At 68.7% G+C, this 54,882-nt stretch carries 65 protein-coding genes (1 of these 65 only partly in view); 58 read left to right on the top strand and 7 right to left on the bottom strand.

Features of this window, described 5'->3' with window-relative positions:
* Together rplK and rplA are read left to right on the top strand one after the other, a co-directional pair.
* On the top strand, positions 1-122 hold the 3' end of the coding sequence (rplK, locus tag AMYTH_RS0125480; protein WP_017986580.1) for a 50S ribosomal protein L11. The gene continues 310 nt to the left of window position 1, outside the view; only the last 122 of its 432 coding nucleotides appear in the window; its start codon lies beyond the left edge, outside the window; the stop codon is at positions 120-122.
* 77 nt (positions 123-199) lie between these two features.
* A complete protein-coding gene (gene rplA, locus AMYTH_RS0125475; protein ID WP_027932642.1) occupies positions 200-919 on the top strand; it encodes a 50S ribosomal protein L1 in 720 nt (239 codons plus the stop codon).
* Positions 920-966: 47 nt separating this feature from the next.
* Here the strand turns inward: rplA and AMYTH_RS0125470 are convergent, their stop codons facing one another.
* Positions 967-1,920 carry a hypothetical protein gene (locus tag AMYTH_RS0125470; RefSeq protein ID WP_027932641.1) on the bottom strand — a complete coding sequence of 318 codons (954 nt, stop codon included), beginning with the start codon at positions 1,918-1,920 and terminating at the stop codon, positions 967-969.
* 300 nt (positions 1,921-2,220) lie between these two features.
* Here AMYTH_RS0125470 and rplJ point away from each other — a divergent pair, with 300 nt between their 5' ends.
* From rplJ to AMYTH_RS49050, 16 genes are all read left to right on the top strand, one after another.
* Entirely contained in the window at positions 2,221-2,757 is a 537-nt protein-coding gene (rplJ, locus tag AMYTH_RS0125465; protein ID WP_017986583.1) for a 50S ribosomal protein L10, read from the top strand.
* Between the two features lie 45 nt (positions 2,758-2,802).
* Positions 2,803-3,195, top strand: coding sequence for a 50S ribosomal protein L7/L12 (rplL, locus tag AMYTH_RS0125460; protein WP_017986584.1), 393 nt, complete (start codon positions 2,803-2,805; stop codon positions 3,193-3,195).
* Positions 3,196-3,382: 187 nt separating this feature from the next.
* Positions 3,383-4,561 (top strand): ABC transporter ATP-binding protein, encoded by a 1,179-nt coding sequence (locus AMYTH_RS0125455; RefSeq protein ID WP_027932640.1) that lies wholly within the window; start codon positions 3,383-3,385, stop codon positions 4,559-4,561.
* Complete coding sequence (locus tag AMYTH_RS0125450) at positions 4,558-5,352, top strand: MlaE family ABC transporter permease (RefSeq protein ID WP_017986586.1); 795 nt, start codon at positions 4,558-4,560, stop codon at positions 5,350-5,352. The genes AMYTH_RS0125455 and AMYTH_RS0125450 overlap by 4 nt, the downstream gene beginning before the upstream one ends.
* Before the next feature lie 2 nt (positions 5,353-5,354).
* The gene (locus AMYTH_RS0125445) at positions 5,355-6,194 is read left to right on the top strand and encodes an MlaE family ABC transporter permease (RefSeq protein WP_017986587.1); all 840 of its coding nucleotides are present in this window, start codon (positions 5,355-5,357) and stop codon (positions 6,192-6,194) included.
* Between the two features lie 7 nt (positions 6,195-6,201).
* Positions 6,202-7,536: an MCE family protein gene (locus AMYTH_RS0125440; protein ID WP_027932639.1), complete on the top strand. Its 1,335-nt coding sequence runs from the start codon at positions 6,202-6,204 to the stop codon at positions 7,534-7,536.
* On the top strand, positions 7,533-8,564 hold the full coding sequence (locus tag AMYTH_RS0125435; protein WP_027932638.1) for an MCE family protein: 1,032 nt from the start codon (positions 7,533-7,535) through the stop codon (positions 8,562-8,564). Before AMYTH_RS0125440 ends, AMYTH_RS0125435 begins: the two co-directional genes overlap by 4 nt.
* Complete coding sequence (locus AMYTH_RS0125430) at positions 8,561-9,547, top strand: MCE family protein (protein WP_027932637.1); 987 nt, start codon at positions 8,561-8,563, stop codon at positions 9,545-9,547. The genes AMYTH_RS0125435 and AMYTH_RS0125430 overlap by 4 nt, the downstream gene beginning before the upstream one ends.
* Positions 9,544-10,728 carry an MCE family protein gene (locus tag AMYTH_RS0125425; RefSeq protein WP_027932636.1) on the top strand — a complete coding sequence of 395 codons (1,185 nt, stop codon included), beginning with the start codon at positions 9,544-9,546 and terminating at the stop codon, positions 10,726-10,728. Before AMYTH_RS0125430 ends, AMYTH_RS0125425 begins: the two co-directional genes overlap by 4 nt.
* Complete coding sequence (locus AMYTH_RS0125420) at positions 10,725-11,948, top strand: MCE family protein (RefSeq protein ID WP_027932635.1); 1,224 nt, start codon at positions 10,725-10,727, stop codon at positions 11,946-11,948. The genes AMYTH_RS0125425 and AMYTH_RS0125420 overlap by 4 nt, the downstream gene beginning before the upstream one ends.
* A complete protein-coding gene (locus tag AMYTH_RS0125415) occupies positions 11,948-13,207 on the top strand; it encodes an MCE family protein (RefSeq protein WP_027932634.1) in 1,260 nt (419 codons plus the stop codon). Before AMYTH_RS0125420 ends, AMYTH_RS0125415 begins: the two co-directional genes overlap by 1 nt.
* Positions 13,208-13,243: 36 nt before the next feature.
* Complete coding sequence (locus AMYTH_RS0125410) at positions 13,244-13,831, top strand: hypothetical protein (protein ID WP_027932633.1); 588 nt, start codon at positions 13,244-13,246, stop codon at positions 13,829-13,831.
* A gap of 35 nt (positions 13,832-13,866) precedes the next feature.
* A complete protein-coding gene (locus AMYTH_RS0125405; RefSeq protein ID WP_027932632.1) occupies positions 13,867-14,781 on the top strand; it encodes a hypothetical protein in 915 nt (304 codons plus the stop codon).
* A 674-nt stretch (positions 14,782-15,455) separates the two neighbouring features.
* Positions 15,456-18,956, top strand: coding sequence for a DNA-directed RNA polymerase subunit beta (rpoB, locus tag AMYTH_RS0125400; RefSeq protein ID WP_026153756.1), 3,501 nt, complete (start codon positions 15,456-15,458; stop codon positions 18,954-18,956).
* A gap of 91 nt (positions 18,957-19,047) precedes the next feature.
* Positions 19,048-22,959, top strand: a complete 3,912-nt coding sequence (locus AMYTH_RS0125395; RefSeq protein ID WP_017986597.1) for a DNA-directed RNA polymerase subunit beta' — start codon at positions 19,048-19,050, stop codon at positions 22,957-22,959.
* 119 nt (positions 22,960-23,078) lie between these two features.
* Positions 23,079-23,225 (top strand): hypothetical protein, encoded by a 147-nt coding sequence (locus AMYTH_RS49050; protein ID WP_123684003.1) that lies wholly within the window; start codon positions 23,079-23,081, stop codon positions 23,223-23,225.
* A gap of 57 nt (positions 23,226-23,282) precedes the next feature.
* Here AMYTH_RS49050 and AMYTH_RS0125385 read toward each other — a convergent pair whose 3' ends face one another.
* Genes AMYTH_RS0125385 through AMYTH_RS0125375 form a run of 3 tightly spaced genes read right to left on the bottom strand, consistent with a single transcriptional unit; the run spans position 23,283 to position 25,436 of the window.
* A complete protein-coding gene (locus AMYTH_RS0125385) occupies positions 23,283-24,509 on the bottom strand; it encodes a WXG100 family type VII secretion target (protein ID WP_027932631.1) in 1,227 nt (408 codons plus the stop codon).
* 1 nt (position 24,510) lies between these two features.
* Entirely contained in the window at positions 24,511-24,852 is a 342-nt protein-coding gene (locus tag AMYTH_RS0125380; RefSeq protein ID WP_027932630.1) for a type VII secretion target, read from the bottom strand.
* Positions 24,849-25,436 carry a YbaB/EbfC family nucleoid-associated protein gene (locus AMYTH_RS0125375; RefSeq protein WP_027932629.1) on the bottom strand — a complete coding sequence of 196 codons (588 nt, stop codon included), beginning with the start codon at positions 25,434-25,436 and terminating at the stop codon, positions 24,849-24,851. Before AMYTH_RS0125375 ends, AMYTH_RS0125380 begins: the two co-directional genes overlap by 4 nt.
* A gap of 550 nt (positions 25,437-25,986) precedes the next feature.
* Here AMYTH_RS0125375 and rpsL point away from each other — a divergent pair.
* From rpsL to truA, 39 genes are all read left to right on the top strand, one after another.
* Positions 25,987-26,361 carry a 30S ribosomal protein S12 gene (gene rpsL / locus AMYTH_RS0125370; protein ID WP_003102113.1) on the top strand — a complete coding sequence of 125 codons (375 nt, stop codon included), beginning with the start codon at positions 25,987-25,989 and terminating at the stop codon, positions 26,359-26,361.
* Positions 26,361-26,831, top strand: a complete 471-nt coding sequence (gene rpsG / locus AMYTH_RS0125365) for a 30S ribosomal protein S7 (RefSeq protein WP_017986602.1) — start codon at positions 26,361-26,363, stop codon at positions 26,829-26,831. The genes rpsL and rpsG overlap by 1 nt, the downstream gene beginning before the upstream one ends.
* Positions 26,832-26,895: 64 nt before the next feature.
* Positions 26,896-28,995: an elongation factor G gene (gene fusA, locus AMYTH_RS0125360; RefSeq protein WP_017986603.1), complete on the top strand. Its 2,100-nt coding sequence runs from the start codon at positions 26,896-26,898 to the stop codon at positions 28,993-28,995.
* A 129-nt stretch (positions 28,996-29,124) separates the two neighbouring features.
* A complete protein-coding gene (gene tuf / locus AMYTH_RS0125355; protein WP_017986604.1) occupies positions 29,125-30,318 on the top strand; it encodes an elongation factor Tu in 1,194 nt (397 codons plus the stop codon).
* Between the two features lie 363 nt (positions 30,319-30,681).
* Positions 30,682-30,987 (top strand): 30S ribosomal protein S10, encoded by a 306-nt coding sequence (gene rpsJ / locus AMYTH_RS0125350; RefSeq protein WP_003883485.1) that lies wholly within the window; start codon positions 30,682-30,684, stop codon positions 30,985-30,987.
* Positions 30,988-31,018: 31 nt separating this feature from the next.
* Entirely contained in the window at positions 31,019-31,675 is a 657-nt protein-coding gene (rplC, locus tag AMYTH_RS0125345; RefSeq protein WP_027932628.1) for a 50S ribosomal protein L3, read from the top strand.
* Positions 31,672-32,358 carry a 50S ribosomal protein L4 gene (rplD, locus tag AMYTH_RS0125340; protein ID WP_017986606.1) on the top strand — a complete coding sequence of 229 codons (687 nt, stop codon included), beginning with the start codon at positions 31,672-31,674 and terminating at the stop codon, positions 32,356-32,358. Before rplC ends, rplD begins: the two co-directional genes overlap by 4 nt.
* Entirely contained in the window at positions 32,355-32,666 is a 312-nt protein-coding gene (gene rplW / locus AMYTH_RS0125335; RefSeq protein WP_017986607.1) for a 50S ribosomal protein L23, read from the top strand. The genes rplD and rplW overlap by 4 nt, the downstream gene beginning before the upstream one ends.
* A 15-nt stretch (positions 32,667-32,681) precedes the next feature.
* Positions 32,682-33,515: a 50S ribosomal protein L2 gene (gene rplB / locus AMYTH_RS0125330; protein WP_026153757.1), complete on the top strand. Its 834-nt coding sequence runs from the start codon at positions 32,682-32,684 to the stop codon at positions 33,513-33,515.
* Between the two features lie 18 nt (positions 33,516-33,533).
* Positions 33,534-33,815 (top strand): 30S ribosomal protein S19, encoded by a 282-nt coding sequence (gene rpsS / locus AMYTH_RS0125325; RefSeq protein WP_017986609.1) that lies wholly within the window; start codon positions 33,534-33,536, stop codon positions 33,813-33,815.
* 31 nt (positions 33,816-33,846) lie between these two features.
* Positions 33,847-34,248, top strand: a complete 402-nt coding sequence (gene rplV, locus AMYTH_RS0125320) for a 50S ribosomal protein L22 (protein WP_026153758.1) — start codon at positions 33,847-33,849, stop codon at positions 34,246-34,248.
* Positions 34,248-35,093: a 30S ribosomal protein S3 gene (rpsC, locus tag AMYTH_RS0125315; protein ID WP_017986611.1), complete on the top strand. Its 846-nt coding sequence runs from the start codon at positions 34,248-34,250 to the stop codon at positions 35,091-35,093. Before rplV ends, rpsC begins: the two co-directional genes overlap by 1 nt.
* A gap of 3 nt (positions 35,094-35,096) precedes the next feature.
* Positions 35,097-35,516: a 50S ribosomal protein L16 gene (gene rplP, locus AMYTH_RS0125310; protein WP_017986612.1), complete on the top strand. Its 420-nt coding sequence runs from the start codon at positions 35,097-35,099 to the stop codon at positions 35,514-35,516.
* The gene (gene rpmC, locus AMYTH_RS0125305; RefSeq protein ID WP_017986613.1) at positions 35,516-35,764 is read left to right on the top strand and encodes a 50S ribosomal protein L29; all 249 of its coding nucleotides are present in this window, start codon (positions 35,516-35,518) and stop codon (positions 35,762-35,764) included. The genes rplP and rpmC overlap by 1 nt, the downstream gene beginning before the upstream one ends.
* Positions 35,764-36,069, top strand: a complete 306-nt coding sequence (gene rpsQ / locus AMYTH_RS0125300; RefSeq protein WP_020417563.1) for a 30S ribosomal protein S17 — start codon at positions 35,764-35,766, stop codon at positions 36,067-36,069. Before rpmC ends, rpsQ begins: the two co-directional genes overlap by 1 nt.
* Before the next feature lie 79 nt (positions 36,070-36,148).
* A complete protein-coding gene (gene rplN, locus AMYTH_RS0125295; protein ID WP_017986615.1) occupies positions 36,149-36,517 on the top strand; it encodes a 50S ribosomal protein L14 in 369 nt (122 codons plus the stop codon).
* The gene (rplX, locus tag AMYTH_RS0125290; protein WP_017986616.1) at positions 36,517-36,831 is read left to right on the top strand and encodes a 50S ribosomal protein L24; all 315 of its coding nucleotides are present in this window, start codon (positions 36,517-36,519) and stop codon (positions 36,829-36,831) included. The genes rplN and rplX overlap by 1 nt, the downstream gene beginning before the upstream one ends.
* Complete coding sequence (gene rplE / locus AMYTH_RS0125285; RefSeq protein WP_017986617.1) at positions 36,831-37,394, top strand: 50S ribosomal protein L5; 564 nt, start codon at positions 36,831-36,833, stop codon at positions 37,392-37,394. Before rplX ends, rplE begins: the two co-directional genes overlap by 1 nt.
* A complete protein-coding gene (locus AMYTH_RS0125280; RefSeq protein ID WP_017986618.1) occupies positions 37,394-37,579 on the top strand; it encodes a type Z 30S ribosomal protein S14 in 186 nt (61 codons plus the stop codon). The genes rplE and AMYTH_RS0125280 overlap by 1 nt, the downstream gene beginning before the upstream one ends.
* A gap of 74 nt (positions 37,580-37,653) precedes the next feature.
* The gene (gene rpsH, locus AMYTH_RS0125275; protein WP_020417564.1) at positions 37,654-38,052 is read left to right on the top strand and encodes a 30S ribosomal protein S8; all 399 of its coding nucleotides are present in this window, start codon (positions 37,654-37,656) and stop codon (positions 38,050-38,052) included.
* Between the two features lie 17 nt (positions 38,053-38,069).
* A complete protein-coding gene (gene rplF, locus AMYTH_RS0125270) occupies positions 38,070-38,609 on the top strand; it encodes a 50S ribosomal protein L6 (protein ID WP_020417565.1) in 540 nt (179 codons plus the stop codon).
* Positions 38,610-38,611: 2 nt separating this feature from the next.
* Entirely contained in the window at positions 38,612-39,013 is a 402-nt protein-coding gene (gene rplR, locus AMYTH_RS0125265; RefSeq protein WP_027932626.1) for a 50S ribosomal protein L18, read from the top strand.
* 37 nt (positions 39,014-39,050) lie between these two features.
* Entirely contained in the window at positions 39,051-39,680 is a 630-nt protein-coding gene (rpsE, locus tag AMYTH_RS0125260) for a 30S ribosomal protein S5 (protein WP_017986622.1), read from the top strand.
* A 1-nt stretch (position 39,681) separates the two neighbouring features.
* A complete protein-coding gene (gene rpmD / locus AMYTH_RS0125255) occupies positions 39,682-39,867 on the top strand; it encodes a 50S ribosomal protein L30 (RefSeq protein ID WP_020417566.1) in 186 nt (61 codons plus the stop codon).
* Entirely contained in the window at positions 39,864-40,310 is a 447-nt protein-coding gene (gene rplO, locus AMYTH_RS0125250) for a 50S ribosomal protein L15 (protein ID WP_017986624.1), read from the top strand. Before rpmD ends, rplO begins: the two co-directional genes overlap by 4 nt.
* 81 nt (positions 40,311-40,391) lie before the next feature.
* Positions 40,392-41,348, top strand: a complete 957-nt coding sequence (locus tag AMYTH_RS0125245; protein WP_027932625.1) for a hypothetical protein — start codon at positions 40,392-40,394, stop codon at positions 41,346-41,348.
* Between the two features lie 113 nt (positions 41,349-41,461).
* A complete protein-coding gene (locus AMYTH_RS0125240; RefSeq protein ID WP_027932624.1) occupies positions 41,462-42,061 on the top strand; it encodes a LysE family translocator in 600 nt (199 codons plus the stop codon).
* A gap of 178 nt (positions 42,062-42,239) precedes the next feature.
* Positions 42,240-43,547, top strand: coding sequence for a preprotein translocase subunit SecY (secY, locus tag AMYTH_RS0125235; RefSeq protein ID WP_027932623.1), 1,308 nt, complete (start codon positions 42,240-42,242; stop codon positions 43,545-43,547).
* Entirely contained in the window at positions 43,544-44,098 is a 555-nt protein-coding gene (locus AMYTH_RS0125230) for an adenylate kinase (protein ID WP_026153762.1), read from the top strand. The genes secY and AMYTH_RS0125230 overlap by 4 nt, the downstream gene beginning before the upstream one ends.
* Positions 44,095-44,907: a type I methionyl aminopeptidase gene (map, locus tag AMYTH_RS0125225; RefSeq protein ID WP_084022676.1), complete on the top strand. Its 813-nt coding sequence runs from the start codon at positions 44,095-44,097 to the stop codon at positions 44,905-44,907. Before AMYTH_RS0125230 ends, map begins: the two co-directional genes overlap by 4 nt.
* Positions 44,908-45,145: 238 nt before the next feature.
* Positions 45,146-45,367 carry a translation initiation factor IF-1 gene (infA, locus tag AMYTH_RS0125220; RefSeq protein WP_005443304.1) on the top strand — a complete coding sequence of 74 codons (222 nt, stop codon included), beginning with the start codon at positions 45,146-45,148 and terminating at the stop codon, positions 45,365-45,367.
* Between the two features lie 32 nt (positions 45,368-45,399).
* Positions 45,400-45,513: a 50S ribosomal protein L36 gene (gene rpmJ, locus AMYTH_RS0125215; protein WP_004558882.1), complete on the top strand. Its 114-nt coding sequence runs from the start codon at positions 45,400-45,402 to the stop codon at positions 45,511-45,513.
* 204 nt (positions 45,514-45,717) lie between these two features.
* Positions 45,718-46,098, top strand: a complete 381-nt coding sequence (gene rpsM / locus AMYTH_RS0125210) for a 30S ribosomal protein S13 (RefSeq protein WP_017986631.1) — start codon at positions 45,718-45,720, stop codon at positions 46,096-46,098.
* The gene (locus AMYTH_RS0125205) at positions 46,095-46,301 is read left to right on the top strand and encodes a hypothetical protein (RefSeq protein ID WP_017986632.1); all 207 of its coding nucleotides are present in this window, start codon (positions 46,095-46,097) and stop codon (positions 46,299-46,301) included. Before rpsM ends, AMYTH_RS0125205 begins: the two co-directional genes overlap by 4 nt.
* Positions 46,302-46,320: 19 nt before the next feature.
* Positions 46,321-46,722 (top strand): 30S ribosomal protein S11, encoded by a 402-nt coding sequence (gene rpsK / locus AMYTH_RS0125200; protein WP_017986633.1) that lies wholly within the window; start codon positions 46,321-46,323, stop codon positions 46,720-46,722.
* A 23-nt stretch (positions 46,723-46,745) separates the two neighbouring features.
* Positions 46,746-47,351, top strand: coding sequence for a 30S ribosomal protein S4 (gene rpsD / locus AMYTH_RS0125195; protein ID WP_020417571.1), 606 nt, complete (start codon positions 46,746-46,748; stop codon positions 47,349-47,351).
* Between the two features lie 91 nt (positions 47,352-47,442).
* A complete protein-coding gene (locus AMYTH_RS0125190; RefSeq protein WP_017986635.1) occupies positions 47,443-48,510 on the top strand; it encodes a DNA-directed RNA polymerase subunit alpha in 1,068 nt (355 codons plus the stop codon).
* A gap of 79 nt (positions 48,511-48,589) precedes the next feature.
* Positions 48,590-49,165, top strand: coding sequence for a 50S ribosomal protein L17 (gene rplQ, locus AMYTH_RS0125185; protein ID WP_027932621.1), 576 nt, complete (start codon positions 48,590-48,592; stop codon positions 49,163-49,165).
* A 68-nt stretch (positions 49,166-49,233) separates the two neighbouring features.
* Positions 49,234-50,070 (top strand): tRNA pseudouridine(38-40) synthase TruA, encoded by an 837-nt coding sequence (gene truA, locus AMYTH_RS0125180; protein ID WP_209440882.1) that lies wholly within the window; start codon positions 49,234-49,236, stop codon positions 50,068-50,070.
* A 674-nt stretch (positions 50,071-50,744) separates the two neighbouring features.
* Here the strand turns inward: truA and AMYTH_RS0125175 are convergent.
* The 3 genes from AMYTH_RS0125175 to AMYTH_RS49045 are packed head-to-tail and all read right to left on the bottom strand — an operon-like array spanning position 50,745 to position 52,878.
* Positions 50,745-51,467 carry a hypothetical protein gene (locus tag AMYTH_RS0125175; protein WP_017986638.1) on the bottom strand — a complete coding sequence of 241 codons (723 nt, stop codon included), beginning with the start codon at positions 51,465-51,467 and terminating at the stop codon, positions 50,745-50,747.
* Positions 51,464-52,642 (bottom strand): type VII secretion protein EccE, encoded by a 1,179-nt coding sequence (gene eccE, locus AMYTH_RS0125170; protein WP_027932619.1) that lies wholly within the window; start codon positions 52,640-52,642, stop codon positions 51,464-51,466. The genes AMYTH_RS0125175 and eccE overlap by 4 nt, the downstream gene beginning before the upstream one ends.
* A 23-nt stretch (positions 52,643-52,665) precedes the next feature.
* Entirely contained in the window at positions 52,666-52,878 is a 213-nt protein-coding gene (locus tag AMYTH_RS49045) for a hypothetical protein (protein WP_027932618.1), read from the bottom strand.
* Between the two features lie 237 nt (positions 52,879-53,115).
* Between AMYTH_RS49045 and eccB the strand changes: the two genes are divergently transcribed.
* Complete coding sequence (gene eccB / locus AMYTH_RS0125160; protein ID WP_027932617.1) at positions 53,116-54,738, top strand: type VII secretion protein EccB; 1,623 nt, start codon at positions 53,116-53,118, stop codon at positions 54,736-54,738.
* Positions 54,739-54,882: the final 144 nt, after the last annotated feature.

Genomic DNA, 54,882 nt, shown 5'->3' with positions numbered 1-54,882 from the left:
CCTGGGACCAGGTGCGCGAGATCGCCGAGACCAAGAAGTCGGACCTGAACGCCAACGACATCGAGCAGGCCGCGAAGATCATCGCCGGCACCGCCCGGTCGATGGGCATCACGGTCGAATAGATCCGGTTTTCCCGGATGTGGGAGAGCCAGGCGCTGGCTCGTACCACAACTGATCCACTTTCTAGCTAAGGACAGACATGGCAAAGCGCAGCAAGGCTTACCGCCAGACGGCTGAGCAGATCGACCGCGAGCGGCTCTACGCCCCGCTCGAGGCCGTCAAGCTGGCGAAGGAGCTCTCCAAGTCCAAGATGGACGAGACGGTCGAGGTCGCGATGCGCCTCGGCGTCGACCCCCGCAAGGCCGACCAGATGGTCCGCGGCACCGTGAACCTGCCGCACGGTACCGGTAAGACCGTCCGCGTCATCGCGTTCGCCGTCGGCGACAAGGCCGCGCAGGCCGAGGCCGCCGGTGCGGACGCCGTCGGCAGCGACGACCTGATCGAGCGAATCCAGGGTGGCTGGCTCGACTTCGACGCCGCTGTCGCGACGCCGGACCAGATGGCGAAGGTCGGGCGCATCGCCCGCATCCTGGGCCCGCGTGGCCTGATGCCGAACCCGAAGAGCGGCACCGTGACGCCCGACGTGGCGAAGGCGGTCACCGAGATCAAGGGCGGCAAGATCGACTTCCGCGTCGACAAGCAGGCCAACCTGCACCTGGTGATCGGCAAGTCGTCGTTCGACGCCGAGAAGCTGGTGGAGAACTACGCGGCCGCCCTGGACGAGATCCTGCGGGCGAAGCCGTCCGCCGCGAAGGGCCGCTACATCAAGAAGGTGGTCGTCTCGACCACCATGGGGCGCGGCATCCCGGTCGACCCCGCCCGGACGCGCAACCTCCTCGCCGAGGACGCGACCGTCTGACGTTGGTTCGTGAGAAGGGCCCCGGCGCTGCTGCGCCGGGGCCCTTCTCATCGCCTGGTGGGAGTGCCCGCAGTACTCGGCGCGGGGCACGCCGTGGGGCCTGGCTCGTGGCCCACGACGAGCCACTGGTTGGTGTTGACCTCCCTGACGACGAAGACACCGAGCGCGGGACCGCCGGTGATCTCGTACTCGCAGGAGTCGATGCGCACCTCGGTGGCGCCCTGGGGAGGGGTGCCCCCGAACGGCAGTGAACTGGCCCAGCTGATCCGGTTCGTCACCTGCTTGTAGATCTCGGCCGACGCCTGTTCGCAGGTCGCGTACCCGAGGTCGTTCGCGAACTTCTGACGCACCTCCGGTGCGATCAGCCCGCAGGCGCGGTCCGGCAGGTTCTGGCCGATCTGCTGGTAGATCTGGCGAGCTGCTTCGTACGGGTTCGCCGAATAGAGCACGTTGGTGTGGTACGTGCCACCACCGGTCTGAGCGGCGGGTAGGTCGGGGTCGTCGCTCGGGAAGAAGTGGTTGTAGGCCAGCTTGCCGGCGACGATCAGGACGATCAGGAACAGCAGCGCGGACAGCAGCTTCCCCGCCAGCCGTTTCGCCCACTTCGGTGCCCTGATCTTCGGGCCGGGCTGGGGGAGGGGCTGGAGCTGGCCGTACGGAGGAGGTGGCACCGGCGGGCCGCCGTGCCCGGCCTGCGTCGGTGGGCCAGGCACGGGCGCGTTCTGCACCGGGCCGTACCCAGGCGCGTTCTGCACCGGGCCGTACCCAGGTGCGCTCTGCACCGGCGCGTTCTGCGTCGGCACCAGCTCTCCGTTGCTCTGCCGCTGCGCTTCGGTGTAGCGGAGGAAGTCCTGGAACTGCTGGAACTGCTGGAACTGCCGCAGCTGCTCCGGATCGAGCTGCGGCTGGGCGGGTTCCACGGCCGAGCTGCCCGCCGGCGGCTCGCCGCTGGGGTCCCGGGACGGCTCGTCGGGCTGTTGGCCTGGTCGCTGCTCCACCACGCGCCCATGATGCCTGCCACGGGGTGGCCGAGTCATCACGGACCGCGTAACCAGGGGGCCGGCAAGCCGCCCGCGCAGGCCAGGTACTATGGACGACGGTTCTACCGAAGACCGCTGGTTCTTCACGCCGTCAGGCGCGAAGCGAAGTGCCCCGGAACAGGAGGGGCGGCCCGCGCAGGAAGAACGAGGCTGCACACCCCCGGTGTGCCCGACGCCCCGTGCTTGCTGCGCGTGGGCGTTTTCTTCTTCCCGGGACTCCTCGCACAAGGCGGTCAAACCAGCCAAGAGAGGAGGCGACCCATGGCGAAGCCGGACAAGGTGGCGGCCGTCGCCGAGATCGCGGACCACTTCCGCAGCAGCTCGGCCACCGTCATCACCCAGTACAACGGCCTCTCCGTGTCCCAGCTCAGCGAGCTGCGCCGCGCTCTCGGCACCAGTGCCAAGTACCGGGTTGCGAAGAACACCCTCGTGCAGCGGGCCGCGGAAGAGGCCGGCATCGAGGGTCTCCAGGATCTCTTCGTCGGCCCGACCGCGATCGCCTTCGTGCAGGGTGAGCCGGTCGACGCCGCGAAGGCCCTGAAGAACTTCGCCAAGGACAACGCCGCCCTGGTCATCAAGGGCGGCTACATGGACGGCCGCCCGCTGTCCGTCGACGAGGTCAACCAGATCGCCGACCTCGACAGCCGCGAGGTTCTCCTCGCCAAGGCGGCAGGCGCGTTCAAGGCCAAGCTGTCCCAGGCCGCGGCTCTGTTCCAGGCCCCGGCGTCCCAGGTCGCCCGCCTCGCGCAGGCCCTCGCGGACAAGCAGCAGGGCGACGAGGCACCCGCCGAGAGCTGAAGTAACCACCCACCCCGTACCACCCGTTAGGAAAGGAACGCCACCATGGCGAAGCTGAGCACCGACGAACTGCTCGACGCGTTCAAGGAGCTGACCCTGCTGGAGCTCTCGGACTTCGTGAAGAAGTTCGAGGAGACCTTCGACGTCACCGCCGCCGCGCCGGTCGCCGTCGCGGCCGCCGCCCCGGGTGCCGCCGCTGCGGGCGCCCCGGCCGAGGAGGAGAAGGACGAGTTCGACGTCATCCTCGAGGGTGCCGGCGACAAGAAGATCCAGGTCATCAAGGTCGTCCGCGAGGTCGTCTCCGGCCTGGGCCTGAAGGAGGCCAAGGAGCTCGTCGAGGGCGCCCCGAAGCCGCTCCTGGAGAAGGTCGACAAGGACGCCGCCAACGCGGCCAAGGAGAAGCTCGAGGCTGCCGGCGCCAAGGTCAGCGTCAAGTAGTCGCGAATTCCGCATCTCGAAAAAGGCGGGTCACCCGGCGGGTGGCCCGCCTTTTTCTCTTCACCTGGATTGTGGCTTGAAAAACTCATGAGTAACCTGCTCGGGACTTGACTCGTTGCACCTTGTTGACGCCGGGCAGGCGTGTGCCAGGGTGTTGATCCACGGCGTCGGAGCTGCGGGAGGTTCGATGGGTGCCGAGGTGGTCATCGAGGGTCTGACCAAGTCCTTCGGGCGGCAGACCATTTGGCGGGACGTGACCTTGACACTGCCTCCGGGCGAGGTGTCGGTCATGCTGGGCCCGTCGGGCACCGGCAAGTCGGTGTTCCTGAAGTCCATGATCGGGCTGCTCAAGCCCGACCGGGGCAGCTGCATGATCAACGGTGTCGACATCGTGCGGTGCAGCGAGCACAAGCTCTACGAAACGCGAAAATTGTTCGGTGTGCTGTTCCAGGACGGCGCGCTGTTCGGTTCCATGAACCTCTACGACAACGTCGCGTTCCCGCTGCGCGAGCACACCAAGAAATCCGAGACCGAGATCCGCCGGATCGTCCTGGAAAAGCTCGAGATGACCGGTCTGGCCGGTGCCGAGAAGAAGCTGCCCGGCGAGATTTCCGGCGGTATGCGCAAGCGCGCCGGCCTGGCCCGCGCCCTGGTGCTGGACCCGGAGATCATCCTGGTCGACGAGCCGGACTCGGGTCTGGACCCGGTCCGCACCACCTACATCTCGCAGCTGTTCATCGACGTCAACGCGCAGATCGACGCGACGTTCCTGATCGTCACGCACAACATCAACCTGGCCCGCACGGTGCCGGACAACCTGGGCATGCTCTTCCGCAAGGAGCTGGTCATGTTCGGCCCCCGCGAGGTGCTGCTGACCAGCGAGGAGCCGGTCGTCAAGCAGTTCCTCAACGGCCGCATGGACGGCCCGATCGGCATGTCCGAGGAGAAGGACACCGCCCAGATGGCCGCCGAGCGCGCCATGTTCGAGGCAGGCCACCACGCGGGCGGGGTCGAGGACGTCACCGGCATCCCGGCCCAGATGCAGCCGACCCCGGGCGTGCCGACCAGGCAGGGCGCGATCCGCCGCAAGGACCGCGTCATGAAGATCCTGCACACCCTGCCGCCAGCGGCGCAGGAGGGGATCATCGAGTCCCTGTCCCCGGAGGAGCAGCGCCACTACGGCGTCACGCCGCGCCGCGCGGTGCACACCGGCAGCCGCCACGCCGCCGCCCAAACCATGCCGCTGCCCACGCACCACCAGGGTCAGCTCTCCGACGAGGAAATCGCGCGCATGCCGCAGTCCGGGTGGCCCAGCAGAACCGATACCACCGACCGGTTGCGTGGCCCGGGGGCCGGTGAGGCATGAGCTCGACGGCCTCCTCGGCCAAGGTTCCCGGGATCGGAATGCTGCGTGAGACCGGGAAGCTGTTCGCCCTCGGGCTGGACATCATCCGCGGGTTCTTCCAGCGGCCGTTCCAGTTGCGGGAGTTCATCCAGCAGTCGTGGTTCATCGCGAGCGTCACGATCCTGCCCACGGCCCTCGTCGCGATCCCGTTCGGCGCGGTCATCTCGCTGCAGTTCGGGTCCCTCGCGCGCCAGCTCGGCGCGCAGTCCTACACCGGCGCCGGCAGCGTGCTCGCCACCGTGCAGCAGGCCGCCCCGCTGGTGACCGCGCTGCTCGTCGCGGGCGCGGGCGGCAGCGCGATCTGCGCGGACATCGGCGCGCGCACGATCCGCGAGGAGATCGACGCGATGGAGGTGCTCGGCGTCTCCGCGGTGCAGCGGCTGATCGTGCCGCGTGTGCTCGCGTCGATGCTCGTCGCGCTGCTGCTCAACGGCATGGTCAGCGTCATCGGCGTGCTCGGCGGCTACTTCTTCAACGTGGTGCTGCAGGGCGGCACGCCGGGCGCGTACCTGGCGAGTTTCTCGGCGCTGGCGCAGCTGCCCGACTTGTGGGTCGGCGAGATCAAGGCGCTCATCTTCGGCTTCATCGCCGCCGTGGTCGCCGCCTACCGCGGGCTGAACCCCGCAGGCGGCCCGAAGGGCGTGGGCGACGCGGTGAACCAGTCCGTCGTCATCACGTTCCTGCTGCTCTTCGTCGTGAACTTCGTGATCACGCTCATCTACCTGCAGATCGTCCCCGGAAAGCTGAGCTGATCATGGCGAACATCGGTCAGACGGCGAAGCGGATCGCCCACCGTCCACTCGAGGTGCTGGACAACTTCGGCGACCAGATGTCGTTCTACATCCGAGCGCTGGCGTGGACGCCGCGCACGATCCGCCGCTACACCAAGGAAGTTCTGCGGCTGCTGGCCGAGGTCAGCTTCGGCTCGGGCTCGCTGGCGGTCATCGGCGGCACGGTCGGCGTGATGATCGGCCTCACCCTGTTCACCGGTGTCCTCGTCGGCCTCCAGGGCTACTCGGCCCTGAACTCGATCGGCACGTCGGCGTTCACCGGCTTCCTGACGGCGTTCTTCAACACCCGCGAGATCGCCCCGCTGGTCGCGGGCCTCGCGTTGTCGGCGACCGTCGGCGCCGGGTTCACCGCGCAGCTGGGCGCGATGCGGATCTCGGAGGAGATCGACGCGCTCGAGGTGATGGGCGTGCCGAGCCTGCCGTACCTGGTGACCACGCGGATCATCGCCGGGTTCGTCGCGGTCATCCCGCTGTACGTGATCGGCCTGCTGTCGTCGTACCTGGCGTCGCGGCTGGTGGTCATCTACATCTACGGGCAGTCCGAAGGCACCTACGACCACTACTTCAACCTGTTCTTACCTCCCGAGGACGTCTTCTACTCGTTCATCAAGGTGCTGATATTCAGCGTCGTGATCATCCTGACCCACTGCTACTTCGGGTACCGCGCCTCCGGCGGCCCGGCGGGCGTGGGCGTGGCGGTGGGCCGCGCGGTGCGGCTGAGCATCGTCACGGTCGCCATCATCAACTTCTTCATCGGGTTCGCCATCTGGGGGACCTCGGTGACGGTCCGGATCGCGGGGTGACATCACTGTGGTGACCTTGCGCCGCAGGCTGCTCGGCCTGCTCCTGATCGTGGTGCTCGCGGCGGGCGTCACGCTGTCGATCGCCATGTACAACCGGGCGTTCACGCCGACGGTCGAGGTGAAGCTGCAGGCCGGCGAGGTCGGCAACCAGCTGCTGCCGCAGTCGGACGTGAAGGTGCGCGGGCTGATCGTCGGGTCGGTGAAGTCGATCGACGCGAGCGCGGAGGGCGCCACGCTGACGCTGGCCCTGGACCCGGAGTCGGCGAAGCTGATCCCGGAGAACGTCAGCGCCCGGTTCCTGCCGAAGACGCTGTTCGGCGAGCGGTACGTGTCGCTGGAGATCCCGGAGCAGCCGTCGGCGCGGACGCTCGCCGCCGGTGACGTGATCCCCGAGGACCGCACGCAGAACGCGGTCCAGCTGTCGCAGGCGCTGGACAACCTGCTGCCGGTCTTGCAGGCCGTGCAGCCGGAGAAGCTGTCCACCACGCTGACCGCCATCTCGACCGCCCTGCAGGGCCGCGGCGAGACGCTCGGGCAGACCCTGTCGGAGCTGGGCACCTACTTCGGCGACCTGAACCCGCACCTGCCGCAGCTGCAGGAGAACCTGCGCGAGCTGGCGAAGTTCTCCGACAACCTCAGCGACGCCGCGCCGGACCTGGTGCAGACGCTGGACAACCTGTCGACCACGACGAAGACGGTGTTCGACGAGCAGCAGAACCTGCAGGCCCTCTACGCCAACGTGACGGCCGCGTCGCAGACCCTGGAATCGTTCGTGAGCGCGAACGCGAGCAACCTGATCAGCCTCGCCGAGAACTCCCGGCCGACGGCCGAGCTGCTGGCGAAGTACGCGCCGGAGTACCCGTGCCTGTTCGGCTCGATGGCCGAGCTGGTGCCCTACGTGGACGAGGCGCTGGGCAAGGGCACGAACCAGCCGGGCCTGCACGCGACGATCGAGATCGTCACCACCCGCGGGCCGTACGTGGCGGGCCGCGACGAGCCGCGTTTCGAGGACAAGCGGGGCCCGCGCTGCTACAACGTCAAGGACTTCCCGCAGCCGTTCCCGCAGTACCCGCCGGAGGGCCCGATCAAGGACGGCGCCCAGCCGACGCCGGGCTCGCGGCCGGCCAGTGACGGGCTCCAGCCCGCCAACACCATCGCCGACGCCGGCGGCTACAACGGCGGCGGCGCGGCGGGCGGCAACCCGGCCAACAGCCGGGCCGAGCTCGACTTCCTGTCCCAGCTCGTCGGCCCGCAGGTCGGCCTCGACCCGGCGGCCATGCCGGGCTGGTCCGGCCTGCTCGTGGGCCCGCTCTACCGGGGTGCGGAGGTGACGGTCAAGTGAGGGGACTGGTCGCGCCGCTGGTCAAGCTGACCATCTTCATCGTGATCACCGTGTTGTTCACGGCGATCCTCGGCATCAGCATCGCCAACATCAACACCCAGGACACCACCGGCTACAGCGCCCGCTTCACCGACGCCACGCTGGTGCTGCCCGGCGACGACGTCCGCATCGCGGGCGTGAAGGTCGGGCAGGTCACCGACGTCAAGATCGTCGACCGGCGGCAGGCCCAGATCGACTTCGAGGTCGACCAGGGCCGCACCCTGCCCGCCGGGGTGACGGTGCAGATCAAGTACCGCAACCTGGTCGGCCAGCGGTACCTCTCGCTCGGCCAGGGCACCGGGGACGACAAGGGGACGCTCAAGCCGGGCAGCACGATCCCGCTGGAGCGCACCACGCCCGCGCTCGACCTGGACGAGCTGTTCAACGGGTTCAAGCCGCTGTTCCGCGCGCTCAACCCGGAGGACGTCAACAAGCTGTCCTACGAGCTGATCCAGGTCCTGCAGGGCGAGGGCGGCACGATCGACAGCCTGCTCGCCCACACCGCGTCGCTGACCACCACGATCGCGCAGAAGGACCAGGTGATCGGCCAGGTGGTGACCAACCTGAACACGGTGCTGGACGCGGTCAACGCGCACACCCCGCAGCTGACCGACCTGATCGACAAGCTGCAGCAGCTCACCACCGGCCTGGCGCAGGACCGCGACTCGATCGGTGACGCGATCGACGCGCTCGGCGGCCTGGCCAACACGACCGCGGGCTTCCTCGACGAGGCGCGCGAACCGCTCAAGAACGACATCTCGGCGCTGGGCGGGCTCGCCCAGAACCTCAACGACAGCGAGCCACTGGTGGAGCACTTCATCCAGTTCCTGCCGGAGAAGGTCACGACGCTGGCGCGCACGGCCGACTACGGTTCCTGGTTCAACTTCTACCTCTGCTCGGCGAGCGGGAGCGTGTCGCTGCCGCCGCTGATCAACCAGGAGATCAACCTCCCGATCATGCCGGCGACCCAGGCGCGGTGCGGATCATGAGGAGCTTCCAGTCACGCAACCCGGTGCCCATCGCGGCCGTCGGCCTCGTGCTGATGCTGCTGGGCTTCATCGCCGCGCTCAACGCCGACGACCTGCCGATCATCGGCGCCGGGACCAGTTACGAGGCGGAGTTCACCGAGGCGGCCGGCCTGAAGGCCGACGACGAGGTGCGGGTCGCCGGCGTGAAGGTCGGCAAGGTCACCGACGTGACGCTGGACGGCGCGTCGGTGAAGGTGACGTTCAAGGTCAAGGACACCTGGCTCGGCGACAAGACCGCGGCGGCGATCAAGATCAAGACGCTGCTCGGCCAGAAGTACCTCGCGCTCGACCCGGTCGGCGAGAAGGCGCTCGACCCGGGCACGCCGATCCCGAAGGAACGGACGCTGGCGCCCTACGACGTGCTGGACGCGTTCCGGGACCTGTCGTCGACGGTCAACGACATCGACACGGACCAGCTGGCCCAATCCTTCGACGTGCTGTCCCAGACGCTGTCGGGCACCTCCGACAACGTCCGCGGCGCGCTCAACGGCCTGTCGCAGCTGTCCGACACGATCGCCAAGCGGGACACCGAGCTGGCGCAGCTGCTGCAGAACACCAACCAGATCTCGCAGACGCTGGCCGACCGCGACCAGCAGCTGACCCGGCTGCTGCAGGACGGCAACCTGGTGCTGCAGGAGGTCGCGGCGCGTGAGCAGGCGATCTCCACGCTGCTGGCCGGCTCGCAGGAGCTGTCCCGGCAGCTGCAGGGCCTGGTGACCGACAACGACGCCCAGCTGACGCCGGTGCTGACCTCGCTCGACCAGCTCACCGCGATGCTGCAGCGCAACCAGGACAACCTGGCGCAGGGCATCGCCCGGTTCGCGCCCTACATCCGCGTGTTCACCAACACCGTCGGCAACGGGCACTGGTTCGACAACTACATCTGCGGTCTGATCCTGCCTTCGATCGGCCCCCTGAACGAAGAGGGGTGCAACCAGAAATGACGGAGACCCGCTTCGGCCGATCCCTCGCGCGCGGCGTCGCCGCGGCGTGCGTGCTCGGTCTCGTCGTGGCCGGCGTGCTCTGGTGGACCCTCAAGGACGCCGACAAGAAGCACCTCACCGCCTACTTCACCAGCGCGACCGGCCTCTACGTCGGCAACAGCGTGCGGGTGCTCGGTGTGGACATGGGCAAGGTGACCTCGGTCGAGCCGATGGGCGACCGGGTCAAGGTCGTGATGGAGTACGACCGCGCGGTGCGGGTGCCCGCCGACGCGCAGGCCGCGATCGTCGCGCCGTCGCTGGTCAGCGACCGGTACGTGCAGCTCGCCCCGGCCTACACCGGCGGCGAGGTGATCAGCGAGGGCGCCACCATCCCGCTGGAGAAGACCGCGGTGCCGATCGAGGTCGACCAGCTCTACGACAGCCTGGACAAGATCAGCCGCTCGCTCGGCCCGAACGGGGTGAACCAGAACGGCTCGCTGTCGGACCTGCTCACCACGCTGGCGCAGAACCTGGACGGCAACGGCCAGGCCCTGCACGACACGATCACCAAGCTGAGCCAGGCGTCGAAGACGTTGTCCGGCAACGAGGACGACCTGTTCGGCACGATCTCCAATCTGGCCGACTTCACCACCACGCTCGCCAACAGCGACAACCAGGTGCGCCAGTTCGAGCAGCGGCTCGCCGACGTCTCCGGCTACCTGGCGGGGGAGAAGGACAACCTGGCCGCCACGGTGCAGCAGCTCGGCACCACGCTCGCCACGGTGCAGCAGTTCATCAACAACCACTCGGACCGGCTCAAGTCCAACGTGGACAAACTGGCCAGCGTGACCCAGGTGCTGGTGGACCAGCGCAGCGCGCTCGCCGAGATCCTCGACGTCGCGCCGGTCGGCCTGAACAACGTGATCAACGCCTACAACGGCTCGTCGGGCACGCTCGACGCGCGGGCCAACCTCAACGAGCTGACCCAGCCGCCGATCGTGATGATCTGCAACCTGCTCAAGCAGACCCCGTCCGCGCTGGACGCGCTCGGCGACCTGTGCAGCTCGGTCGCGCCGCTGCTGGACGGCGCGGTGCCGCTGCCGTCGGTCGCGCAGACCGTGCACGCGCTGCAGAACGGCGAGCTGCCGCCGCTGCCGCTCCCGCTGGCGCAGACGGTCTACGGAACGGGGGCGTCGCGATGAGGAAGACGATCGCGCTCGCCGCCGCCGGCGTGGCCGGCGCGCTGACCCTGTCCGGCTGCTCGTTCGGCGGCATCTACGACGTGCCGCTGCCCGGCGGCGCCGACCTCGGCGACCACCCGTACACGGTCAAGGTCCAGTTCAACGACGTCCTCGACCTCGTGCCGCAGGCCGGGGTCAAGGTCAACGAGGTCCCGGTCGGCCGGGTCGAGGCGATCGGGCTGACCCCGGACGGCTGGCACGCCGAGGTCACCGTGAAGCTCAACGGCGACGTCAAGCTGCCCGCCAACTCGCTCGCCAACATCCGGCAGTCCAGCCTCCTCGGCGAGAAGTACGTCGAGCTGGCCTCGCCCGGCGACGACCTGGCGCAGGGCACGCTCACCGACGGCGCGGAGATCCCGCTGGCGCGCACCAACCGCAGCGTCGAGGTGGAGGAGGTGCTCGGTGCGCTGTCCATGCTGCTCAACGGCGGCGGGGTCGAGCAGCTCAACACCATCACCAAGGAGCTCAACGCCGCCACCGAGGGGCGTGAGCCGGACATCCGGCGCCTGCTGGACAACGCCAACCAGCTGGTGTCCACACTGGACGCCCAGTCCGGCGACATCACCCGCGCGCTGGACGGCCTCAACCGGCTCGCCAGCACACTGGCCGGGCAGAAGGACCAGATCGTCAACGCGATCGACGACCTCGGCCCGGGCATCGGCGTCCTGGAGCAGCAGCGCACCCAGCTGGTCACCATGCTGCAGGCGCTGCAGAACCTCTCCGGCGTCACCGTCGACACGCTGAACAAGAGCCAGGAGAACCTGGTCGCCGACCTGCGGGCGCTGCTGCCGACGCTGCAGAAGCTCGGCGAGGCAGGCGCCGACCTCCCCAAGTCGCTGGAGATCCTGCTGACCTACCCGTTCACCGACGCGGCGATCGACGGCGTGAAGGGCGACTACTTCAACCTCTACGCCAAGATCGACCTGAACCTGCAGAACGTGCTGCAGAACTTGAGCCGGAGCAGGCAGAACCCGCTCGGCGGTGTGCTGCCGGACAGCCTGGCCGGGCTCACCGGCGGCGTCGAGGGCGAGCAGGCCAACCAGCCGCCGCCACTGCCGTTGCCGGGCGAGTCGCAGAGCGCAGCGGCTACCGGGGCCACCGGTACCACCGGCGCGACCGGGGCGCAGCCGCAACAGACCGGGGTCGCGGGCATCTTCGGCCTGCTGGCGGGGGGTGCGTGATGCTGGTCCGCAAGACCAAGATCCAACTGCTCGCGTTCCTGGTCATCTCCGTGGTGGCCGTGGTGTACGCGCTGGTCCGGTTCGCCGGGCTCGGGCAGGTGTTCGGCCAGACCGGGTACACGGTCAAGCTCGAGCTGACCCAGTCCGGCGGCATCTTCACCGGCGCCGAGGTCACCTACCGCGGCTACAACATCGGCAAGGTCGGCCAGCTGCGGCTCACCGCCGACGGGCTGGAGGCCGACCTGGAAATCGCGCCGGACACCCCGCAGGTGCCGGCGAACCTGCAGGCCGTCATCGCGAACCGGTCGGCCGTCGGCGAGCAGTTCGTCGACCTGCGGCCGGTCGCCGACGGCGGTCCGTACCTCGCGGGCGGCTCGGTGATCCCGGCCGCGAAGGCCCAGGTGCCGATCGGAACCGACCAGATCATCACCGACCTGGACAGCCTGGCGTCCTCGGTGCCCAAGGACGCGCTGCGGACCGTCGTCGACGAGTCCTACGACGCGTTCAACGGCACCGGGCCGGGCCTGCAGCAGCTGCTGGACACCGCGCGCGACTTCACCGCCACGGCGCAGCAGTACCTGCCGCAGACCGTGCAGCTGCTCGACTCCGGTGAGCGGGTGCTGCAGACGCAGAACCAGCAGGCAGGCAACCTGAAGGAGTTCAGCGCCAACCTCAACGAGCTGTCCGCGACGCTGAAGGGCTCCGACGCCGACATCCGGCGGCTGATCGAGGTCGCCCCCGGCGCCGCGCAGACGGTCAACCAGTTCGTCACCGACCTCGGGCCCGGCCTCGGCGAGCTGACCGCGAACCTGCTGACCACGTCGAACCTGCTGCTGACCCGGCAGGACGGCATCCAGCAGGTGCTGGTCAGCTATCCGGTGCTGGCGGTAGGCGCCCGCAGCGTGGCGCCCGGCGACGGCACCGCGCACCTCGGGCTCGCGCTCAACCTGTTCGACCCGCCGGTGTGCACCAAGGGCTACATGAGCCCGCAGGAGTACCGCACGGGCGCGGAGACGACCCCGCGCGACCCGAACCTGAACTCGTACTGCGCGGAGCCCGCAGGCAGCCCGATCGGCGTGCGCGGCGCCCAGAACGCGCCGTACAACGGTGTGCCGGTCGCGCCGACGCCGCAGGAAGTGGAGCAGAACTCGACCCGCGACGAGGAGCAGCTGGCGTACATGCGGGGCACCCCCGGCGTCGTCGGCTCGCCCGGCGTCTCGATCACCAGCCTGACCGCGCTGCTGGGGCTGCCCGGCTGACGCCGCCCACACCCGACCTACCTACTCTGGAGTGTTATGAGTTCGGACGAGGCACGGACCGAGGACGCCGGCTTCCCGGATCCGCCCGCCGAGGACAAGGCGGCCGGGGACAAGCTGGGCCGCTACCTGGTCCTGGGCACGGCCGCACTGGCCGCGGCGGCGCTGATCGTCGCCGGGATCTTCGGCGTCCAGTGGTGGGTCGCCTCCGCCGACGACAACCTGGCGCTGGCCCAGGCCCGCGACGATGTCGTCAAGGCGGGCAACGCGGCGGTCAAGGCGTACACCGAGCTGGACTACACCAACCCGGACGCCTACTTCGCGCAGCAGAAGGCCGTGTCGACCCAGGACCTCGTCGACCAGATCACCGCGAGCGAGCAGAACTACCGCCAGGCGATGGCCGCCGCCAAGACCAAGGTGACCACCACGGTGCAGGACATCGGGGTGGAGGAGCTGGACCTGCACGGCGGGAAGGCGAGCTTCCTGGCGGCGATCAGCACGCTGGTCGCGCAGGAGGGCGCCCCGCCGGCCGCCAAGCCGCTGCGGCTGGAGGTGCAGATGACCCGTGTCGGTGACGAGTGGAAGGTGTCCGGGATCGGGTCGGTGCCGCTCGTGAGCGGGCAGTAACCGTCGCCCACAGGCGTACGAGGAGAGGACCAGTCATGCCACCGTCTCGCCGGCAGCCGCCGCCGGTGCGCCGCCGCCCCAAGGTCGCCGGCGCCGGGATCCGGCGTCCCTCGCCGAGGCCCCGCGACGAGGAGTACCCCGGGCCCGAGGAGGTCGGCGCGCCCGAGGTCGAGGAGGCTTCGGCGCCGGCCGAGCCCGCATCGGCTGACCCTGCATCGGTCGAGTCCGAGGAGGCCGCGGAAGCCCCGGCCGAGCCCCGGCGGCCCAGCCCGCGGCCGAAGGCCCGCGACGCGGGGGAGCCGAAGCCGGAGAGCTACGCCGAGGCCGAGGCCGCCGCGGCGGAGGAGGAGCCCGCGGAGCCGCGCCAGCGGCGCACGACCAGCCCGTACGTCCTGGCCGGCGCGCTGTTCGGCCTGGCGCTGGTGCTGGCCGGGTTCGCCGTGTGGTTCAAGATCGAGGGCAACCGCGTCGACGCGATGACCTCGAACACCGCCCTGCTGGACACGGCCCGCACCGCGGACGTCAGCAAGGCCGCGTCGAACGCCGTGGAGTCGCTGTTCTCCTACGACTTCAACAACATCGCCAAGACCCAGGACGCGGCCAAGGATCTGCTCCTCAACGACGAGGTGAAGGCCACGTACAACCGCATCTTCGGCGAGGTCGAGCGGCTGGCCCCGCAGCAGAAGATCGTGGTCACGGTGAAGGCGACCCGCAGCGCGGTGATCATGCTCGACGGGGACCGCGCGAAAGTCATGGTGTTCGTCGACCAGACCTCGACGCGCACGGACCAGAACCAGACCGCGAGCGGCAGCGCCCAGCTGTGGCTGAACATGCAGTACGTCGACGGGAAGTGGAAGGTGTCCGCCCTCAACACGTACGCGGCGGACCAGCCGACGCCGACGCCTGCGCCGTCCAGCGCGCCCCCGGCGTCCCCGGCACCGTCCCGCTGACCCCAACGGCACCACGGCCCGCCGAGCCCCTGGCCCGGCGGGCCGTTCCGCTGTCCTCGCCCAGCTGGTGCCCGGACGGGCGTGCCCATCCCGTCGCCGCTTCCCGAGCCGGCTCACCGGGGCACGACGCAACACTCTCGCGCGCGTGAAGCGCGCCACTCGAAACCGCCGCGATCGCTCCTCCGCGACGGCCGAACCGGGGCCGCCGCGCCGCTCCGCGGGGCCCCGTCACAACACCCGAGGACGATCTTGGACCGGCGTGAGCCGGCCCGCAACCCCTGGTGACCGCATCCGTCCCGGAGCGCCTCCGCGCGCACGAATCCCCAGGTCGAAGCCGTGTACGGACCGCGATGTCGTTGCGCCAACCGGCGGGTTCGCCGCGTGGCATCTTGACTCTTCGGCGCCGGGGGTTCACGCTTATCGCCAACGGCAGCACCCTGCGGGAGGGTCTGCCGGGAGGCGATGCCTGAGGACGTCGTGATCGAGGTGCGGGCCCCATCGAGAGGCCCCCTCGACAGAACGCGTCGTTCGGGCTAGACTGCTTCTTTGCGCTGCCCTCTTTCAGGCTGCCCGGAGACGGAAGCTAGGATAGTGGGCACACGGCACCCTTGACAGTCGCTTTAGCTGTTGCTAACGCGGCTGCGCACCGCTCATTGTCCCCGGAAGGACGCATCTTGGCAGTCTCTCCCGCGAACCAGGCCACTGCTGCGACCACCTCGGCTGTAACGGAGCCGAACCCGACGGGAATTCCCGGAGCCCCCAAGCGGGTCTCGTTCGCGAAGATCCGCGAGCCCCTCCCCACCCCCAACCTGCTGGACGTGCAGATCCAGTCCTTCCAGTGGTTCACCGGTGACGAGAAGTGGTTCGAGCGCCGCGTGAACGAGGGCGAGGAGAACCCCGTCGGCGGCCTCGAAGAGGTCCTCAACGAGATCTCGCCGATCGAGGACTTCTCCGGTTCGATGTCCCTGTCCTTCTCCGACCCGCGCTTCGACGAGGTCAAGGCCTCCGTCGAGGAGTGCAAGGACAAGGACATGACGTACGCGGCCCCGCTGTTCGTGACCGCCGAGTTCGTCAACAACAACACCGGCGAGATCAAGTCCCAGACGGTCTTCATGGGCGACTTCCCCGTGATGACCGAGAAGGGGACCTTCATCATCAACGGCACCGAGCGTGTCGTGGTGTCCCAGCTGGTCCGGTCGCCCGGCGTCTACTTCGACACCAGCGTCGACAAGACCACCGACAAGGACGTCTTCAGCGTCAAGATCATCCCGAGCCGCGGCGCGTGGCTCGAGTTCGACGTGGACAAGCGCGACACCGTCGGCGTCCGCATCGACCGCAAGCGCCGCCAGCCGGTGACCGTGCTGCTGAAGGCCCTCGGCTGGACCACCGAGCAGATCCGCGAGCGGTTCCACTTCTCGGAGACCCTGCTCGCGACGCTCGAGAAGGACCACACGGCCGGCACCGACGAGGCGCTGCTCGACATCTACCGCAAGCTGCGCCCGGGCGAGCCGCCGACCAAGGAGAGCGCCCAGACGCTCCTGGAGAACCTGTTCTTCAAGGAGAAGCGCTACGACCTGGCCAAGGTCGGCCGCTACAAGCTGAACAAGAAGCTGGGCCTGAACCTGCCGTACGAGACCGGCACCCTCACCGAAGAGGACATCGTCTCGACCATCGAGTACCTGGTCCGCCTGCACGCGGGCGAGACCAAGATGGGCGAGGGCGAGAACGAGGTCCCGGTCGAGGTCGACGACATCGACCACTTCGGCAACCGCCGCATCCGCACCGTGGGCGAGCTGATCCAGAACCAGATCCGGGTCGGCCTGTCCCGCATGGAGCGCGTCGTCCGCGAGCGGATGACCACGCAGGACGTCGAGGCGATCACGCCGCAGACCCTGATCAACATCCGCCCCGTGGTGGCTGCGATCAAGGAGTTCTTCGGCACCTCGCAGCTGTCGCAGTTCATGGACCAGAACAACCCGCTGTCGGGCCTGACCCACAAGCGCCGCCTCAACGCGCTGGGCCCGGGTGGTCTGTCCCGTGAGCGCGCCGGCATGGAGGTCCGTGACGTTCACCCGTCGCACTACGGCCGCATGTGCCCGATCGAGACGCCGGAAGGCCCGAACATCGGCCTGATCGGCTCGCTGTGCTCCTACGCGCGGGTCAACCCGTTCGGCTTCATCGAGACGCCGTACCGGAAGGTCGTCGAGGGCCGGGTCACCGACCAGGTCGACTACCTGACCGCCGACGAGGAGGACCGCTACGTCAAGGCGCAGGCCAACGCGCCGCTGACCGAGGACGGTCACTTCGCCGAGGCCCAGGTCCTGGGTCGACGCAAGGGTGGCGAGGTCGAGCTGCTCGACCCGCTGGAGATCGACTACATGGACGTGTCGCCGCGTCAGATGGTGTCGGTCGCCACCGCGATGATCCCGTTCCTCGAGCACGACGACGCCAACCGCGCGCTGATGGGTGCCAACATGCAGCGCCAGGCCGTGCCGCTGCTGCGCGCCGAGTCGCCGCTGGTCGGCACCGGCATGGAGCTGCGTGCCGCGGTCGACGCCGGTGACGTGCTCGTCGCCGAGCAGGCCGGTGTCGTCGAGGAGCTCTCGGCCGACCTCGTGACGATCATGCACGACGACGGCACCCGCAAGAGCTACGGACTGCACAAGTTCCGCCGCACCAACGCGGGCACCTGCTTCAACCACCGCCCGATCGTGTCGGAGGGCGACCGCGTCGAGGCCGGCCAGGTCATCGCCGACGGCCCGTCCACCGACCAGGGTGAGATGGCGCTCGGCAAGAACCTGCTCGTGGCGATCATGCCGTGGGAGGGCCACAACTACGAGGACGCGATCATCCTCTCCGAGCGCCTGGTGCAGGACGACGTGCTCACCTCGATCCACATCGAGGAGCACGAGATCGACGCCCGCGACACCAAGCTCGGCGCCGAGGAGATCACCCGGGACATCCCGAACGTCTCCGAGGAGGTCCTGGCGGACCTGGACGAGCGCGGCATCGTGCGCATCGGCGCGGAGGTCCGCGATGGCGACATCCTGGTCGGGAAGGTCACGCCGAAGGGCGAGACCGAGCTGACCCCGGAGGAGCGCCTGCTCCGCGCGATCTTCGGCGAGAAGGCCCGCGAGGTCCGCGACACGTCGCTGAAGGTGCCGCACGGCGAGACCGGCAAGGTCATCGGCGTCCGCGTGTTCTCCCGCGAGGAGGACGACGAGCTGCCCCCGGGCGTGAACGAGCTCGTCCGCGTCTACGTCGCGCAGAAGCGGAAGATCCAGCCGGGCGACAAGCTCGCCGGCCGCCACGGCAACAAGGGTGTCATCGGCAAGATCCTGCCGGTCGAGGACATGCCGTTCATGGAGGACGGCACCCCGGTCGACATCATCCTGAACACCCACGGTGTGCCGCGACGGATGAACATCGGCCAGATCCTCGAGCTGCACCTGGGCTGGCTCGCCTCGCAGGGCTGGAAGATCGAGGGCAACCCGGAGTGGGCGCAGAACCTCTCCGAGGAGCTCTACGACGTCGAGCCCGGCACGAACACCGCGACCCCGGTGTTCGACGGCGCGCGGGAAGAGGAGCTCACCGGCCTGCTCGCGTCGACCCGGCCCAACCGGGACGGCGAGCGCATGGTCAAGGAGAACGGCAAGGCGACGCTGCTGGACGGCCGTTCCGGCGAGCCGTTCCCGTACCCGGTGGCCGTCGGCTACATGTACATCCTCAAGCTGCACCACCTGGTGGACGACAAGATCCACGCCCGCTCCACCGGCCCGTACTCGATGATCACCCAGCAGCCGCTGGGTGGTAAGGCGCAGTTCGGTGGCCAGCGCTTCGGCGAGATGGAGTGCTGGGCGATGCAGGCCTACGGCGCGGCCTACACGCTGCAGGAGCTGCTGACGATCAAGTCGGACGACGTGGTCGGCCGCGTGAAGGTGTACGAGGCGATCGTCAAGGGCGAGAACATCCCCGACCCGGGCATCCCGGAGTCGTTCAAGGTTCTCCTCAAGGAGCTGCAGTCGCTCTGCCTGAACGTGGAGGTCCTCTCCAGCGACGGCGCGGCGATCGAGATGCGCGACTCCGACGACGAGGACCTGGAGCGCGCCGCCGCCAACCTCGGCATCAACCTGTCCCGCAACGAGTCGCCCTCGGTGGACGACGTCGTGCAATGACGTAGCGACCGGGAGCGGGGCCACCTCCCGCGGCCCCGCTCCCGGTAGCCGACTCCTCTAGCCGAATCAACCCCAAAGGGGATGCAACGACGTGCTGGACGTCAACTTCTTCGATGAGCTCCGGATCGGCCTGGCGACCGCCGATGACATCCGTCAGTGGTCCTTCGGCGAGGTCAAGAAGCCGGAGACCATCAACTACCGCACCCTGAAGCCGGAGAAGGACGGGCTCTTCTGCGAGAAGATCTTCGGCCCCACCCGGGACTGGGAGTGCTACTGCGGTAAGTACAAGCGGGTCCGCTTCAAGGGCATCATCTGCGAGCGCTGTGGTGTCGAGGTGACCCGTGCCAAGGTGCGTCGTGAGCGGATGGGCCACATCGAGCTGGCCGCGCCGGTCACGCACATCTGGTACTTCAAGGGTGTTCCCTCGCGCCTGGGCTACCTGCTCGACCTGGCGCCCAAGGACCTCGAGAAGATCATCTACTTCGCGGCCTACGTGATCACCGGTGTGAACACCGAGCTGCGGCACAACGACCTGCCGACGCTGGAGAACGAGATCAGCGTCGAGCGGAAGAACATCGAGGCGAAGCGCGACGCCGACATCGAGGCGCGCGCGCAGAAGCTCGAGGCCGACCTCGCCCAGCTCGAGGCCGAAGGCGCCAAGTCCGACGTGCGCCGGAAGGTCAAGGAGGGCGGCGAGCGGGAGATGAAGCAGCTCCGCGACCGCGCCCAGCGCGAGCTGGACCGGCTCGAGGAGATCTGGACCACCTTCACCAAGCTCGAGCCGCGTCAGCTGATCGCGGACGAGACCCTGTACCGCGAGCTGTACGACCGCTACGGCGAGTACTTCACCGGCGGCATGGGCGCGGAGGCCATTCAGAAGCTGGCCACCGAGTTCGACGTCAACGCCGAGGCCGAGAAGCTGCGCGACACCATCCGCAACGGCAAGGGGCAGAAGAAGCTCCGCGCGCTGAAGCGGCTCAAGGTCGTCGCGGCCTTCCAGGCCACCGGCAACGACCCGCGCGGCATGGTCCTCGACGCGGTCCCGGTGATCCCGCCGGACCTGCGCCCGATGGTGCAGCTCGACGGTGGCCGCTTCGCCACCTCGGACCTCAACGACCTGTACCGCCGGGTCATCAACCGGAACAACCGCCTCAAGCGGCTGATCGACCTCGGCGCGCCCGAGATCATCGTCAACAACGAGAAGCGGATGCTGCAGGAGGCCGTCGACGCGCTGTTCGACAACGGCCGCCGCGGTCGTCCGGTCACCGGTCCCGGCAACCGGCCGCTGAAGTCGCTGTCCGACCTGCTCAAGGGCAAGCAGGGCCGGTTCCGCCAGAACCTGCTCGGCAAGCGCGTCGACTACTCGGGCCGTTCGGTCATCATCGTCGGCCCGCAGCTGAAGCTGCACCAGTGCGGTCTGCCCAAGGACATGGCGCTGGAGCTGTTCAAGCCGTTCGTCATGAAGCGGCTGGTCGACCTGAACCACGCGCAGAACATCAAGTCCGCGAAGCGGATGGTGGAGCGGGCCCGCCCGCAGGTGTGGGACGTGCTGGAAGAGGTCATCACCGGTCACCCGGTGCTCCTCAACCGTGCGCCGACCCTGCACCGGCTGGGCATCCAGGCCTTCGAGCCGCAGCTGGTCGAAGGCAAGGCCATCCAGCTGCACCCGCTGGTCTGCGAGGCGTTCAACGCGGACTTCGACGGTGACCAGATGGCGGTGCACCTGCCGCTGTCGGCCGAGGCGCAGGCCGAGGCCCGGATCCTGATGCTGTCGGCGAACAACATTCTGTCGCCGGCGTCCGGTCGCCCGCTGGCCATGCCGCGTCTGGACATGGTCACCGGCCTGTTCCACCTGACCCGTCTCGACGAGAACGCGGTCGGCGCCGGCCAGGCGTTCAGCTCCCCGGCCGAGGCCATCATGGCCTTCGACCGCAAGACGCTGGGCCTGCACGCGCCGATCAAGATCCGCGTCAAGGACCGTCAGCCGAACAAGGCCCAGATCGCCGAGCTCACCGAGAAGGGCTGGGAGCCCGGTCAGCCGTGGCTGGCCGAGACCACCCTGGGCCGGGTGCTGTTCAACGACCTGCTGCCTGCGGACTACCCGTTCATCAACGAGCCGCTGCCGAAGAAGCGCCAGGCGGCGATCGTGAACGACCTCGCCGAGCGGTACTCGATGACGCAGGTCGCGCAGGTCCTGGACCGGCTGAAGGACGCCGGCTTCTACTGGGCCACCCGCTCGGGTGTCACGGTGTCGATGTTCGACGTCATCGTGCCGCCGGAGAAGAAGGAGATCCTCGACCGGTACGAGGCCAAGGCCGCGCAGGTGGAGAAGCGCTACCAGCGTGGTCAGCTCTCGCACGCCGAGCGCAACAACGAGCTGGTCAAGGTGTGGACCCAGGCGACCGACGAGGTCGCCGAGATCATGGAGGACGCCTTCCCGGAGGACAACCCGATCTCGATGATCGTGAAGTCCGGGGCGGCGGGCAACATGACCCAGGTCCGGTCGCTGGCCGGTATGCGTGGTCTGGTGTCGAACCCGAAGGGTGAGTACATCCCGCGCCCGATCAAGTCGAACTTCCGCGAGGGCCTGTCGGTGGCGGAGTACTTCATCGCCACCCACGGTGCGCGGAAGGGTCTGGCCGACACCGCGCTGCGGACCGCCGACTCGGGTTACCTGACCCGTCGTCTGGTGGACGTGTCGCAGGACGTCATCGTCCGGGAGACCGACTGCGGCACCAGCCGCGGCGTGACCCGGCCGATCGGCGAGAAGCAGCCGGACGGCACCGTGCTGCGCGGCGCGCACGTGGAGACCAGCGTGTACGCCCGGACGCTCGCCCAGGACGTCACCGACGAGCAGGGCAACGTCGTGCTCAACGCGGGCGACGACCTGTCCGACCCGGCCATGGAGAAGCTGATCGCGTTCGGCGTCACCAAGGTCAAGGTCCGCTCGGTGCTGACCTGCGAGTCGGCCGTCGGTGTCTGCGCGATGTGCTACGGCCGCTCGATGGCGACCGGCAAGCTCGTCGACGTGGGTGAGGCCGTCGGTATCGTCGCCGCCCAGTCGATCGGTGAGCCGGGTACGCAGCTGACGATGCGTACCTTCCACCAGGGTGGTGTCGCCGGTGACGACATCACGACCGGTCTGCCCCGTGTCACCGAGCTGTTCGAGGCCCGGGTCCCGAAGGGCAAGGCGCCGATCGCCGACGTCGATGGCCGCGTGCGCATCGAGGAGAGCGAGCGGTTCTGGAAGATCACGCTCATCCCGGACGACGGTGGCGAGGAGATCGTCTTCGACAAGCTGTCGAAGCGTCAGCGCCTGGCCAACACGCCGAACGGGCCGCTGCAGGACGGCGACCACGTGAACGTCGGCCAGCTGCTGCTCGAGGGCACGCCGGACCCGCACGAGGTGCTGCGTGTCATGGGCCCGCGCGAGGCGCAGATGCACCTCGTCGAAGAGGTCCAGAAGGTGTACCGGGCCCAGGGTGTGTCGATCCACGACAAGCACATCGAGGTCATCGTCCGGCAGATGCTGCGCCGGGTGACGATCATCGACTCCGGTTCGACGGACTTCCTGCCGGGCGAGCTGCCCGAGCGGACCAAGTTCGAGAGCACGAACCGGTCGGTCGTGGCCGAGGGCGGCGAGCCGGCCTCGGGCCGCCCGGTGCTGATGGGTATCACGAAGGCCTCGCTGACCACGGACTCGTGGCTGTCGGCGGCGTCGTTCCAGGAGACCACGCGTGTCCTGACCGACGCGGCGATCAACGGCCGCAGCGACAAGCTCGTGGGCCTCAAGGAGAACGTGATCATCGGTAAGCTGATCCCGGCGGGCACCGGCATCAACCGGTACCGGAACATCCAGGTGCAGCCGACGGAGGAGGCCCGGGTGGCGGCGTACGCCATCCCGTCCTACGACGACGGCTACTACACCCCGGACGTCTTCGGCACCGGCACCGGCGCCGCGGTTCCGCTGGACGACTACGACTTCGGTCGCGACTTCCGCTGACCTGAGTTGTTCGCGAGCCCCCGGTTCCCTTCGTGGAGCCGGGGGCTTCGTCGTGTCCGGGGCGGGCCGCGGAGGTAGCGTGAGGCGCGAGTTCACACGAGCGACACGAGGAGGGCGTTGTGAACGCAGAGCAGACCCCGGATGAGGCGCCGTCGAGAGGGCGGCACGCAGCGCCCGAGGGCGCCCCGACGCACCCGGCGATCGACCTGTCGAGGGACCCCAACCCGGGCAAGCCGGACCACGCCAAACCCGACGAGGACGACTAGGTCTTCGCCCGTGAAGAGGGGCCCCAGGCACGCGCCTGGGGCCCCTCTTCGCATGGCTCAGAAGTCGAGCTTGCCGCTGATCTCGGCGTCGTCCATGTCCGGATCCCCGGCAGCCCCCCGCCGCTCGACGGCGTCCTTGAACGGCTGAACGGTCTCGCTGGCCGCCTTGGCGGTGCCCGCCAGGTCCGGGATCTTGATCTCCTCGCCGCTGCCGTCCTTCGCGATGTTGTCGTAGGTCGAGAACACCTTCTCCTTGGCGGCCTCGACCGCCGAGTCCCGGATCGTCTTGCCTGCCCGCTCGCGGATCGCGCCGCCGAGCGTCTCGGTGCCGTCCTTGAGCTTGCCGACGAGTTCGTCGCCCAGGTTCTCGGTCAGCGTGCCGTCGACGAGCTTGCCGACCCGGCTGTCCGCGGTGCCCAGGCCGTCGGCGAGCTTCCGGAACCCGGGGATCTTCGCCAGAAACGCCTGGATCCTGCCGATGAGCTCGTTGAGCTTGTCGATGATCTGCTTGAGCTTGAGAACCCAGCGGTTGGCCTTCATGGTCTCCGTGCCTGCTCGCACGGCGGTGGCTCCCGTCGCCACGGTGAGCGAGCCGCCGAACGTGACGGTGGACGCCGCGAGCGCGGCGAGCCAGGTCACGATCAGCCACTCCACGAAGTCGCTGATGATGCTGGTGATCACGTCTTTGATCACGCTCATCACGGCCGAGCTGACCGCGAGCAGTGTCGCGATCTCGCCGGTGGCGCCCGCGGTGCCCTTGAGCCCGTCCCGGAACTCCGCCAGCCGTTCGCCCGCCGCCGCGGCAGCGGGGCCTTCCCAGCCGGCAAGGCCCTCGACGAGCAGCTTCTCGGTGTCGGCGCACAGCCGCTCGATGTCCCCGCCCAGCGCGTTGAAGGCGTCCGCGCCGGCCTGCAGCGCCTCTGGATCGCCGGTGACCAGCTCGAGCGCCTCGTTGAGCGGCTCGATCCAGCTGATCAGGAAGCTCACGCCGTTGGAGATCAGCCAGCCCAGCGGATCGGAGACGATGCCGGTGATGGTGCCGGCCGCCTCGTCCACGAAGCTCGTGGCCGCGCTGAGCGCGTGGAAACCGTCGCTCGCCAGCGCCCGGAGGTCGCCGTCGTCCATGGCCTGCCGGAGCTTGGACGTGGCGTCGAACGCCTGTTCGCCCTTGTCGTAGAGCTGTCCCGCCGGGGTGTCCACGAGGCGCTCCAGGTTCGCCTCGGTGTCGTACTCGCCCGCGAAGTCGCCGAGGTGGCCGACCAGCGCCTCTTCGTTGGTCGGCACGTCAGACCACTCCCTCGGCTGCCTCGTCCAGGTCTTCGCCGATGTCCCGGAACGCGGCGACCACGCCGTCGTCCATGGCGGCGTACATGTCGGCGGCCTTCGTCAGCTTCGCGCCGATCGCCTGGTAGCCCTCGGCCATCTGCGCCAGGTGGTCCTTCAGCTGGCCCAGCATGTCCCGGTAGACGGTGTGCACGATGGGCTGCCCGAGCAGGCCCCACGACACCGGCGGCACGTCGGCGTCCTGCATCTGCTGCTGCAAGGCGCTGACCTGCGAGGTCTGCGCGGCCGCCGCGGCGGCCGTCTTGCGCAGCGCTCCGACGTCGACCGAGAAGCCCCCGCTCACCGGCGGTCACCCTCGTCGAACGGGTCCAGGAAGTCGTCGTCCTCGGCGGGCCTGCGGCGGACCTCCGGGCGGGCCGGGCGGGCCGGCTGCTGCTCGGCCAGGAAGTCCTCCTCGGCGAAGTCCGCACCCTGGTCGATGGGCCGCTGCGGCACCACCGGGCGCTCGTCCGCGACCGTCGCCTTCAGCGCGGCCACGCTGGTGCCGAACGCCTCCGCCTGGGTCTGCAGCACCTGCTCCAGCACGTTGCTGGACGGCCCGAGCGCGTCCTGCACGATCGCCGCCTGCCTGCGGGCCGCCGCGGCGACCGCCTCGTGGATCGTCGTCGTGATCGTCGACGACAGCTGGATCGCGCTGCCCTGCAACGCCTCCTCGGTCACCCGCACCGACTGCACGCTCCCGCCCGGCCCGGCGACGACCGTCACGCCCCGGTCGGGGGAGGACACGGTGACCGACAGCTCGCCGATCTCGTCCTTCATCCGGGTGAACGCGGCCTGCCGCTGCTCACCCTGCTGCTTCAGCTCGTCGATCCGGCGCAGCTTCTGCTGCAGCTGCTCGACCAGGTCGCCATGGCTGCCGTAGGCCATGCAGGTCCCTCCCCGTGGTGAATTACGCACCTTCGGTATCGGATCATGCACCACCCGTGTGTGCGCCGGGCACGCTTCCGTGGAACTCACCGATTCGATTGATCACTTTTCGCCACGCGGGAATTCCACCGCCAATTCCGGCGTTGTTACTGATGCCGAAGATGCCCGCCGACCTGCTCGAACGCGCCGGCCGACGGTGTCCCGACAGTTGGCGGAACGGTCCTGTGCGGCCGTCTTTCCGCTAGACTCGCCACACCACCTTCTCGCCGGAGCCGGGGTGTGAGCCCGTTAGGGACCCCCGATGCCACCGCCTGCCGCAAGGGCGGGTATCTTTGACGACTGTGCCCGGCATGCGTCGGGCCGCTCTGCGTGCTTTTCGGCCAAGCGGGGATGCTCCGGCATCGTGGCGACGGCCGCGGCGAAGCGGAGCTCCACGGAAATCCGAGGGAACGTTAGCGGTCGAGAGACCCAGACGCGGGCCGACACGCCCGACCTCGGGGGCCGGGGAGACCAAGACGGAACAAGCAAGACGCGACAGAAGGCTGGTCCATTGCCCACGATCCAGCAGCTGGTCCGCAAGGGCCGCCAGGACAAGGCTGCCAAGCAGAAGACCGCGGCCCTCAAGGGGAGTCCGCAGCGGCGTGGCGTGTGCACCCGCGTGTACACCACGACGCCCAAGAAGCCGAACTCGGCGCTGCGCAAGGTCGCGCGTGTCAAGCTGACCAGCGGCATCGAGGTCACCGCCTACATCCCGGGCGAGGGCCACAACCTGCAGGAGCACTCGATGGTGCTCGTGCGCGGTGGTCGTGTGAAGGACCTGCCCGGCGTTCGCTACAAGATCATCCGCGGTTCGCTCGACACCCAGGGTGTGAAGAACCGCAAGCAGGCGCGCAGCCGGTACGGCGCGAAGAAGGAGAAGAGCTAATGCCCCGCAAGGGTCCGGCCCCGAAGCGGCCGCTGATCTCCGACCCGGTCTACGGTTCTCCGCTGGTCACGCAGCTGATCAACAAGGTGCTGACCGACGGCAAGCGCTCGCTGGCCGAGCGCATCGTCTACGGCGCGCTGGAAGGCGCCCGTGAGAAGACCGGCACGGATCCCGTCGTCACGCTGAAGCGTGCGCTGGACAACGTGAAGCCGAGCATCGAGGTGAAGAGCCGCCGCGTCGGTGGTGCCACCTACCAGGTGCCGATCGAGGTCAAGCCGGGCCGCTCGACGACCCTTGCGCTGCGGTGGATCGTCAGCTTCTCCCGCGCCCGCCGTGAGAAGACCATGATCGAGCGCCTGCAGAACGAGCTGCTCGATGCGAGCAACGGCCTCGGGGCCAGCGTGAAGCGCCGCGAGGACACCCACAAGATGGCCGAGTCCAACAAGGCGTTCGCCCACTACCGGTGGTGAACGTAGCCCGGCTGCCGAGACAAGCCAGGCCGGGCCCCAAGCTTCGAGACAGGGGAACAGTGCAGTGGCACGCGACGTGCTGACCGACCTGAACAAGGTCCGCAACATCGGCATCATGGCTCACATCGACGCCGGTAAGACCACCACCACCGAGCGGATCCTGTTCTACACCGGGATCAACTACAAGATCGGCGAGGTGCACGACGGCGCCGCGACGATGGACTGGATGGAGGAGGAGCAGAAGCGGGGTATCACCATCACCTCGGCTGCCACCACCACCTTCTGGGCCGACCACCAGATCAACATCATCGACACCCCCGGCCACGTCGACTTCACCGTCGAGGTGGAGCGTTCGCTGCGGGTGCTCGACGGTGCCGTTGCCGTCTTCGACGGCAAGGAGGGTGTCGAGCCCCAGTCCGAGCAGGTCTGGCGCCAGGCCGACAAGTACGAGGTCCCGCGCATCTGCTTCGTCAACAAGATGGACAAGCTGGGCGCGGACTTCTACTTCACCGTGCGCACCATCGAGGAGCGCCTCGGCGCTCGCCCGCTGGTCATCCAGCTGCCGATCGGCGCCGAGAGCGACTTCCAGGGCGTCATCGACCTGGTCCGCATGAAGGCGCTGACCTGGCGGGGCGAGGTCAAGAAGGGCGAGGACTACGAGGTCGAGGAGATCCCGGCCGACCTCGCCGACAAGGCCGCCGAGTACCGCGACAAGCTGATCGAGGCCGTCGCGGAGACCGACGACGCCCTGATGGAGAAGTACTTCGGCGGCGAGGAGCTGTCCGAGGCCGACATCAAGGCCGGCATCCGCAAGCTGACGGTCGCCCGCGAGGCGTACCCGGTGCTGTGCGGCTCCGCGTTCAAGAACAAGGGCGTGCAGCCCATGCTGGACGCGGTGATCGACTACCTGCCGTCGCCGCTGGACGTCCCCGCCGTCGAGGGCACCCTCACCGACGGTGAGACCCCGGCGTCCCGGAAGCCGTCGGTCGACGAGCCGTTCGCGGCGCTGGCGTTCAAGATCGCCGCGCACCCGTTCTTCGGCAAGCTGACCTACGTCCGGGTGTACTCGGGCAAGGTCGCCGCCGGCGCGCAGGTCATCAACTCGACCAAGGAGCGCAAGGAGCGCATCGGGAAGCTCTTCCAGATGCACTCCAACAAGGAGAACCCGGTCGACGAGGCCCAGGCCGGCCACATCTACGCGGTCATCGGCCTGAAGGACACCACGACTGGTGACACCCTGTGCGACCCGCAGAACCCGATCGTCCTCGAGTCGATGACCTTCCCGGAGCCGGTCATCAAGGTGGCCATCGAGCCCAAGACGAAGGCCGACCAGGAGAAGCTGTCGACCGCGATCCAGAAGCTGGCCGAGGAGGACCCCACCTTCCAGGTCCAGCTGGACGAGGAGACCGGTCAGACGATCATCGCGGGCATGGGCGAGCTGCACCTCGAGGTGCTGGTCAACCGCATGAAGTCCGACTACAAGGTCGAGGCGAACATCGGTAAGCCGCAGGTCGCCTACCGCGAGACGATCCGCCGCACGGTCGAGAAGTACGAGTACACGCACAAGAAGCAGACCGGTGGTTCTGGTCAGTTCGCGCGCGTGATCATCAAGCTGGAGCCGCTGTCCACTGGCGACGGCGCCCTCTACGAGTTCGACAACAAGGTCACCGGTGGCCGCGTGCCGCGCGAGTACATCCCGTCGGTGGACGCCGGTGCCCAGGACGCCATGCAGTACGGTGTCCTCGCCGGTTACCCGCTGGTCGGGCTGAAGGTGACCCTGTTGGACGGCGCTTACCACGAGGTCGACTCGTCGGAAATGGCCTTCAAGATCGCCGGTTCCATGGCGCTCAAGGAGGCCGCGCGCCAGGCCAGCCCGGTTCTGCTCGAGCCGGTCATGGCCGTCGAGGTGACCACCCCCGAGGACTACATGGGTGACGTCATCGGCGACCTCAACTCTCGCCGTGGCCAGATCCAGGCCATGGACGAGCGGGCAGGCACCCGAGTCGTGAAGGCACTGGTTCCGCTGTCCGAGATGTTCGGGTACGTCGGCGACCTGCGGTCTCGTACCCAGGGTCGGGCGAACTACTCGATGACGTTCGACTCCTACGCCGAGGTTCCCTCGAACGTCGCGAAGGAGATCATCGCGAAGGCGACGGGGGAGTAAACCCCTCCGCACCCAACGCGGGCGCGCACAGGGGCCTCCCCTAGGGTCCGCACAACCGACCAGATCGATCGCCGTTCGGCTGCCACGCCGTCCGGTGAAGCAAAAGCAAGAGTCCAGGAGGACATTCCAGTGGCGAAGGCGAAGTTCGAGCGGAGCAAGCCGCACGTCAACATCGGGACCATCGGTCACGTCGACCACGGCAAGACCACGCTGACCGCGGCGATCACCAAGGTTCTGCACGACAAGTACCCGGAGCTCAACGAGTCCCGGGCGTTCGACCAGATCGACAACGCGCCGGAAGAGAAGCAGCGCGGCATCACGATCAACATCTCGCACGTCGAGTACCAGACCGAGAAGCGTCACTACGCCCACGTGGACGCCCCCGGTCACGCGGACTACATCAAGAACATGATCACCGGTGCCGCCCAGATGGACGGCGCGATCCTGGTGGTCGCCGCGACCGACGGCCCGATGCCGCAGACCCGTGAGCACGTGCTGCTCGCCCGCCAGGTCGGCGTGCCCTACATCGTGGTGGCCCTGAACAAGGCCGACATGGTGGACGACGAGGAGATCCTCGAGCTCGTCGAGCTGGAGGTCCGCGAGCTGCTGTCCTCGCAGGAGTTCCCCGGCGACGACGCCCCCGTGGTCAAGGTCTCCGGCCTCAAGGCCCTCGAGGGCGACGCCAAGTGGGCCGAGTCGGTTCTCGAGCTCATGCAGGCCGTCGACGACAACGTGCCGGACCCGGTGCGTGACCTCGACAAGCCGTTCCTGATGCCGATCGAGGACGTCTTCACCATCACCGGCCGCGGCACCGTCGTGACCGGTCGCGTGGAGCGCGGCCAGATCAACGTCAACGAAGAGGTCGAGATCGTGGGTATCCGCGAGAAGTCGACCAAGACCACCGTCACCGGTGTCGAGATGTTCCGCAAGCTGCTCGACTCGGGCCAGGCCGGTGACAACGTCGGTCTGCTGCTCCGCGGCATCAAGCGCGAGGACGTCGAGCGCGGCCAGGTCGTCGTGAAGCCCGGCACCACGACTCCGCACACGGAGTTCGAGGGCTCGGTCTACATCCTGTCCAAGGACGAGGGTGGCCGGCACACGCCGTTCTTCAACAACTACCGCCCGCAGTTCTACTTCCGCACGACCGACGTGACCGGCGTCGTGACCCTCCCCGAGGGCACCGAGATGGTCATGCCGGGTGACAACACCGAGATCAAGGTGCAGCTCATCCAGCCGGTCGCCATGGACGAGGGTCTGCGGTTCGCCATCCGTGAGGGTGGCCGGACCGTCGGCGCGGGCCAGGTCACCAAGATCATCAAGTGATTCCATCCGGCCCCGGAGTGCTTATAGCACCCCGGGGCCGGGTTGTGGAACCACGTGTGCGACACTAGTTGAGTTGCTCGTTGCGGGGCGGCCGATATCTCTAGAGAAATCGGCCGCCCCGGCGCGAGCGGCCTTGGTCCGTGGGTTTCCCAGGGGGAGACCGCGGGCGCGACAGATGGCCGGCACGGCCGTCTCGCGGTGAAGACCAACCGGCACGACGACGATCCTCCTACGGGATCAGTCTGCGCAGCGGGCGCGACACGCCCGACCGCGTGGATCGGACGCGAGGGCGTTGACGTGCGGAAACCGGCGCGAATGCGCGGGTAGAGATAGCGGCACAAGACGAAGGAACGAGCTGCGACCATGGCGGGACAGAAGATCCGCATCAGGCTCAAGGCCTACGACCACGAGGCGATCGATGCCAGCGCGCGCAAGATCGTCGAGACGGTGACGCGCACCGGCGCCTCGGTCGTCGGACCTGTGCCGCTGCCCACCGAGAAGAACGTTTACTGCGTCATCCGCTCGCCGCACAAGTACAAGGACTCGCGCGAGCACTTCGAGATGCGCACGCACAAGCGGCTGATCGACATCCTCGACCCGACGCCGAAGACGGTCGACGCGCTCATGCGCATCGACCTCCCGGCGAGCGTCGACGTCAACATCCAGTAAGCGTTGGGCGAGCGGCGGAGATAAGAGACTCATGTCTGACAGGCAAGTAAAGGGCATCCTGGGCACCAAGCTCGGCATGACCCAGGTCTTCGGCGAGGACAACCGGATCGTTCCGGTGACCGTCGTGCAGGCCGGGCCGAACGTGGTGACCCAGATCCGTACCCAGGACAACGACGGCTACCAGGCCGTGCAGCTGGCTTTCGGCGCCGTGGACCCGCGCAAGGTCAACAAGCCGGTGACCGGCCACTTCCAGAAGGCGGGCGTGACCCCGCGGCGTTACCTCGCCGAGCTGCGCACGACCGACGCCGAGAGCTACGAGGTCGGCCAGGAGATCACCGCCGAGGTGTTCCCCGCCGGCTCGCGCGTCGACGTCACGGGCACCAGCAAGGGCAAGGGCTACGCCGGTGTCATGAAGCGCCACGGCTTCAAGGGCCAGGGCGCCAGCCACGGTAACCAGGCGAAGCACCGCGCCCCCGGCTCGATCGGTGGCTGCGCCACCCCGGGCCGTGTGTTCAAGGGCCTGCGGATGGCCGGCCGCATGGGTGGCGTCAAGGTCACCACGCAGGGCCTGACCGTCCACGACGTGCGCGCCGAAGAGGGCCTGCTGCTGATCAAGGGCGCCGTCCCCGGCCCCAAGGGCAGCCTCGTCTTCGTCAAGACCGCCGCGAAGGGTGGTGCTAACGAATGACCAGCGTCGAGCTGAAGACCCCGGCCGGCAGCGCCGAGGGCACCGTCGAGCTCCCCGCCGAGATCTTCGACGTGCAGGCCAACGTGCCGCTGATGCACCAGGTCGTGGTGGCCCAGCAGGCCGCCGCGCGCCAGGGCACGCACGACACGAAGACCCGCGGCGAGGTCTCCGGTGGCGGCAAGAAGCCGTACCGCCAGAAGGGCACCGGCCGCGCCCGCCAGGGTTCGACCCGCGCCCCGCAGTTCGCCGGCGGTGGCACCGTCCACGGCCCCACGCCGCGCGACTACACCCAGCGCACCCCGAAGAAGATGAAGGCCGCTGCCCTGCGTGGCGCCCTCTCCGACCGGGCGCGCGCCGGCCAGGTGCACGTCATCACCGAGCTGGTGTCGGGCGAGAAGCCCAGCACCAAGGAGGCGAAGAAGGTCCTCGCCGCCGTGACCCAGGCCAAGCGCCTGCTGGTCGTGCTGCACCGCGAGGACGAGCAGGGCTGGCTGTCGGCCCGCAACCTGCCGAACGTGCACCTGATCAACCCCGACCAGCTCAACACCTACGACGTGCTGGTCAACGACGACGTGGTGTTCACCAAGGCCGCGTACGACGCCTTCATCGCCGGTCCCGTCAAGGGCAAGGCGGCCAAGGCTTCGGCTCGGGCCAGCGAGGTTGAAGGGAGTGAAGCGCAGTGAGCAGCGTTGCCATCCCGGACCCTCGTGACATCGTGCTCGCGCCGGTGATCTCCGAGAAGTCCTACGGGCTCCTCGAGGACCACAAGTACACGTTCGAGGTCCGGCCGGACGCCAACAAGACGCAGATCAAGATCGCCGTCGAGCAGATCTTCGGCGTCAAGGTCGTCAGCGTGAACACGCTGAACCGGCAGGGCAAGCGCAAGCGGACCCGCTACGGCTTCGGCAAGCGCAAGAACGTCAAGCGCGCCGTCGTGACGCTGTCCGCCGAGAGCAAGCCGATCGAGATCTTCGGCGGACCCGCCGCGTAAGGGACGGAAGCTGTCATGGGTATTCGTAAGTACAAGCCGACGACTCCGGGCCGCCGTGGCTCGAGCGTGTCGGACTTCGCCGAGATCACCCGGTCCGAGCCGGAGAAGTCGCTGCTGCGCCCGCTGAGCAAGTCGGGCGGCCGCAACTCCTCGGGCAAGATCACCACCCGGCACAAGGGTGGCGGCCACAAGCGGGCCTACCGGGTCATCGACTTCCGGCGCAACGACAAGGACGGCATCCCGGCCAAGGTCGCGCACATCGAGTACGACCCCAACCGGACCGCCCGCATCGCGCTGCTGCACTACGCGGACGGCGAGAAGCGCTACATCATCGCGCCGGACAAGCTCAAGCAGGGCGACACGGTGGAAGCCGGCCCGCGCGCCGACATCAAGCCGGGCAACAACCTGCCGCTGCGCAACATCCCGGTCGGCACCGTGGTGCACGCCATCGAGCTGCGTCCCGGTGGCGGCGCGAAGATCGCCCGCTCCGCCGGCGCCCGCGTGCAGCTGGTCGCCAAGGACGGCCCGTACGCCCAGCTGCGGATGCCCTCGGGCGAAATCCGCAACGTGGACGTGCGCAACCGCGCCACCGTCGGCGAGGTCGGCAACTCCGAGCACCAGAACATCAACTGGGGCAAGGCGGGCCGCAACCGCTGGCGCGGCAAGCGCCCGACCGTCCGTGGTGTCGTGATGAACCCGGTCGACCACCCGCACGGTGGTGGTGAGGGCAAGACCTCGGGTGGTCGCCACCCGGTGAACCCGAACGGCAAGCCGGAGGGCCGCACCCGCCGCCGCAAGCCGTCCGACGCACTGATCGTCCGCCGCCGGCGTACCGGCAAGAAGCGCTGAGCAGGGAGGTAAGACAACATGCCGCGTAGCCTGAAGAAGGGCCCGTTCGTGGACGACCACCTGCTCAAGAAGGTGGACGCGCTCAACGAGTCGGGCAAGAAGACCGTGATCAAGACCTGGTCCCGCCGGTCCACGATCATCCCGGACATGCTGGGTCACACCATCGCGGTGCACGACGGCCGCAAGCACGTGCCGGTGTTCGTCAGCGAGGCCATGGTCGGCCACAAGCTTGGCGAGTTCGCTCCGACGCGGACCTTCAAGGGTCACGTCAAGGATGACCGGAAGTCGCGCCGCCGCTGAGCGGGCACACGAGAGTTAGGGAAAGCAAGCGATGACAGCCCCAGAAACCGCTCCGGCCCAGGTGGCCGTGGCGCGGGCTCGCTTCGTCCGGGACTCGCCGACGAAGGTGCGCCGGGTGATCGAGCTGATCAAGGGTCTTAGCGCCGCCGAAGCCCTTGCCGTGCTCCGGTTCTCGCCGTACGCGGCGAGCCAGCCGGTGGCGAAGGTGCTCGCCAGCGCCGTGGCCAACGCCGAGAACAACCTCAACCTGGACCCGGACACGCTGTTCGTGAAGAACGCGTACGCCGACGAGGGCCCGACCCTCAAGCGCATCCAGCCGCGCGCCCAGGGCCGTGCGTACCGGATCCGGAAGCGGACCAGCCACATCACGGTCGAGGTGGAGTCGCGTCCGGAAGCGAAGAAGAGCGGTAAGAAGAAGGCAGGTGGCCGCTAGTGGGCCAGAAGATCAACCCGCACGGCTTCCGGCTGGGGATCACCACCGACTGGAAGTCGCGCTGGTACGCCGACAAGCAGTACGCGGAGTACGTGGCCGAGGACGTCAAGATCCGCAAGCTGCTGTCCACGGGCATGGAGCGCGCCGGCATCTCCAAGGTCGAGATCGAGCGCACCCGTGACCGCGTGCGGGTCGACATCCACACCGCGCGTCCGGGCATCGTGATCGGCCGCCGCGGCGCGGAGGCCGACCGGATCCGCGGCTCGCTGGAGAAGCTGACCGGCAAGCAGGTCCAGCTGAACATCCTCGAGGTCAAGAACCCCGAGGCCGACGCGCAGCTGGTCGCCCAGAGCGTCGCCGAGCAGCTGTCCAACCGCGTGGCGTTCCGCCGCGCGATGCGCAAGGCGATCCAGACGACCATGCGCTCGTCGCAGGTCAAGGGCATCCGCGTGCAGTGCAGCGGCCGCCTCGGCGGTGCCGAGATGTCGCGGTCGGAGCACTACCGCGACGGCCGGGTCCCGCTGCACACGCTGCGCGCGGACATCGACTACGGCTTCTTCGAGGCCCGCACCACCTTCGGCCGCATCGGCGTGAAGGTGTGGATCTACAAGGGTGACCTGGTCGGCGGCCTGAAGGCCAAGGCCGAGCGGGACGCCGCGGCCGCCAACGAGCGTCCGCGCCGGGAGCGTCCGTCGCGCCCGCGCCGTTCCGGCGCCCAGGGCACGACGCCGACCTCGACCGAAGCCGGCCGCGCCGCTGCCGCCGCGAAGGCCGACACGGATGTCGCGACCAGCGAGGCGCCCGCGCAGGGTTCGCCGGACGCGGCCGAGAAGACGGAGGGCTGAGGCGTGCTCGTCCCACGCAAGGTCAAGCACCGCAAGCAGCACTCGCCGAAGCGCGCCGGTGCCGCCAAGGGCGGCACGAAGGTCACCTTCGGTGAGTACGGCATCCAGGCGCTTGAGCACCACTACGTGACCAACCGGCAGATCGAGTCCGCTCGTATCGCCATCACCCGGCACATCAAGCGTGGCGGCAAGGTCTGGATCAACATCTTCCCGGACCGTCCGCTCACCAAGAAGCCGGCCGAAACCCGCATGGGTTCCGGTAAGGGTTCGCCCGAGTGGTGGGTCGCCAACGTGAAGCCGGGCCGCGTCATGTTCGAGCTGAGCTTCCCGAACGAGGCCCAGGCTCGCGAGGCGCTGCGCCGCGCGATCCACAAGCTCCCCATGAAGTGCCGCATCGTGACCCGTGAAGGTGGTGAGTTCTGATGGCGCAGGCAGGTGTCGCCGCCGCAGAGCTGCGTGAGCTCACCAACGAGGAGCTCGTGCTGCGCCTGAAGGAAGCCAAGGAGGAGCTGTTCAACCTCCGCTTCCAGATGGCCACCGGGCAGCTGGACAACAACCGCCGCCTCCGCACCGTCCGTGCCGACATCGCTCGGATCTACACGGTGATGCGGGAGCGCGAGCTCGGCCTGTCCGTTTCCCCCGACGCCGAGAATGAAGAAGGTGCTGCCTGATGAGTGAGCAGACCCCAGAGCTCGCCGCGCAGCCGGTGCAGAGCGCCGAATCCGGTCGCAACTACCGCAAGGTCCGTGAGGGCTACGTCGTCTCGGACAAGATGGACAAGACGATCGTGGTCGAGCTCGAGGACCGCAAGAAGCACCGCCGCTACGGCAAGGTTCTCCGCTCCACCAGCAAGGTGAAGGCGCACGACGAGGAGAACACCGCCGGCATCGGTGACCGCGTGATCCTCATGGAGACCCGCCCGACCTCGGCCACCAAGCGGTGGCGGCTCGTGCGGATCGTGGAGAAGGCCAAGTAATCGGAGGCCCATCTCGGGCCTCCTCCGTTCCGCCAGGCTCGCCGGAAGGTGAGAACCGGCGCGACATACAGGAGTTGACGTGATCCAGCAGGAGTCGCGGCTGCGAGTCGCCGACAACACGGGTGCCAAGGAGATCCTCTGCATCCGCGTGCTCGGTGGCTCGGGACGGCGCTACGCGGGTATCGGCGACATCATCGTCGCCACCGTCAAGGACGCCATCCCGGCTGCCGGGGTGAAGAAGGGTGACGTGGTCAAGGCCGTCGTCGTCCGCACGACGAAGGAGCGGCGTCGCCCGGACGGCTCCTACATCAAGTTCGACGAGAACGCCGCCGTGCTCATCAAGAACGACAACGAGCCGCGCGGCACCCGCATCTTCGGCCCGGTCGGCCGTGAGCTGCGTGACCGCAAGTTCATGAAGATCATCTCGCTGGCGCCGGAGGTGCTCTGATGAAGGTGAAGAAGGGCGACACGGTCGTCGTCATCGCCGGCAAGGACAAGGGCGCCAAGGGCAAGGTCATCAAGGCCTACCCGGAGCGCCAGCGGGTGCTGGTCGAGGGCGTGAACCGGATCAAGAAGCACACCCGGATCTCCCAGACCCAGCGCGGCGCGCAGTCCGGCGGCATCGTGACGCAGGAGGCCCCGATCCACGTGTCGAACGTGATGGTCGTGGACTCCGACGGCAAGCCGACCCGCGTGGGCTACCGCATCGGCGAGGACGGCAAGAAGGTTCGCATCTCGCGCCGGACCGGTAAGGACATCTGATGACGACCGCAGAGAAGATCGTGCCGCGGTTGAAGACGCGGTACCGCGAAGAGATCAAGGGCGAGCTCCGCAGCGAGTTCGGCTACGAGAACGTCCACCAGATCCCGGGCGTGGTCAAGGTCGTCGTCAACATGGGTGTCGGCGACGCCGCGCGGGACAGCAAGCTGATCGACGGTGCGATCCGCGACCTCGCGGCCATCACCGGTCAGAAGCCCGAGGTGCGCCGGGCGCGCAAGTCCATCGCGCAGTTCAAGCTGCGTGAGGGCCAGCCGATCGGTGCGCGCGTGACGCTGCGCGGCGACCGCATGTGGGAGTTCCTGGACCGGCTGCTGACGATCGCGCTGCCGCGTATCCGCGACTTCCGCGGGCTGTCGGCCAAGCAGTTCGACGGCAACGGCAACTACACCTTCGGTCTCAACGAGCAGTCCATGTTCCACGAGATCGACCCCGACTCCATCGACCGCCCGCGCGGCATGGACGTCACCGTTGTCACCACCGCTACCACCGACGACGAGGGCCGCGCGCTGCTCCGCAAGCTCGGCTTCCCGTTCAAGGAGAACTGATGGCCAAGAAGGCTCTGATCGCCAAGGCGGCCCGCAAGCCGAAGTTCAAGGTGCGTGCCTACACGCGCTGCAACAAGTGCGGCCGGCCCCACTCGGTGTTCCGCAAGTTCGGACTGTGCCGGGTTTGCCTGCGCGAGATGGCGCACGCGGGCGAACTCCCCGGTGTGTCCAAGTCCAGCTGGTAGGAACGACAGAAGCTCCCACTTCGCCACAGGCCCTCTGACTAGGGGGAACCAGGCGAGAAAGGTTGAAGGTCACCATGACGATGACCGACCCCATCGCAGACTTCCTGACACGTCTGCGGAACGCCAACTCGGCGTACCACGACGAGGTCGTGGTGCCGCACTCGAAGCTCAAGGCGAACATCGCCGAGATCCTGAAGCGCGAGGGTTACATCTCGGGCTACCGGGACGAGCCGGGTGAGAAGCACAAGAACCTCATCGTGGAACTGAAGTACGGCCGCAACCGCGAGCGCAGCATCGCCGGTCTGCGCCGCGTGTCCAAGCCGGGTCTGCGGGTGTACGCCAAGTCGACCGAGCTGCCGAGCGTGCTGGGCGGGCTGGGCATCGCGATCATCTCGACGTCGGGCGGCCTTCAGACCGACCGGCAGGCCAAGCGCAACGGTGTGGGCGGGGAAGTCCTCGCCTACGTCTGGTAACGGAAGGGAGAGCAGGCATGTCGCGCATCGGTAAGCAGCCGATCACCGTCCCTTCCGGGGTCGAGGTGACCATCGACGGCCAGAACATTTCGGTGAAGGGTCCCAAGGGCACCCTTTCGCACACTATCGCCGAGCCGATCACGGTCGAGCGCGGTGAGGACGGCGCGCTGCTGGTCAAGCGCCCGGACGACGAGCGGGAGAGCCGTGCGCTGCACGGTCTGACCCGCACGCTGGTCAACAACCTGGTCGTGGGTGTGACCGAGGGTTACGAGAAGAAGCTCGAGATCCACGGTGTCGGTTACCGCGTCCAGGCCAAGGGCAGCAACCTCGAGTTCGCCCTCGGCTACAGCCACCCCGTGCTGATCGAGGCGCCGGAAGGCATCACCTTCAAGGTCGAGACCCCGACCCGGTTCTCCGTGTCCGGCATCGACAAGCAGAAGGTCGGCCAGATCGCCGCGGTGATCCGCCGGCTCCGCCGTCCGGACCCGTACAAGGGCAAGGGGCTGCGCTACGAGGGTGAGCGCATCCGTCGCAAGGTCGGAAAGACGGGTAAGTGATCATGAGCGAAACGGCAACGAAGAAGCGGAAGCCGGTCGGCAAGGACATCTCGACCCGGCGCCGCGTCGCGAAGGCGCGCCGTCACTTCCGGCTTCGCAAGAAGGTCGGCGGGACCGCTCAGCGGCCCCGGCTGGTCATCCACCGGTCCTCGCGGCACATCACGGTCCAGGTGATCGACGACGTGGCAGGCCACACGGTCGCCTCGGCGTCGAGCCTCGAGGCCGACGTGCGTGCGCTCGAGGGCGACAAGAAGGCCAAAGCCGCCAAGGTCGGCGAGCTCGTGGCCGCCCGTGCCAAGGGTGCGGGCATCTCCAGCGTCGTGTTCGACCGCGGTGGCAACCGCTACCACGGCCGCATCGCCGCGCTGGCCGACGCCGCTCGCGAGGCGGGGTTGGAGTTCTGAGAACCATGCACATGCTCGCGAATGGAAGGAAAGCCTGATGCCGGGACGTACACGGCAGGGCGGTGGACAGGGCGGCCCGGGCGGCAACGACCGCGACCGTCGTGACCGCCGCGATCGCCGCGACGGTGGCCGTGGCGGGGCCGGCCAGGAGAAGACCCCGCACCTCGAGCGCGTCGTCGCGATCAACCGCGTCGCCAAGGTCGTGAAGGGTGGTCGTCGCTTCAGCTTCACCGCCCTGGTGGTCGTCGGTGACGGCGACGGTCAGGTCGGCGTCGGCTACGGCAAGGCCAAGGAAGTTCCCGCGGCCATCGCCAAGGGCGTCGAGGAAGCGAAGAAGAACTTCTTCCGCGTTCCCCGGATCGCCGGCACCATCCCGCACCCGGTCCAGGGTGAGGAGGCCGCCGGTGTGGTCCTGCTCCGCCCGGCCAGCGCCGGTACCGGTGTCATCGCCGGTGGCCCGGTCCGCGCCGTGCTGGAGTGCGCGGGTGTGCACGACGTGCTGTCGAAGTCGCTCGGCTCGGACAACGCGATCAACATCGTGCACGCCACCGTGGCGGCCCTGAAGGGTCTCCAGCGTCCGGAGGAGGTGGCGGCCCGTCGCGGTCTGCCGCTCGAGGACGTCGCGCCGGCCCGGATGCTGCGTCAGCGTGCGGGACAGGGGGTCTGACATGGCTCAGCTCAAGGTGACCCAGGTCAAGAGCAAGATCGGCACCAAGCACAACCACCGGGAGTCCCTGCGGACCCTCGGGCTGCGCAAGATCCGGCAGTCCGTGGTGCGCGAGGACACCCCGGAGGTCCGCGGTCTGATCCATACCGTCCGCCACCTCGTGACTGTTGAGGAGGTCAAGGCATGACGGCCATCAAGATCCACCACCTGCGCCCGGCCCCGGGCGCCAAGCGCGACAAGATCCGCGTCGGTCGTGGTGAGGGTTCGAAGGGCAAGACCGCCGGTCGCGGTACGAAGGGCACCAAGGCCCGGAAGAACGTGCCCGCCGGTTTCGAGGGTGGGCAGATGCCCATCCACATGCGGCTGCCGAAGCTGCGTGGCTTCAAGAACCGCTTCCGCACCGAGTACCAGCCGGTGAACGTCGGCGACATCGCCCGGGTCTTCCCGGACGGTGGCGACGTCACCAAGGAGCAGCTGGTCGAGCGCGGTCTGGTTCGCAAGAACGAGCTCGTCAAGGTCCTCGGCAACGGCGACCTGAACGGCGTGAAGCTGAACGTCACCGCCGACAAGTTCTCCTCGTCCGCGAAGGAGAAGCTCGAGGCGGCCGGCGGTTCGGCCACCGAGCTCTGAGTTCTGCCTGCGGCAAGGGCCCGCTGGTCTTCGGACCGGCGGGCCCTTTCCTTTGCCTGCCGGTGGTGCCACGATCGGGTGATGTCGTACCCGGGGGTTCCGCCTGGTTACCCGCCGGTGCCGAGCCGTCGACGTGGCTGGCACGGTGGACGTCTGCTGGGCGCCGCGCTGGCGTTGCTCGCCGCCGCGGCCGCCGTCACGGGCTCGTTCCTCGCGTTGTTCGAGGGGGAGCTGCTCTTCCGGGGTGAGCCGCAGTTGACGCTGACGGTCACCGGGTGGGACCTGACCGCGGAGGCGGTCCAGCCCGGGATCCCGACGAACACCTTCGGCAGCCCGGTCCGCAACGGGTACCTGCTGGCTGCGGCCGGGTTGCTGCTGATCGTCGCGGCGGTGCTGAGCCTGGCCGCGGCGCGGCGCAACTCGTCGCCGGCCCGGAAGTTCGCCGCGGCGCTGGCCGCGGCGACCGGCGCGGCCTTCCTCCTCGCGACCGCCGCCGGGATCGTCCTGCAGGGAGTCAGCCTGCACGAGAGCTTCCGCCCGGCGGGCGCGGCCGAAGGTGACGGCGCGTTCTCGACGAGCGACAGCCTCGGAACCGGGTTCTGGCTGGTCGCGGGCGCCACCCTGGCGGCGATCGTGGCCGCGGTCCTGGCCGCCGCGCGGGGCCGCCGCGCGCCGCAGGACCTGACGACGCCGCGCTACGGGATCCCCGCGCCGTCCGGGTACCAGCCCGGACCGCAGTTCCCGGCCCCGACGAGGCACTGGCCCGGCGGCGAGCCCTACCCGGGCGGCGGCCCGTCAGCGGGTCAGGCGATGCCACTGCCGCACGCCGGCTACCCACCTGGCCCGAGCACGCCAGGGCAGGGCGTAGGGAGTCAGGGCGCAGCGGGCCAGGGGCTGTCGGGCCACAGTGGCTGGCGGGCGAGCCCGGCAAGCCAGCACCAGCCCGCCGGCGCGCAGCCGGGGGAGCGCCAAGGGGGACTCGCCGGAAGGCGACCCGCGCGGCGAGGAGCGGCCCAGCTCGTAGCGCCGGGCAGGTAACTGACCGCCGGACCAGCCCCACCCGCCGCACCGACGTCCGGCGCGCAGCAGCTCACCCGCGCACCCCGGAAAACCAGCCGCCGCTCGTCAGCGCAACCAGTACCGTCACGGTGATGACCTGGTTGCTCGTCTTCCTCGGCGCCGCCATGCTCATCGCTCTCACGCCGGGCGCCAACAACCTCCTCGGGCTGCACCACGGGATCCAGCACGGTCTGCCGCGGGCGCTCGCCGGGCTGCTCGGCCGCCTGGCCGCCTTCACCCTCATGATCGGCGCCGTCGCGGCGGGACTGGGCCAGTTGCTCGCCGCGTCCGGACCCGCGCTCACCGCCATCAAGTGGGCCGGCGTGGCCTACCTCGTCTGGCTGGGCGTCAAGCTCCTCCGCAGCAAGCCGCAGCCGCCGGCCGAACAAGCGCCGGGACCAGTCCTGCGCAAGGAGTTCCTCGTCGCCATCACCAACCCCAAGGCGGTCCTCATCTTCACCGCCTTCGTGCCGCAGTTCGTCGACCCCGCGCACGGTTCGCCCACCGCGCAGATCGCGATCCTCGGCGCCGTCTACCTGCTCGCCGAGTTCCTCGCCGGCACCGCCTACGCCGCGGCCGGCGCGGCGCTCAAGTCCGTCCGGCTGAGCGTCCGCGCCCGGCGGAACGTGGACCGCGGCACCGGAGTGGTCCTGATCGGCATGGCGGGCACCCTGGCCGCCGCCGGTTCATAACACGGCCTACCTCACAACCCTCCAACGCCCGGCTGTTAGAGTCGGGCGACGCGCTTCGGGGACCGACATGCCCCGGAGCGCTGCTGGCTTGCCAGCGACATGGTGTTCCTGCCGGCCAGCGTGCCGGCCAAGCCGATCGCCGGTGACACCCACCGGCGACGCCGAGGAGGTCCCCCGCGTGCTCAGCGCCTTTCGCTCGGCTCTCGCCACGCCGGACCTGCGCAAGAAGATCCTGTTCACGCTGTTGATCGTGGCCGTGTACCGGATCGGTGCGGTCACTCCGGCGCCCGGGGTCTCCTATCCCAATGTGCAGGCATGCCAGGCCGGTGCCGACCAGTCCGGCATCTACTCCCTGCTGAACCTGTTCAGCGGTGGGGCGCTCCTGCAGCTGTCGATCTTCTCGACCGGCATCATGCCGTACATCACGGCCAGCATCATCATCCAGCTGCTCACCGTCGTCATCCCGCGGTTCGAGGAGCTGAAGAAGGAAGGCCAGGCCGGCCAGGGCAAGCTCACGCAGTACACCCGGTACCTGACGATCGCGCTGGCGATCCTGCAGGCGACCGGTGTGGTGGCGCTCGCCGACCGCGGTCAGCTGTTCCCGGACTGCGCGCAGTCGATCATCCCGGACAACAGCATCTTCTCGCTGGCGCTGATCGTCATCACGATGACGGCGGGCACCGCGGTCATGATGTGGCTGGGCGAGCTCATCACCGAGCGCGGCGTCGGCAACGGCATGTCGGTCCTGATCTTCCTGAACATCGCGGCCCGCATCCCGGCCGAGGGCATGAACATCCTCAACAACCAGGGCGGTCTCGTCTTCGCGCTGGTGTGCGTCTTCGGCCTGGTGATCATCGCCAGCGTCATCTTCGTCGAGCAGGGCCAGCGCCGGATCCCGGTGCAGTACGCCAAGCGGATGATCGGCCGCCGGATGTACGGCGGCACGTCGACCTACCTGCCGATCAAGGTGAACCAGGCCGGTGTCATCCCGGTCATCTTCGCTTCGTCGCTGCTGTACCTGCCGGACCTGATCAGCCGTCTGTTCGGCGACCCGACCAGCGGCTCCGGCTGGCAGGCGTTCCTGCAGACCTACGTGGTCAACCAGTCCAGCTGGGTGCACATCCTGCTGTACTTCGCGCTGATCATCTTCTTCACGTACTTCTACATCACCATCACGTTCAACGTGGATGAGCGCGCGGAGGAGATGAAGAAGTTCGGCGGCTTCATCCCGGGCATCCGTCCCGGCAGGCCGACCGCCGAGTACCTGAGCTTCGTGCTGGGCCGGATCACCTTCCCCGGCTCGCTCTACCTCGGCATCATCGCGATCCTCCCGAACTTCTTCCTGTCGATCACGCAGGAGGGCAACAACCAGAACTTCCCGTTCGGCGGCACCGCCGTGCTGATCATGGTCGGCGTCGGCCTCGACACGGTGAAGCAGATCGAAAGCCAGCTGATGCAGCGGAATTACGAAGGGTTCTTGCGATGACGCGCCTGGTTCTTGTCGGCCCGCCCGGAGCAGGGAAGGGAACTCAGGCGGTAGCGCTGTCGCAGCGGCTCTCCATCCCGCACATCTCCACGGGCGACCTCTTCCGCGCTCACGTGGCGGAGCAGACGCCGCTGGGCGAGGAGGCGAAGCGCTACCTCGACTCGGGCGAGCTGGTTCCGGACAGCGTCACCAACGAGATGGTCCGCGAGCGCCTGGCCGAGTCCGACACCAAGGCCGGCTTCCTGCTGGACGGGTTCCCCCGCAACACCAAGCAGGCCGAGGTCCTCGGCGAGATGCTGGCCGAGTCGGACAGCGCGCTCGACGCGGTCATCCAGCTCGACGTGCCGGAGGACGTCCTGGTCGAGCGCCTGCTGGGCCGCGGCCGCACGGACGACACCGAAGAGGTCATCCGCCGCAGGCAGCAGGTCTACCAGTCGGAGACCGCCCCGCTGCTGGACTACTACCGCGACATCCTGGTCAAGGTGGACGGCGTCGGTGAGGTCGACGAGGTTTCCTCGCGGATCGTGAACGCACTCGACGCGCGCGCGTGAACCTGGTGCCTTCCGTGCTCCGCCGCCACCGCGGCATCGAGATCAAGACGCCTGGCGAGCTGGACGCGATGCGGGCCGCCGGGATCGTGGTGGCCCGCACCCTCGCGGCTGTCGCCGAGGCCGCCAAGCCCGGCGTCAGCACCGGCGACCTGGACGAGATCGCCGAGCAGACCATCCGCGCGGCCGGCGCGGTGCCCTCGTTCAAGGGCTACCACGGCTTCCCGGCCTCGATCTGCGCGTCGGTGAACGAACAGGTCGTCCACGGCATCCCGGCGAAGACCACCGTGCTGGCCGAGGGCGACCTGCTGTCCGTGGACTGCGGCGCCATCCTCGACGGCTGGCACGGTGACTCCGCCGTCACCCTGGCCATCGGCTCGGTTTCGGCCGCCGACCAGGCGTTGTCGGCCGCGACCCGCGCCGCGATGCTCGCCGGCATCGAGGCCGCGGTGCCCGGCGCCCGGCTGACCGACATCTCGCACGCCGTGCAGTCCTCGGCCGAGACGTCCTCGGCGGCCGACGGCACCGAGTACGGCCAGATCGTCGAGTACGGCGGGCACGGCATCGGCACCGAGATGCACATGGAGCCGTTCCTGCCCAACGTCGGCAAGCCCGGCAAGGGGCCGAAGCTCAAGCCCGGCATGGCGCTGGCCATCGAGCCGATGCTGACCGGCGGCAGCGCCGAGACCGTCGAGCTCGAGGACGGCTGGACCGTGGTGACCGCGGACGGCTCGCGCGCCGCCCACTGGGAGCACACCGTCGCCATCACCGAGGACGGCCCTCGCGTCCTGACCCTGCCCGAAGGCTCCTGACCTGCGGTTTCCCCGCTTCGGGTGCGACTTGGGGTATCGTCGGAGTGACGTTGCCTACCACACATCACCCCGCCTCGCGAGGTGCGACACAGGCTGCGTACACTATCTAGTCGGCGTACTCATCACGCCGGTTCCAACGCGCTCGTCAATGCTCGGGTCCTTGGGGTCGGTGCGGCGTGTCCGCCGAACGCAAGAGTTGCCAATTCGGTGCTCTACCAAGTCACGAAACGCGGAGGACATGGCTAAGAAAGACGGGGCCATCGAGGTCGAAGGTCGGGTCATCGAGCCACTCCCCAACGCGATGTTCCGAGTCGAGTTGGAGAACGGTCACAAGGTCCTGGCACACATCAGCGGCAAGATGCGGCAGCACTACATCCGCATCCTCCCGGAAGACCGGGTTGTCGTCGAGCTGTCGCCGTACGACCTGTCTCGTGGGCGGATCGTCTACCGCTACAAGTGACGCGGTGAGCAACGCATAAGGAAGCAGGAGACGTGAAGGTCCAGCCGAGCGTCAAGAAGATCTGCGACAAGTGCAAGGTGATCCGCCGCCACGGCCGGATCATGGTGATCTGCGAGAACCTGCGGCACAAGCAGCGGCAGGGCTGATCACCGCCTGCACCACGCAGAGCGGACGGACAGCTGTATGACCTCCCCGCACCTGCCGGGCCACACGGCCCGGCCGACCCCCGGACTCCAGGCCGGGGCCGGGACACCGGACACGCAAGTGTTCCGGACGACATGCGAGTCGGTCCCGGAACCGGGCGGGGAGCACACCTGGAGCGACGAACAGCAGAAGGAGCATCAAGCGCCATGGCACGACTCGCCGGCGTAGACCTCCCCCGCGAGAAGCGGTTGGAGATCGCGCTGACCTACATCTACGGCATCGGTCGTACGCGCTCGAAGGAGCTCATCGCGGCCACGTCGCTGAACCCGGACACCCGGGTCCGCGACCTGACCGACGACGACCTCGTCAAGCTGCGCGACCACATCGAAGAGAACTTCAAGGTCGAGGGTGACCTCCGCCGCGAGGTGCAGGCCGACATCCGTCGCAAGATCGAGATCGGCTGCTACGAGGGCCTGCGGTGGCGCCGCGGTCTGCCCGTCCGCGGTCAGCGGACCAAGACCAACGCCCGCACCCGCAAGGGTCCGAAGAAGACGGTCGCCGGCAAGAAGAAGGCTGGCAAGAAGTGAGCGTCCAGGGCAAGAAGGTCGTGCGGATCGGCGCCGGGCAGGTGCGCCGCCGCAACAATTCGTGCGTTTCGCCGAAGGCCCTGTATGCCCGCCCGATGGCGCTTCGCCAGCTCTACACCGACGCCGGTTCGCTGATCCGGCGTGGCCAGCAGGAGGCCCGCGAGGCCGCCGCTGCCGCCGCACAGACCGAGAACTCGCGCTAGGCAGGAGAAACCACCCAACATGCCACCCAAGGCTCGCGCCGGGGCCAAGAAGGTCCGGCGGAAGGAAAAGAAGAACGTGGCCCACGGCCACGCTCACATCAAGAGCACCTTCAACAACACCATCGTGTCGATCACCGACCCGAACGGTGCGGTTATCTCGTGGGCCTCTTCCGGCCACGTCGGTTTCAAGGGCTCCCGGAAGTCCACCCCGTTCGCCGCGCAGATGGCGGCCGAGAACGCGGCCCGCAAGGCCGCCGAGCACGGGATGAAGAAGGTCGACGTGTTCGTCAAGGGCCCGGGCTCCGGCCGGGAGACGGCGATCCGTTCGCTGCAGGCCGCCGGTCTCGAGGTCGGCACCATCCAGGACGTGACCCCGCAGCCTCACAACGGCTGCCGCCCGCCCAAGCGGCGCCGGGTCTGAGGAACGGGGAGGAGTAACAACAGATGGCTCGCTACACCGGCCCCGCGACTCGCATCTCGCGGCGCCTCAAGGTTGACCTCGTCGGCGGCGACCAGGCTTTCGAGCGCCGCCCGTACCCGCCCGGCCAGCACGGCCGCGGCCGGGTCAAGGAGTCCGAGTACCTGCTCCAGCTGCAGGAGAAGCAGAAGGCTCGCTACACGTACGGCGTCCTCGAGCGGCAGTTCAGCCGCTACTACAAGGAGGCCGCGCGGCGCCCCGGCAAGACCGGTGAGAACCTGCTGCAGATCCTCGAGTCCCGCCTGGACAACGTCGTGTACCGCGCCGGCCTGGCCCGTACCCGCCGTCAGGCGCGTCAGCTGGTGGCGCACGGTCACTTCACCGTCAACGGCGTGAAGGTGACGATCCCCAGCTACCAGGTCGAGAAGTTCGACATCATCGACGTGCGGCCGAAGTCGCTCCAGATGCTGCCCTTCGTGGCCGCCAAGGAGTCGTTCGGTGACCGGCCGATCCCCGGCTGGCTGCAGGTCGTGCAGTCCAACCTGCGCATCCTGGTGCACCAGCTCCCCGAGCGGGCGCAGATCGACGTTCCGGTCCAGGAACAGCTGATCGTCGAGTACTACTCGAAGTGATCGGCCGCGGCGGCGCGCACCCGCGCGTCGCCGCTCCGCCATCCCTTTCGGCGTCATATGGCGGGCGCCGGCAGGAAAGGAAGAGAAGAAAGTGCTGATTTCCCAGCGACCGGCCCTCGGCGAAGAGCCGATCAACGAGACCCGGTCCCGGTTCACCATCGAGCCGCTGGAGCCCGGCTTCGGGTACACGCTCGGCAACTCGCTGCGGCGCACGCTGCTGTCGTCCATCCCGGGCGCGGCGGTCACCAGCATCCGCATCGACGGTGTGCTGCACGAGTTCACCACCGTCCCCGGGGTGAAGGAAGACGTCACCGACATCATCCTGAACCTCAAGGAACTGGTCGTCTCGTCCGAGGAGGACGAGCCCGTCACCATGTACCTGCGCAAGCAGGGCCCGGGTGAGGTCACCGCGGCCGACATCGTTCCGCCGGCCGGTGTCACCGTGCACAACCAGGATCTGCACATCGCCTCGCTGAACGGCAAGGGCAAGCTGGAGATCGAACTGGTCGTCGAGCGCGGCCGCGGTTACGTGCCCGCTCAGCAGAACAAGCAGGCTGGTGCCGAGATCGGCCGGATCCCGGTCGACTCGATCTACTCGCCGGTGCTGAAGGTCACGTACAAGGTCGAGGCGACCCGTGTCGAGCAGCGCACCGACTTCGACAAGCTGATCCTGGACGTCGAGACCAAGCCGTCGATCACGCCGCGCGACGCCGTCGCGTCGGCAGGCAAGACGCTGGTCGAGCTGTTCGGCCTGGCCCGGGAGCTCAACGTCGACGCCGAGGGCATCGAGATCGGCCCGTCGCCGCAGGAGGCGGACACCATCGCCGCCTACGCGATGCCGATCGAGGACCTGGACCTCACGGTCCGGTCGTACAACTGCCTCAAGCGCGAGGGCATCCACACGGTCGGCGAACTGGTCTCGCGCAGCGAGGCCGACCTGCTCGACATCCGCAACTTCGGCGCGAAGTCGATCGACGAGGTCAAGATGAAGCTCGTCGGCCTCGGCCTGTCGCTGAAGGACAGCCCGCCCGGGTTCGACCCGACCGCGGCTGCTGCCTCCTACGAGGGCGGCGAGAGCTGGTCCGCCGAGGGTGTCGGCGGTCTGTCGGACAACGGCCACGACGACGGCCAGGACTACGCAGAGACGGAGCAGCTGTAAGGACGGCGGCCCGCCTCGCCGAGTGATTCGTGCGGGGCGGGCGCCGGCCTGAAAGCGGCCGGATTTACGAGGAGAAGCAATGCCCACCCCCACGAAGGGCCCCCGTCTCGGTGGATCCGCGGCCCACGAGCGGCTGATGATGGCGAACCTCGCCACGTCGCTGTTCGAGCACGGCAAGATCACCACGACCGAGGCCAAGGCCCGCCGGATGCGGCCGCTCGCCGAGAAGCTGATCACCAAGGCGAAGCGCGGCGACCTGCACAACCGGCGTCAGATCCAGCGCGTGATCCGCGACAAGGACGTGGTTCACAAGCTGCTCGCCGAGATCGGCCCGTTCTTCGCGGACCGCAACGGCGGTTACACCCGGATCACCAAGACGCTGCCGCGCAAGGGCGACAACGCCCCGATGGCGGTCATCGAGCTGGTGTCCGAGAAGACCGTCACCTCGGAGGCCGAGAAGGCGCGGAAGACCAAGTTCGCGAAGGACGAGGCTGCCGCTCCCGCCGCGACCGAGGCCGAGGAGACCAAGGCCGAGGCTGCCGACCAGGACGCTGAGGCGCCCGAGTCGGCCACCACCGAGGCGACCGCCGAGCCGGCCGAGGGTGCCGCTGACGCGGATGCCGACGCCGAGTCGTCGAAGAAGGACGAGTCCTGACGGCTGAGTTCGGTCCAGGCAACGAGCCCGCTGCTCCCTCCGGGGAGGGCGGGCTCGTTCGTCTGCGCCTGGACGTCAGCTACGACGGCACGCAGTTCTCGGGGTGGGCCCGCCAGCCCGGCCGTCGGACGGTCCAGGGCTTGCTGGAGGAGGCGCTGGCGAAGCAGCCGCCCGGGGCCGCGGTGCCGAAGTCGGTCGTGGTGGCCGGCCGGACGGACGCCGGTGTGCACGCGACCGGGCAGGTCGTGCACGTGGACGTGGTGCCGTTGTCGGAGCCGCGGGGTCGCCTGGCGGTGGACGAGCACGGCATTCTTGATCTGGAGCGCATGCGGCACCGCTGGAACCGGTTCCTGCCGGGCGACGTGCGAGTGCTGGACGCGCGGGTCGCGCCGGAGGGTTTCGACGCGCGGTTCTCGGCGATTCGCAGGCATTATCGTTATCGGGTCTCGGACGCGCCGTGGGGCGTTGATCCGCTGCGCCGGTTCGACACCCTGGCCTGGGGCCGCCCGCTGTCCCTGACGGCGATGAACGAGGCTTCCGAGGCACTGCTGGGCCTGCGGGACTTCGCGGCGTTCTGCAAGCAGCGCGAGGGCGGCACCACGATCCGCGAACTCCAGCGGTTCACGTGGCGCCGGATTGATTCGCACGTGGTTGAGGCAGAGGTCTCGGCTGACGCGTTCTGCCACTCGATGGTGCGCAGCCTGGTCGGCGCGATGCTCCTGGTGGGCGACGGCCGTCGCCCGACCGAGTGGCCTGCTGAGCTGTTGCGTGGGGGAGTGCGGGACAGCGCCGTGGCCCCCGCACACGGCCTGACGTTGATCGGCGTGGACTACCCGGCCGACGAGGAGCTGGCCGCACGGGCCGAACAGACCCGCAACATGCGAGCAGCCTCCGAGGCAAGCTAGTTATCCACAATCCACAGCGGTTATCCACAGGCCGCCGCGAGGGTGGCACCGCAACAAACCGGAAGCCGGCAACGGAAGCGACCCGACGAACAAGCAGGCCTTCCCCACCCCGCAACCGCCACCCGGCAACGCAAAGCAAGCGGCCAACCCAACCAGACCTCCCCCGCCCAAACGCAAGCCGGCAGCGCAAGTACGCCGACTACTCCAACCAGACCTCCCCCGCCCCCGATCCACAGCCGATCTTTGGTCGCCGATCAGCGGGGTCAAGGTACTCTTTCCCGCCTTGACGCCGCTGCTCGGCGACTGAAACACAATCAGGCATCGGGGGCGGGGGTGGTCGTAAGGTGACCGTTTGGCGCCGTGAGGCGCTTTTTCCGCGCGAAGGCGCGGGTTTAAAGATCAAAAGAAGTCCTCGCCGGACGGGCAGGCTCCGGGATGACCAGGGGTTGGGTGCCTCGTCTCGCCTTGGCGAGGTGGTCGCCGGGTGGTCATCCCGTCGCCTTCCGGTTTGTGCATATCACCTTGAGCCAGGGCCGCAAGGTTGGCATGTTCGGCTGCCGGTTGGAGGCCTGGGTTGCGGCCCTGGCTCAAGGTGATCGCGCCGGTGTCAGGCGACGGGATGACCACCCAGCTCGGGTTGTGTTCACAGATCAAGGGCGCGGCGCTGCGCGCCATCAGTCGCCGCGGCGGACTGGGCCCAGTAGTGCTTGTTCTTTCGGTGTGGTGACCAGCCGTAGTGGGCGCCAGAGGTTCTGGCCCAGTGCCACCACCTGGTCGTCCTTCAGCGTGGTCAGCTGCCGCACCATCTGCGGCGGCAGGCGCCAGATCCGGGCCGCCAGCTCGGCCTGTCCGGCGGGCAGTCGCTGCATGAGCACGACGTCCGCGGCGTTCGCGATCGTCGTCGCCTGGGGGTGCAGGTACGGCAGCACGTAGACCGTCGTGTGCCAGGGCGATCGGGGCGGAAACAGGTCCTGTGGCGTCGGCCCGCCGTCGGTCACCACCAGCAGCGGTGCGTCTTCCGACGGGCGCGGCAGCTCTACCGGCGACAGCCGCCGAATGGTCACCAGCGGCGACGGTCGCCCGTTCGGCTGGTTGCCTGCCGCCTTCGGCAGCACCTGCCACGCGGCGGGCCGCCCGGTCGCGATCGTCACCCACGCGCCGACCGCCATCGCCCGCAGCGCCACCTGCCGCGCCAGGTACAGGCCACCGACCAGCACGATCCGGGTGGGGGTGGCCCGCAGGGCGGAGATCGTCAGCGGCTCACCCTTGAGGCCGGAGCCGACGACGATGCCGCCGCGGTCACCGGACGGGCTGATCGCGTCCAGCAGCACGGGATCGACCACGAACTCGGGCGCGACGCCCGTGTTCCGGCCCGGGTCACGAAGCCGCAGGCTCATGCGGTGCCTCCCATCGGCATGGTCGCGGCGAGCCCGTCGATCTGCAGGCCGCGCAGCGGGGTCAGCGACACGCCGACGCGTTCGGCGAGCGTGTTGAGCCGCTCGTCGGCGGCGTCCAGCTCACGCGGGTTGCGCGCGCTCAGCCGCACCACGCCGCGCAGGCCGACCTTGCCCTCGTCGTCCGCGGGCGAGATGGACATCGCCACGGTCGACGACAGCGTGCGCACGCTGGTCAGCGCGTTCAGCGTGGTCGTGATCTTGCCCTTGGGCCAGCTGGTGACGGCGTAGCTGGCGTGGCCGATGCCCGCCGCGGTCGCACTGGTCCAGTTCTCCTTCAGGTTCACCTTCGCGCCGCCACCGACCGCCGCGGTGAGCTCGGCGGCCGAGATCCCGGCCCGCAGCAGCTCGTCCGGGCTCAGCGGCCGGGTCGGCACGCCCTGTGACTCCAGTGCGTTGCGCACGCGGGACAACGCGCCGATCAGGGCGCGGTGCGCGCCGACGACGCCGCCGCCGCGCTCGCGGACCGCGTCCGGGCAACGACGCGGGTCGAGCCGGATCGCCACCCACGTGGTGCGTCGGGCCGCGGCCGGCAGCGGCCCGAGGACCTCCATATAGGACGTCAGCGCGGGGGAGTCCGCGGGCAGCGCAGCGCTGCCCGGGTAGCAGTGCCAGATCATCTGGATGGAGTCCAGGACGACGCCGCGGTCCTCCAGGCACGGCGCCAGCGCCGACAGCGGCAGGCTCGGCGCGCCGCCGGCCTGCGTGATCAGCGCGGGGGTGGGCTCGACGAGCAGGACCGCGGTCCACGTCCCGTCGTGCCAGGCGAGCCCGACCTCCTGCAGTTCGTGGTCCTTGCCGTGGGCGACCACCAGGTCCGGCACGACGAGCCGCAGCAGGCTGACGCGCACGTCCTCCGGGCCGGTAACGGACACGTCGCCGGTCGCGATGGCCTGGGCGTCGGGCTTCGGCGGCGTTGACACCCGGTCGTGGCTGCGGAACGAGTAGCGCATCGTAAGTCCAGCCCATTGGGTGAACCACTGACCGCGCCACCGCAGGACCGCGATGATCAGCGCGGCGCCGAGGACGCCGATGCCGACGTAGAGCAGCGACTCGTTGATCGCGATGAGGATGAGCCCGATCGCGAGGCCGATCTCGAGCACCACGAGGTTGGTCACCGGGATCGGGCCGAGCCGGGTGTTCAGGACGCGGCGGCGAGCCGGGGGAGCGACCGGCGCGGGACGTTCGGGGGGCGGCTGCGCCGGCGGCGGACCACCCGGGCCACCAGGTCCGCCCGGACCACCGGGGCCACCAGGGCCGCGACCACCTGGACCGCCAGGCCCACCGGGGCCTCCGGGTCCCTGCGGGCCGCGCGGTCCGGCGGGTCCTCCCGGCCCGCCCGGAACGCCGCCACGCGGTGGCGGGCCCGGCGGACGGCCCCTCGGCGGCGGTGAACCCGGGGGCCCACCCGGACGTGGCGGAGTGGTGACGGACATCCGCTCGTTCTTCCCCTCGTACCTACAGCGATCCCGGCAAGCCGGTCGGCCGGGAACCCGACCCTAGCCGGAGTTGGGAGAAACCCACACCGGCGGAGATCCCGTACCGCTATCCTGCGGAACCGTACCGCGACTCGGGGAGCAGTAGGTCGAGAATGCCGTCAACACCGACAACGAAATCGCAAGTTCACGCTTACCAGTTCGTGCTGCGTCGCATGCAGTCCGCGCTGGTGCGGCGTGACTCGGTCATGCTCCACGATCCGATGCGGACCCACGGCAGAGCGACGATCGTCGGGTTCATCCTGGCGTTGCTCGGCGTCGTCGGCTTCGTGATCTTCGGGTTGATCAGCCCGAAGCCCGCCGTGCCGGACTCGGGAAACATCGTGATCGGCAAGGAGTCCGGCGCGATCTACGTCGTCACCGGCAACCCGAAGCAACTGGTCCCGACCTTCAACCTCGCCTCGGCGCGGCTGTTGCTGATGTCGCAGCAGGGGCAGGGCGGTACCGCGGCGGCGACCGCGGTGGAGCCGTCGGTGGTTCCGGACGACCAGCTCAAGGACATCCCGCGCGGGCGGCTGACGGGCATTGTGGACGGTCCGCAGCTGCTGCCGACCACGTCGCAGCGGGTGTCCGACGACTGGGCGGTGTGCGACCAGCTGACCATCCGGTCGGACCTGCCGAGCCAGCTGGCGCTGCAGCAGGCGACGAACGCCACGACGGTGCTCGCCGGCGTGCCCGACCCGGGACGTGAGCTGGGCGACAACGAGGCCGTGCTGGCCGTCGGCGACAACGACAAGCCGTACCTGATCTACCGCCTGGAGCGGAACCCGAACCAGCCGAACGCGAACACCGTGCGGGCCGAGCTGGACCCGGCGCGCGCCGGTGTCTACACGGCACTGGGCCTGAACCCGCAGAACGCGCGCCGCATCTCCATCGGCTTGCTGAACGCCATCCCGCAGGTGACGCCGTTCACGCCGCCGACGATCCCGGGCAAGGGCAGCGCGACGCAGTTCCAGGCGCTGGACCTGGCCGGCCTCAACGTGGGTGACGTGTTCGCGGTGTCGTTCTCGGACGGCACGCGGAGCAGCTACGTGGTCCTGCAGAACGGGATCCAGCGCGTGTCGCCCGCCGTCGCGGACCTCATCCGGTTCTCGGGTAGCTCGACCGCCGCGCCGCGCCCGCAGGAGCTGTCGCCGAACACGATCACGTCGATCCGCCAGATCCAGTCCGGCGACAGCGACGCGCTCAAGGTCGACACCATGCCGAACACCATCCCGACCGTGCTGGACCCGACGCAGACCCCGGTGACCTGCCTCGGCTGGAACGTGGTGAACCCCGGCGACCCGACGACCGAGGACCAGCACACGGCCGTCTACGTCGGCACGCAGCTCCCCGTCCCCGCCGACGCGAAGCTGATCCAGATCGGACAGCCGAGCCCGGACGGCCTGAAGATCGACAACTTCTACATGCCCCCCGGCCGCGGAGCGGTCATCCGGTCGGCGACGTCGAAACAGTCCTTCGCGACGGGCCCCATCTCACTGGTGACCGACCGGGGCCTGCGGTACGGCGTCCCCGACGCGAACACCGCCAACGCACTGGGCCTGACCGACCCACGGCCCGCGCCGGACGCCATCGTGCGCCTCCTGCCCACCGGAGCATCCCTGAACGTGCAGGACGCCCAGCGGAGCTACGACTCCGTGCCGGTGTCGCCGAACGCCGGGAGCTTCCCCTCGCAGCAGCAACAGGCATCAGGAAACACCGGAACATCAGGCAACTAGTCCACAAAAGACAGCGGCCCTCCAAAAACGGAGGGCCGCTGTCTTTTAGGTCCGCCACAAACCGCCGCCCGGCAACGAAAAGCAAGCGACTACCCCAACCAGACCTCCCCCCCCCCCCCCCCCCCCCCCCCCCCCCCCCCCCCC

Source organism: Amycolatopsis thermoflava N1165 (assembly GCF_000473265.1).
GTDB lineage: Bacteria > Actinomycetota > Actinomycetes > Mycobacteriales > Pseudonocardiaceae > Amycolatopsis_E > Amycolatopsis_E thermoflava.
The sequence above is the reverse complement of the archived record's forward strand: the minus strand, read 5'-3'. Positions and strand labels throughout refer to the sequence as shown.

Excerpts from the sequence above, each read along its gene's own strand:
- rplA (WP_027932642.1), top strand. The coding sequence starts at position 200 with ATGGCAAAGCGCAGCAAGGCTTACCGCCAGACGGCTGAGCAGATCGAC.
- rplJ (WP_017986583.1), top strand. The coding sequence starts at position 2,221 with ATGGCGAAGCCGGACAAGGTGGCGGCCGTCGCCGAGATCGCGGACCAC.
- rplL (WP_017986584.1), top strand. The coding sequence starts at position 2,803 with ATGGCGAAGCTGAGCACCGACGAACTGCTCGACGCGTTCAAGGAGCTG.
- AMYTH_RS0125455 (WP_027932640.1), top strand. The coding sequence starts at position 3,383 with ATGGGTGCCGAGGTGGTCATCGAGGGTCTGACCAAGTCCTTCGGGCGG.
- AMYTH_RS0125450 (WP_017986586.1), top strand. The coding sequence starts at position 4,558 with ATGAGCTCGACGGCCTCCTCGGCCAAGGTTCCCGGGATCGGAATGCTG.
- AMYTH_RS0125445 (WP_017986587.1), top strand. The coding sequence starts at position 5,355 with ATGGCGAACATCGGTCAGACGGCGAAGCGGATCGCCCACCGTCCACTC.
- AMYTH_RS0125430 (WP_027932637.1), top strand. The coding sequence starts at position 8,561 with ATGAGGAGCTTCCAGTCACGCAACCCGGTGCCCATCGCGGCCGTCGGC.
- AMYTH_RS0125425 (WP_027932636.1), top strand. The coding sequence starts at position 9,544 with ATGACGGAGACCCGCTTCGGCCGATCCCTCGCGCGCGGCGTCGCCGCG.
- AMYTH_RS0125420 (WP_027932635.1), top strand. The coding sequence starts at position 10,725 with ATGAGGAAGACGATCGCGCTCGCCGCCGCCGGCGTGGCCGGCGCGCTG.
- AMYTH_RS0125415 (WP_027932634.1), top strand. The coding sequence starts at position 11,948 with ATGCTGGTCCGCAAGACCAAGATCCAACTGCTCGCGTTCCTGGTCATC.
- AMYTH_RS0125410 (WP_027932633.1), top strand. The coding sequence starts at position 13,244 with ATGAGTTCGGACGAGGCACGGACCGAGGACGCCGGCTTCCCGGATCCG.
- AMYTH_RS0125405 (WP_027932632.1), top strand. The coding sequence starts at position 13,867 with ATGCCACCGTCTCGCCGGCAGCCGCCGCCGGTGCGCCGCCGCCCCAAG.
- AMYTH_RS0125375 (WP_027932629.1), bottom strand. The coding sequence starts at position 25,436 with ATGGCCTACGGCAGCCATGGCGACCTGGTCGAGCAGCTGCAGCAGAAG.
- rpsG (WP_017986602.1), top strand. The coding sequence starts at position 26,361 with ATGCCCCGCAAGGGTCCGGCCCCGAAGCGGCCGCTGATCTCCGACCCG.
- rpsJ (WP_003883485.1), top strand. The coding sequence starts at position 30,682 with ATGGCGGGACAGAAGATCCGCATCAGGCTCAAGGCCTACGACCACGAG.
- rplC (WP_027932628.1), top strand. The coding sequence starts at position 31,019 with ATGTCTGACAGGCAAGTAAAGGGCATCCTGGGCACCAAGCTCGGCATG.
- rplD (WP_017986606.1), top strand. The coding sequence starts at position 31,672 with ATGACCAGCGTCGAGCTGAAGACCCCGGCCGGCAGCGCCGAGGGCACC.
- rplB (WP_026153757.1), top strand. The coding sequence starts at position 32,682 with ATGGGTATTCGTAAGTACAAGCCGACGACTCCGGGCCGCCGTGGCTCG.
- rpsS (WP_017986609.1), top strand. The coding sequence starts at position 33,534 with ATGCCGCGTAGCCTGAAGAAGGGCCCGTTCGTGGACGACCACCTGCTC.
- rplV (WP_026153758.1), top strand. The coding sequence starts at position 33,847 with ATGACAGCCCCAGAAACCGCTCCGGCCCAGGTGGCCGTGGCGCGGGCT.
- rpmC (WP_017986613.1), top strand. The coding sequence starts at position 35,516 with ATGGCGCAGGCAGGTGTCGCCGCCGCAGAGCTGCGTGAGCTCACCAAC.
- rpsQ (WP_020417563.1), top strand. The coding sequence starts at position 35,764 with ATGAGTGAGCAGACCCCAGAGCTCGCCGCGCAGCCGGTGCAGAGCGCC.
- rplX (WP_017986616.1), top strand. The coding sequence starts at position 36,517 with ATGAAGGTGAAGAAGGGCGACACGGTCGTCGTCATCGCCGGCAAGGAC.
- rplE (WP_017986617.1), top strand. The coding sequence starts at position 36,831 with ATGACGACCGCAGAGAAGATCGTGCCGCGGTTGAAGACGCGGTACCGC.
- AMYTH_RS0125280 (WP_017986618.1), top strand. The coding sequence starts at position 37,394 with ATGGCCAAGAAGGCTCTGATCGCCAAGGCGGCCCGCAAGCCGAAGTTC.
- rpsH (WP_020417564.1), top strand. The coding sequence starts at position 37,654 with ATGACGATGACCGACCCCATCGCAGACTTCCTGACACGTCTGCGGAAC.
- rplF (WP_020417565.1), top strand. The coding sequence starts at position 38,070 with ATGTCGCGCATCGGTAAGCAGCCGATCACCGTCCCTTCCGGGGTCGAG.
- rplR (WP_027932626.1), top strand. The coding sequence starts at position 38,612 with ATGAGCGAAACGGCAACGAAGAAGCGGAAGCCGGTCGGCAAGGACATC.
- rpsE (WP_017986622.1), top strand. The coding sequence starts at position 39,051 with ATGCCGGGACGTACACGGCAGGGCGGTGGACAGGGCGGCCCGGGCGGC.
- rpmD (WP_020417566.1), top strand. The coding sequence starts at position 39,682 with ATGGCTCAGCTCAAGGTGACCCAGGTCAAGAGCAAGATCGGCACCAAG.
- rplO (WP_017986624.1), top strand. The coding sequence starts at position 39,864 with ATGACGGCCATCAAGATCCACCACCTGCGCCCGGCCCCGGGCGCCAAG.
- AMYTH_RS0125245 (WP_027932625.1), top strand. The coding sequence starts at position 40,392 with ATGTCGTACCCGGGGGTTCCGCCTGGTTACCCGCCGGTGCCGAGCCGT.
- AMYTH_RS0125240 (WP_027932624.1), top strand. The coding sequence starts at position 41,462 with ATGACCTGGTTGCTCGTCTTCCTCGGCGCCGCCATGCTCATCGCTCTC.
- AMYTH_RS0125230 (WP_026153762.1), top strand. The coding sequence starts at position 43,544 with ATGACGCGCCTGGTTCTTGTCGGCCCGCCCGGAGCAGGGAAGGGAACT.
- infA (WP_005443304.1), top strand. The coding sequence starts at position 45,146 with ATGGCTAAGAAAGACGGGGCCATCGAGGTCGAAGGTCGGGTCATCGAG.
- rpsM (WP_017986631.1), top strand. The coding sequence starts at position 45,718 with ATGGCACGACTCGCCGGCGTAGACCTCCCCCGCGAGAAGCGGTTGGAG.
- rpsK (WP_017986633.1), top strand. The coding sequence starts at position 46,321 with ATGCCACCCAAGGCTCGCGCCGGGGCCAAGAAGGTCCGGCGGAAGGAA.
- rpsD (WP_020417571.1), top strand. The coding sequence starts at position 46,746 with ATGGCTCGCTACACCGGCCCCGCGACTCGCATCTCGCGGCGCCTCAAG.
- rplQ (WP_027932621.1), top strand. The coding sequence starts at position 48,590 with ATGCCCACCCCCACGAAGGGCCCCCGTCTCGGTGGATCCGCGGCCCAC.
- AMYTH_RS0125175 (WP_017986638.1), bottom strand. The coding sequence starts at position 51,467 with ATGAGCCTGCGGCTTCGTGACCCGGGCCGGAACACGGGCGTCGCGCCC.
- eccB (WP_027932617.1), top strand. The coding sequence starts at position 53,116 with ATGCCGTCAACACCGACAACGAAATCGCAAGTTCACGCTTACCAGTTC.